Source organism: Streptomyces sp. NPDC060002 (assembly GCF_042737245.1).
Classification (GTDB): domain Bacteria; phylum Actinomycetota; class Actinomycetes; order Streptomycetales; family Streptomycetaceae; genus Streptomyces.
Genome location: NZ_JBHWUW010000001.1, coordinates 1 through 57430 on the forward strand (window position 1 = coordinate 1; position 57430 = coordinate 57430).

At 73.1% G+C, this 57430-nt stretch carries 48 protein-coding genes, 1 pseudogene and 1 riboswitch (1 of these 50 cut by a window edge); of the genes and pseudogenes, 24 read left to right on the forward strand and 25 right to left on the reverse strand.

What is annotated here, in order from left to right; all coding sequences use genetic code 11:
• The first annotated feature begins 223 nt into the window (after positions 1-223).
• The 6 genes from ACFWBD_RS00005 (at position 224) to ACFWBD_RS00030 (ending at position 11365) form a co-directional block, all read left to right on the forward strand.
• Positions 224-877 (forward strand): lipoprotein, encoded by a 654-nt coding sequence (locus ACFWBD_RS00005; RefSeq protein ID WP_385660319.1) that lies wholly within the window; start codon positions 224-226, stop codon positions 875-877.
• A 602-nt stretch (positions 878-1479) separates the two neighbouring features.
• Positions 1480-4086, forward strand: coding sequence for a SpoIIE family protein phosphatase (locus ACFWBD_RS00010; RefSeq protein ID WP_385660322.1), 2607 nt, complete (start codon positions 1480-1482; stop codon positions 4084-4086).
• A gap of 51 nt (positions 4087-4137) precedes the next feature.
• On the forward strand, positions 4138-6834 hold the full coding sequence (locus tag ACFWBD_RS00015) for a SpoIIE family protein phosphatase (RefSeq protein ID WP_385660325.1): 2697 nt from the start codon (positions 4138-4140) through the stop codon (positions 6832-6834).
• Between the two features lie 132 nt (positions 6835-6966).
• Positions 6967-8331 (forward strand): FAD-dependent oxidoreductase, encoded by a 1365-nt coding sequence (locus ACFWBD_RS00020; protein WP_385660327.1) that lies wholly within the window; start codon positions 6967-6969, stop codon positions 8329-8331.
• A gap of 139 nt (positions 8332-8470) precedes the next feature.
• Positions 8471-9436 carry a DUF1152 domain-containing protein gene (locus ACFWBD_RS00025; protein WP_385660330.1) on the forward strand — a complete coding sequence of 322 codons (966 nt, stop codon included), beginning with the start codon at positions 8471-8473 and terminating at the stop codon, positions 9434-9436.
• Positions 9437-9697: 261 nt separating this feature from the next.
• Positions 9698-11365: a serine hydrolase gene (locus ACFWBD_RS00030; protein ID WP_385660333.1), complete on the forward strand. Its 1668-nt coding sequence runs from the start codon at positions 9698-9700 to the stop codon at positions 11363-11365.
• Here ACFWBD_RS00030 and ACFWBD_RS00035 read toward each other — a convergent pair.
• Positions 11305-12936, reverse strand: coding sequence for a serine/threonine-protein kinase (locus ACFWBD_RS00035; protein WP_385660336.1), 1632 nt, complete (start codon positions 12934-12936; stop codon positions 11305-11307). The genes ACFWBD_RS00030 and ACFWBD_RS00035 overlap by 61 nt on opposite strands.
• Positions 12937-13125: 189 nt before the next feature.
• Here ACFWBD_RS00035 and ACFWBD_RS00040 point away from each other — a divergent pair, with 189 nt between their 5' ends.
• Positions 13126-13770 carry a hypothetical protein gene (locus tag ACFWBD_RS00040; protein ID WP_385660339.1) on the forward strand — a complete coding sequence of 215 codons (645 nt, stop codon included), beginning with the start codon at positions 13126-13128 and terminating at the stop codon, positions 13768-13770.
• A 40-nt stretch (positions 13771-13810) separates the two neighbouring features.
• Here ACFWBD_RS00040 and ACFWBD_RS00045 read toward each other — a convergent pair whose 3' ends face one another.
• The gene (locus ACFWBD_RS00045; protein WP_385660341.1) at positions 13811-14296 is read right to left on the reverse strand and encodes a roadblock/LC7 domain-containing protein; all 486 of its coding nucleotides are present in this window, start codon (positions 14294-14296) and stop codon (positions 13811-13813) included.
• 400 nt (positions 14297-14696) lie between these two features.
• On the opposite strand from ACFWBD_RS00045, the gene ACFWBD_RS00050 reads away from it, so the two are divergent.
• Complete coding sequence (locus tag ACFWBD_RS00050; RefSeq protein WP_385660344.1) at positions 14697-15281, forward strand: chloramphenicol phosphotransferase CPT family protein; 585 nt, start codon at positions 14697-14699, stop codon at positions 15279-15281.
• Positions 15282-15296: 15 nt separating this feature from the next.
• On the opposite strand, the gene ACFWBD_RS00055 is transcribed toward ACFWBD_RS00050, so the two are convergent.
• Complete coding sequence (locus ACFWBD_RS00055) at positions 15297-16058, reverse strand: alpha/beta fold hydrolase (protein ID WP_385660347.1); 762 nt, start codon at positions 16056-16058, stop codon at positions 15297-15299.
• A 64-nt stretch (positions 16059-16122) separates the two neighbouring features.
• Here ACFWBD_RS00055 and ACFWBD_RS00060 point away from each other — a divergent pair, with 64 nt between their 5' ends.
• The gene (locus ACFWBD_RS00060) at positions 16123-16554 is read left to right on the forward strand and encodes a MarR family winged helix-turn-helix transcriptional regulator (protein ID WP_385660350.1); all 432 of its coding nucleotides are present in this window, start codon (positions 16123-16125) and stop codon (positions 16552-16554) included.
• Positions 16555-16562: 8 nt separating this feature from the next.
• Here the strand turns inward: ACFWBD_RS00060 and ACFWBD_RS00065 are convergent, their stop codons facing one another.
• The 6 genes from ACFWBD_RS00065 to ACFWBD_RS00090 form a co-directional block, all read right to left on the reverse strand.
• Complete coding sequence (locus ACFWBD_RS00065; protein WP_385660352.1) at positions 16563-16874, reverse strand: hypothetical protein; 312 nt, start codon at positions 16872-16874, stop codon at positions 16563-16565.
• Positions 16875-17106: 232 nt separating this feature from the next.
• Positions 17107-17619 (reverse strand): peptide-methionine (S)-S-oxide reductase MsrA, encoded by a 513-nt coding sequence (msrA, locus tag ACFWBD_RS00070; protein WP_385660355.1) that lies wholly within the window; start codon positions 17617-17619, stop codon positions 17107-17109.
• Between the two features lie 356 nt (positions 17620-17975).
• Entirely contained in the window at positions 17976-19064 is a 1089-nt protein-coding gene (locus tag ACFWBD_RS00075) for an FAD-dependent oxidoreductase (protein WP_385660357.1), read from the reverse strand.
• 191 nt (positions 19065-19255) lie between these two features.
• On the reverse strand, positions 19256-20017 hold the full coding sequence (locus ACFWBD_RS00080; RefSeq protein WP_385660360.1) for a CbtA family protein: 762 nt from the start codon (positions 20015-20017) through the stop codon (positions 19256-19258).
• A 24-nt stretch (positions 20018-20041) separates the two neighbouring features.
• A complete protein-coding gene (locus ACFWBD_RS00085; protein WP_307166805.1) occupies positions 20042-20263 on the reverse strand; it encodes a CbtB-domain containing protein in 222 nt (73 codons plus the stop codon).
• Positions 20264-20299: 36 nt separating this feature from the next.
• Positions 20300-20446, reverse strand: a riboswitch (cobalamin riboswitch).
• Positions 20447-20504: 58 nt separating this feature from the next.
• On the reverse strand, positions 20505-21599 hold the full coding sequence (locus ACFWBD_RS00090; protein ID WP_385660362.1) for an enoyl-CoA hydratase/isomerase family protein: 1095 nt from the start codon (positions 21597-21599) through the stop codon (positions 20505-20507).
• Between the two features lie 430 nt (positions 21600-22029).
• Between ACFWBD_RS00090 and ACFWBD_RS00095 the strand changes: the two genes are divergently transcribed.
• The 7 genes from ACFWBD_RS00095 to tgmB all read left to right on the forward strand — a co-directional run bounded on the left by ACFWBD_RS00095 (position 22030) and on the right by tgmB (position 29002).
• Positions 22030-23259: a hypothetical protein gene (locus ACFWBD_RS00095; RefSeq protein WP_385660365.1), complete on the forward strand. Its 1230-nt coding sequence runs from the start codon at positions 22030-22032 to the stop codon at positions 23257-23259.
• Positions 23260-23392: 133 nt separating this feature from the next.
• Positions 23393-23953: a (2Fe-2S)-binding protein gene (locus tag ACFWBD_RS00100; RefSeq protein WP_385660367.1), complete on the forward strand. Its 561-nt coding sequence runs from the start codon at positions 23393-23395 to the stop codon at positions 23951-23953.
• A 51-nt stretch (positions 23954-24004) separates the two neighbouring features.
• Entirely contained in the window at positions 24005-25000 is a 996-nt protein-coding gene (locus tag ACFWBD_RS00105) for an FAD binding domain-containing protein (RefSeq protein ID WP_385661460.1), read from the forward strand.
• On the forward strand, positions 24997-27120 hold the full coding sequence (locus ACFWBD_RS00110; RefSeq protein ID WP_385660370.1) for a xanthine dehydrogenase family protein molybdopterin-binding subunit: 2124 nt from the start codon (positions 24997-24999) through the stop codon (positions 27118-27120). The genes ACFWBD_RS00105 and ACFWBD_RS00110 overlap by 4 nt, the downstream gene beginning before the upstream one ends.
• A gap of 177 nt (positions 27121-27297) precedes the next feature.
• Positions 27298-27585 carry a DUF1232 domain-containing protein gene (locus ACFWBD_RS00115; RefSeq protein WP_385660373.1) on the forward strand — a complete coding sequence of 96 codons (288 nt, stop codon included), beginning with the start codon at positions 27298-27300 and terminating at the stop codon, positions 27583-27585.
• Between the two features lie 222 nt (positions 27586-27807).
• On the forward strand, positions 27808-27999 hold the full coding sequence (gene tgmA, locus ACFWBD_RS00120; RefSeq protein WP_020129087.1) for a putative ATP-grasp-modified RiPP: 192 nt from the start codon (positions 27808-27810) through the stop codon (positions 27997-27999).
• Between the two features lie 16 nt (positions 28000-28015).
• Complete coding sequence (tgmB, locus tag ACFWBD_RS00125; protein ID WP_385660375.1) at positions 28016-29002, forward strand: ATP-grasp ribosomal peptide maturase; 987 nt, start codon at positions 28016-28018, stop codon at positions 29000-29002.
• 67 nt (positions 29003-29069) lie between these two features.
• Here tgmB and ACFWBD_RS00130 read toward each other — a convergent pair whose 3' ends face one another.
• The 13 genes and pseudogenes from ACFWBD_RS00130 to ACFWBD_RS00190 all read right to left on the reverse strand — a co-directional run bounded on the left by ACFWBD_RS00130 (position 29070) and on the right by ACFWBD_RS00190 (position 45358).
• Complete coding sequence (locus ACFWBD_RS00130) at positions 29070-29315, reverse strand: DUF5133 domain-containing protein (protein WP_385660377.1); 246 nt, start codon at positions 29313-29315, stop codon at positions 29070-29072.
• Positions 29316-29425: 110 nt separating this feature from the next.
• Positions 29426-29632, reverse strand: a pseudogene (locus ACFWBD_RS00135) (ABC transporter ATP-binding protein); the annotation flags it as partial.
• 9 nt (positions 29633-29641) lie between these two features.
• Entirely contained in the window at positions 29642-30919 is a 1278-nt protein-coding gene (locus ACFWBD_RS00140) for an ABC transporter substrate-binding protein (protein WP_385660379.1), read from the reverse strand.
• A complete protein-coding gene (locus tag ACFWBD_RS00145; RefSeq protein WP_385660382.1) occupies positions 30916-32028 on the reverse strand; it encodes a branched-chain amino acid ABC transporter permease in 1113 nt (370 codons plus the stop codon). Before ACFWBD_RS00145 ends, ACFWBD_RS00140 begins: the two co-directional genes overlap by 4 nt.
• Complete coding sequence (locus tag ACFWBD_RS00150; RefSeq protein ID WP_385660385.1) at positions 32021-32917, reverse strand: branched-chain amino acid ABC transporter permease; 897 nt, start codon at positions 32915-32917, stop codon at positions 32021-32023. Before ACFWBD_RS00150 ends, ACFWBD_RS00145 begins: the two co-directional genes overlap by 8 nt.
• A complete protein-coding gene (locus ACFWBD_RS00155; protein WP_385660388.1) occupies positions 32914-33828 on the reverse strand; it encodes an ABC transporter ATP-binding protein in 915 nt (304 codons plus the stop codon). Before ACFWBD_RS00155 ends, ACFWBD_RS00150 begins: the two co-directional genes overlap by 4 nt.
• A complete protein-coding gene (locus ACFWBD_RS00160; RefSeq protein WP_351756333.1) occupies positions 33825-34607 on the reverse strand; it encodes an ABC transporter ATP-binding protein in 783 nt (260 codons plus the stop codon). Before ACFWBD_RS00160 ends, ACFWBD_RS00155 begins: the two co-directional genes overlap by 4 nt.
• 306 nt (positions 34608-34913) lie before the next feature.
• A complete protein-coding gene (locus ACFWBD_RS00165) occupies positions 34914-36170 on the reverse strand; it encodes an acyltransferase (RefSeq protein ID WP_385660390.1) in 1257 nt (418 codons plus the stop codon).
• Positions 36167-38368 (reverse strand): glycosyltransferase, encoded by a 2202-nt coding sequence (locus tag ACFWBD_RS00170; protein ID WP_385660393.1) that lies wholly within the window; start codon positions 38366-38368, stop codon positions 36167-36169. The genes ACFWBD_RS00165 and ACFWBD_RS00170 overlap by 4 nt, the downstream gene beginning before the upstream one ends.
• Positions 38369-38439: 71 nt before the next feature.
• Positions 38440-39330, reverse strand: coding sequence for a hypothetical protein (locus ACFWBD_RS00175; protein ID WP_385660395.1), 891 nt, complete (start codon positions 39328-39330; stop codon positions 38440-38442).
• 396 nt (positions 39331-39726) lie between these two features.
• Positions 39727-41073: a PucR family transcriptional regulator gene (locus ACFWBD_RS00180; protein ID WP_385660397.1), complete on the reverse strand. Its 1347-nt coding sequence runs from the start codon at positions 41071-41073 to the stop codon at positions 39727-39729.
• Between the two features lie 108 nt (positions 41074-41181).
• A complete protein-coding gene (locus ACFWBD_RS00185) occupies positions 41182-44223 on the reverse strand; it encodes a LuxR C-terminal-related transcriptional regulator (RefSeq protein ID WP_385660400.1) in 3042 nt (1013 codons plus the stop codon).
• A 214-nt stretch (positions 44224-44437) separates the two neighbouring features.
• Positions 44438-45358: a dienelactone hydrolase family protein gene (locus ACFWBD_RS00190; protein ID WP_385661463.1), complete on the reverse strand. Its 921-nt coding sequence runs from the start codon at positions 45356-45358 to the stop codon at positions 44438-44440.
• 418 nt (positions 45359-45776) lie between these two features.
• On the opposite strand from ACFWBD_RS00190, the gene ACFWBD_RS00195 reads away from it, so the two are divergent.
• From ACFWBD_RS00195 to ACFWBD_RS00210, 4 genes are all read left to right on the forward strand, one after another.
• Positions 45777-45962, forward strand: a complete 186-nt coding sequence (locus ACFWBD_RS00195; protein ID WP_385661465.1) for a helix-turn-helix domain-containing protein — start codon at positions 45777-45779, stop codon at positions 45960-45962.
• Between the two features lie 187 nt (positions 45963-46149).
• Positions 46150-47553, forward strand: a complete 1404-nt coding sequence (locus ACFWBD_RS00200) for a diaminopimelate decarboxylase (RefSeq protein ID WP_385660403.1) — start codon at positions 46150-46152, stop codon at positions 47551-47553.
• A 71-nt stretch (positions 47554-47624) separates the two neighbouring features.
• Positions 47625-47828 carry a hypothetical protein gene (locus ACFWBD_RS00205; protein WP_385660407.1) on the forward strand — a complete coding sequence of 68 codons (204 nt, stop codon included), beginning with the start codon at positions 47625-47627 and terminating at the stop codon, positions 47826-47828.
• 123 nt (positions 47829-47951) lie between these two features.
• A complete protein-coding gene (locus tag ACFWBD_RS00210) occupies positions 47952-48842 on the forward strand; it encodes a Gfo/Idh/MocA family protein (protein ID WP_385660410.1) in 891 nt (296 codons plus the stop codon).
• 112 nt (positions 48843-48954) lie between these two features.
• Here the strand turns inward: ACFWBD_RS00210 and ACFWBD_RS00215 are convergent, their stop codons facing one another.
• Entirely contained in the window at positions 48955-49842 is an 888-nt protein-coding gene (locus ACFWBD_RS00215) for a GNAT family N-acetyltransferase (protein ID WP_385660413.1), read from the reverse strand.
• Between the two features lie 231 nt (positions 49843-50073).
• Here ACFWBD_RS00215 and ACFWBD_RS00220 point away from each other — a divergent pair, with 231 nt between their 5' ends.
• Positions 50074-51165 carry a PP2C family protein-serine/threonine phosphatase gene (locus ACFWBD_RS00220; protein ID WP_384124665.1) on the forward strand — a complete coding sequence of 364 codons (1092 nt, stop codon included), beginning with the start codon at positions 50074-50076 and terminating at the stop codon, positions 51163-51165.
• Here ACFWBD_RS00220 and ACFWBD_RS00225 read toward each other — a convergent pair.
• Positions 51122-53365: an MMPL family transporter gene (locus ACFWBD_RS00225; RefSeq protein WP_385660416.1), complete on the reverse strand. Its 2244-nt coding sequence runs from the start codon at positions 53363-53365 to the stop codon at positions 51122-51124. The genes ACFWBD_RS00220 and ACFWBD_RS00225 overlap by 44 nt on opposite strands.
• A 146-nt stretch (positions 53366-53511) precedes the next feature.
• Between ACFWBD_RS00225 and ACFWBD_RS00230 the strand changes: the two genes are divergently transcribed.
• Positions 53512-53718 (forward strand): hypothetical protein, encoded by a 207-nt coding sequence (locus ACFWBD_RS00230; protein ID WP_355702865.1) that lies wholly within the window; start codon positions 53512-53514, stop codon positions 53716-53718.
• A gap of 62 nt (positions 53719-53780) precedes the next feature.
• Positions 53781-55184, forward strand: coding sequence for a Si-specific NAD(P)(+) transhydrogenase (gene sthA / locus ACFWBD_RS00235; protein ID WP_385660419.1), 1404 nt, complete (start codon positions 53781-53783; stop codon positions 55182-55184).
• 30 nt (positions 55185-55214) lie between these two features.
• On the opposite strand, the gene ACFWBD_RS00240 is transcribed toward sthA, so the two are convergent.
• Positions 55215-55676, reverse strand: coding sequence for a DUF5709 domain-containing protein (locus ACFWBD_RS00240; protein ID WP_385660421.1), 462 nt, complete (start codon positions 55674-55676; stop codon positions 55215-55217).
• A gap of 331 nt (positions 55677-56007) precedes the next feature.
• On the opposite strand from ACFWBD_RS00240, the gene ACFWBD_RS00245 reads away from it, so the two are divergent.
• Positions 56008-57430: the 5' portion of an APC family permease gene (locus tag ACFWBD_RS00245; RefSeq protein WP_385660424.1), read on the forward strand. The gene runs 50 nt beyond the window's last position; only the first 1423 of its 1473 coding nucleotides appear in the window; its start codon is at positions 56008-56010; its stop codon lies beyond the right edge, outside the window.

Sequence of the window (57430 nt, forward strand, 5' to 3'; positions counted from 1 at the left end):
CCGCGCCCCCCGCCCCCCGGGGGCCCCTTTCCGGGCCCCGGCCGCTCTGCCGTCTCAGGGGCTGCAACAGGGGGCGGGGGCGGGACCTTCCCTCGCCCCGGCCGCCTGGTCGGAATCTCGGTGGCGGGGGCCATGACCCTCTCGGTTACAGTGCTCCGCCGGTATCGCGCCGGCGTCGAGAGGGGACACAGCAGTGCGCTTTGGGGCGGGGACCGTGGGGAACATGGGGCAGGGGCTGACGCTGGCGGCCCTTATGACGGGGCTCATGACGGGATGCGCGGCCGGAGAAGCCGACTCGGACGGCGCGTCCGGGGCGTCCGGGGCGTCGGCGACGACGGGCGCGAAGGTCGCGCAGCGCGGAGGGTCCATCGGGGCCTCCGGGTCCGCCTGCGAACTTCCCGTCACCTTCGACATCGCCGAGTTCTGGAAGGCCAAGGCCGTCGACGCCGAGGAGGCGTCCGCCGCCACCGGCGACCTCGCCGACCTCGCCGACGCCTTCCTGCGCCAGGGCCCGGTCACCATGGCCTGCGAGGTCGACGCCAAGCCCGCGGGGAAGATCGGGTTCCTGCGGGTGTGGACCGGTGAGCCGGGCGACACCGACGCGCGTGCCGTGCTCGAGGATTTCGTGGCCGCCGAGCAGGGGGCGAGCGGGGCGCGGTACAGCACCGTGAAGGCGGGCGACATCACCGGCACCGAGGTCGAGTACGTGACCACGAGCGAGCTCCTCGAGGAGACGAAGCAGGAGCACGCCCTCGCCGTCACCACGTCCGCGGGGCCCGTCGTCCTGCATCTGGGCGGCATGGACACCGCGGAGCACGAGGCGATGCTCCCGGCCTACGAGCTGGCCAAGAGCACGTTGCACACCACCACCGGCTGACAGGGCCGGCCCCGGCCGGGCCGCCCCCGAGGCGGGCCTGCCCCGAGACGGGCGCGACGGGGCGCGGCCACCGTGCGGCCCGCGCCGCGGTGACCTGCCCGTCGGCCGAGAGCCCGGCGGGGCCGGCCACCGGCTCGCGTCCGGCCGGGCCGTACTCCGCAGCGGGGCTACCCCGAGACGGGCTCGGCGGGGCGCGGCCACCGTGCGGCCCGCGCCGCGGTGACCTGCCCGTCGGCCGAGAGCCCGGCGGGGCCGGCCACCGGCTCTCGTCCGGCCGGGCCGTACTCCGCAGCGGGGCTACCCCGAGACGGGCGCGACGGGGCGCGGCCACCGTCCGGCCCGCGCCGCGGTGACCTGCCCGTCGGCCGAGAGCCCGGCGGGGCCGGCCGGGGCCGGGCAGTGGCTGAGCTGGGTGTCATTCGTTCGGCGGCGTGTACGGCTGAGTCGTGAGGAGCCGGCGACCGCCAGGATCTCGCTCCGGGCGGGCCGGTCACCCCGCCCGGACCCGTTCTCGCCGAGGTCGCGCGGATGCACATCCGGCCAGGTGTGGCGCATTCTTGCTGTGTCACCCAAGCGGCGGCGCACGGACGAGGTAGGGCCGAATGACTGGGAGCGCCGGAAACGAGCGGAAGACGTCCGGGCCACCGCCCGCGCTGCTGACCGGGGCCCTGGCGGACGCACTGCGGGCGACGGGCGGCCACACCGGTGGCGTCTACCTGTGCTCGGCCACGTCCCGGCAACTGCGTCTCGCGGTCCTCGCGGGGCTGCCCGGTCCGCTGTTCCGCCCCTGGTGGCGGGTGCACATGGACCGGCCGTTCCCGGTGGCCGACGTGTACCGCACGGGTGTGCCGGTGGTGCTGGCGAACGCCACCGAGATGATGCGCCACTACGCGCAGCTCGCGGCGGGACTGCCGTTCCAGTTCGGTTCGCTCTACGTGCCCGTCGTGGCGGACGGGCGGTCCTTCGGGGTGCTGGCCGTCCTGCGCCCGGCGGCGGCCGACGCGGCGGAGGTGCAGGCGGAGCGTGAGCGGCTGACGGCGGTGGCGGACGACCTCGGAGCGGCCCTGCTGCGGCTCGGGGCGGACGGCGAGGACGTCACCTGGGACGAGGGGCCGCTGTGCGTACGGCCGCCCGCCGCCGGACCGGCCCCGGGACGGGTCGGGCGGTTCTCCTGGGACCCGGCGACCGACGTCGTCACGCTCGACGAGCAGGCACGTGCCCTGCTCGGTCTGCCGCCGGGCGAGTTCCCGGGCACGCTGGACGCCCTGGCCCGGGCCGTCGACCCGACGGACGCCCACCGGCTGCCGGGCCTGCTGCACCGGACGGCCCGGGGGCGGCCGCCGCCGCTGCCGCTCCAGGTGCGCACCACCGAAGGCGGGCTGCGGCTCCTCGAGCTGTGGGACGCGACGGTCGTGGCGACCGGGCCGGTCGACGCCCCCGGCGCGTCTTCGACCATGCTCCGCCCCATCGCCGGCGTCCTCCTCGATCCGGGCCCGGGCGCCCTCGCCGACGGGGCCGCCGACCTCCTCCCCGAGGGGGTGTTCTGTCTCGACCGGCTGGGGCTGGTCGTCTACGCCAACGCGCGGGCCGGGCACCTCCTTGGCGTGCCGCGGGACCGGCTGGTCGGCCGGTCGCTGTGGGAGGCCGTGCCGTGGCTGAACCAGCCCACGGTCGAGGAGCATCTGCGCGGCGCCCTGCTGTCGCCGGAGCCCGCGCACTTCCATGTGCGGCTTCCGGTCACCACCGACCCCTCCTCCGTCCCCCGGCCGTACGAGGGCGACTGGCTGCGCGTGTCCCTGTACCCGGGCGCGGACCTCGTCACCTGCAAGGCGGTCCCGGCGCACCGCCTGCCGAACGACACGGGCCGCGGTCCCTCGGAGACCGACACCACCGCCCCCGACACCACCACCGCGACCACCCCGCTCTACCGGCCCATCGCCCTGGCCATAGCGCTGACGGAGGCGGTGACCGCCCGCCAGGTGTCGGCGGTGGTGATGCAGGAGCTGCTGCCCGCGTTCGGCGGCCGTCGGCTCGCCATCTACCTGCTCCAGGAGCGGCACCTGTACCTGGCGTGGGAGTCCGGTTTCCCCGAAGGCTTCCTCGCCCCCTTCGAAGGGGTGGGACTGGACACCCGGCTGCCCGGCGTGGAGACCCTCACCACGGGCCGGCCGCTCTTCTTCGACTCGATGCAGCAGCTGGCGGCCGCCTATCCGGGCATCGACCTCGACGCGTCGGAGGGAGCCCGCGCCTTCCTCCCGCTGATCGCCTCGGGCCGTCCGGTCGGCTCGTGCATCCTCGGCTTCGACCGTCCACGCAGTTTCGGCTCCGAGGAGCGCACGGTGCTGACCGCGCTCGCCGGGCTGATCGCCCACGCGATGGAGAAGGCCCAGCGCTACGACACCGAGGCCGCCCTCGCCCGAGGGCTCCAGCAGGCCCTCCTCCCCCGCCGGTTGTCGCAGCACGCGCGCGTGGAGACCGCGGGGCGCTATCTGCCGGGCACCGAGGGCATGGACGTGGGCGGCGACTGGTACGACGTCGTGGAGGCCGGGGACGGACTGGCCCTGGTCATCGGGGACGTGCAGGGGCACGGTGTGCAGGCGGCGGCCACCATGGGTCAGCTGCGCAGCGCGGTGCGGGCGTTCGCGCTGGGCGACCGGCCGCCCGAGGAGGTCATGGGCGGCACGAACCACCTCCTCATCGACCTGGACCCCGGCCAGTTCGCCAGCTGCTGCTACGTCCGGCTCGACCCTGCCACCGGTCTGGCCCGGGCGGTCCGCGCCGGGCACCTGCCGCCGCTGCTGCGCCACCCCGACGGCCGAACCGAGGTCGTGGAACTGGCCGGCGGTGTGGTGCTCGGGGTGGACCCGCGCGCCCACTACCCGGTGACGGAGCTGCGCCTGGAGCCGGGCGCGATCCTCGCCCTCTACACGGACGGACTGGTCGAGCGGCCCGGTCACGACATCGACGACGGCATCACGACGCTGCGCCTGGCCCTGGCGGGGGCCGGCGACGGGCGGCCGGCGGCCGAGACCGACGCCGGCGGGCCCGCGGCCGACCATCATCGCGGCCGTACCCTCGCGGACGTCGCCGACCGGCTCACCGCGACGGCCCGGCAGGCCGCGGACCGGGCGGACGACATCGCGCTGCTGCTGGCCACCCGGCGGGCGGCGGAAGTCACCCACGGCAAGCGTGCGGGACACGCCCCGTGACCGTGCGTGACGCCTCTCGCCTCGCGCGGCCCGGCAGTGTAGACATGGCACATGGTCCGACTCCTGGGGCGCTCGGATGCCCGGCCGGCCCGTCGTCCCCGGGGCCCACTGGTCCGGCGCACGCCTGAGTCCGCACTGGGCGGGCGCAGTCTCGCCGCGCAGGTGTTCGTCCTCCAAGTGGTCATCGTGCTGCTGCTGGTCGTGGCCGCCGTGGTGGCGCTGCTGCTCCAGGTGCGTCACGACACCACCCAGGAGGCCCGTAACCGCTCCGTCGCGGTCGCGCAGACCTTCGCCAACTCGCCCGGCATCGTCGAGGCGCTGAACGCCCCCGATCCGACGGCCGTGCTCCAGCCCAAGGCCGAGGCGGCCCGCAAGGCGTCCGACATGGACTTCCTCGTCGTCATGAACACCGAGGGCATCCGCTACACGCATCCCAAGCCGGACCGCATCGGCAAGAAGTTCGTCGGGAACATCCAGCCGGCGCTGGACGGCGGAATCGTGGTCGAGGAGGTCGACGGGACCATCGGCCGACTGGTCCAGGCGGTGGTGCCGGTGAAGACGGCCGACGGGACCGTGGTCGGGCTCGTGTCGTCCGGGATCACCACCGCGCACGTCGGCGGCAACGCCGACCGGCAGCTGCCGCTCGTCCTCGGCAGCGCCGCGGTCGCCCTCGCCCTGGCCACGGCGAGCACGGCGCTGGTCAGCCGCCGTCTGCTGCGCCAGACCCACGGCCTGGGCCCGCGCGAGATGACCCGGATGTACGAGCACCACGACGCCGTCCTGCACTCCGTACGGGAAGGGGTGATCATCGTCGGCGGCGAGGGCGACCTGCTGCTCGCCAACGACGAGGCACAACGCCTGCTCGACCTGCCCCCGGACGCCGAACGGCGTCAGGTCCTCGATCTGGGACTCGACCGGGACACCGCCGAACTGCTGGCCTCGGGGCGGATGGTCACCGACGAGGTGCACCTGGTCGGAGAGCGGCTGCTGGCGATCAACCAGCGGCCCACCGACCTGGCGGGCGGACCGGCGGGCAGCGTCGCCACCCTGCGCGACTCCACGGAGCTGCGCGCCCTGTCGGGCCGGGCGGAGGCGACCCGCGAGCGCCTCGACATGCTGTACGCGGCCGGAGTGGCCATCGGGACCAGCCTGGACGTCACCCGGACCGCCGAGGAGCTGACGGAACTGGCCGTGCCGAGGTTCGCGGACTTCGCGACCGTGGATCTGTTCGACGCCGTCCTGGAGGGCGAGGAGCCGGGGGCCCGGGGCACGCTGCGGCGTACGGCGGTGAGCGCGGTCCGCAAGGGCGCGCCGCTGTACGCGGTGGGCGAGCGGATCCGGTTCGTGGACTCCGCCCCGCAGGCCCACAGTCTCGGCGAGGCGCGGGCGGTCTTGGAGGCGCATCTCGCCCAGGCGCCGGGCTGGCGTGCCCAGGACCTCGAACGCACCGAACAGGTCGTGGAGTTCGGCATCCACTCGCTGATCACCGTGCCCGTGCGGGCAGGGTCCCTGATTCTGGGCGTGGTCAGTTTCTGGCGGTCGGAACGACCCGATCCGTTCGACCCGGACGAGGTGGTGCTGGCGGAGGAACTGGTGGCGCGGGCCGCGATCTCCATCGACAACGCACGCCGGTTCACCCGCGAGCACGGCATGGCGGTCACCCTCCAGCGCAGCCTGCTGCCGCGGACCCTGCCCGAGCAGAACGCCCTGGACATCGCCTACCGCTATCTGCCGGCTCAGGCGGGCGTGGGCGGCGACTGGTTCGACGTGCTGCCCCTGTCCGGGGCCCGGGTCGCCCTCGTCGTCGGCGACGTGGTCGGCCACGGCCTGCACGCGGCCGCCACCATGGGGCGGCTGCGCACCGCGGTGCACAACTTCTCCGCCCTGGACCTGGCCCCGGAGGAACTCCTCGGTCTGCTGGACGAGCTGGTGGCCCGCATCGACCAGGACGAGGCGGACGACAGCACCGACGCGCCCGTCTCCGGGGCGACCTGTCTGTACGCGATCTACGACCCGGTCTCCCGGCGCTGCACGATCGCCCGGGCCGGGCATCCGCCGCCGGCGCTGGTGCACCCCGACGGCCGGGTCGAGTACCTCGAGGTACCCGCCGGACTCCCGCTCGGACTGGGCGGGCTGCCCTTCGAGACGGTCGAGCTGGAGCTGGCCGAGGGCAGCTCGCTGGTGCTGTACACCGACGGGCTGGTGGAGGACCGGGAACGGGACATCGACACCGGTCTGGAGCTGCTGCGCACCGCCCTGGCGCGGGCCTCCGACGGCCCGCCGGAGGGGACCTGCCAGGCCGTCCTGGACGCCCTTCTGCCGCCCCGCCCGGGCGACGACATCGCGCTGATCGTCGCGCGCACCCGGGCGCTGGGCGCCGACCGGGTCGCCGAGTGGGAGGTGCCGGTGGACCCGGCGGCGGTCGGCGAGGTGCGGGCGGCAGTGGCACGTCAGCTGGCGCGCTGGGACCTGGAGGAGCTGTCCTTCACGACGGAACTGATCCTGAGCGAACTGGTCACCAACGCGATCCGCTACGGCAACGGCCCCGTGGGCGTCCGTCTGCTGCGTGACCGCACCCTGATCTGCGAGGTCGCCGACGGCAGCAGTACCTCACCGCACCTGCGGTACGCGGCCATGACCGACGAGGGCGGCCGCGGCCTGTTCCTCGTGGCGCAGCTGACCGAACGCTGGGGCACCCGCTACACCGCCAAGGGCAAGGTCATCTGGGCCGAACAGCCGCTGCCGTGAGGTGAGTCGGCCGCCGCTCCACTCATAAATGATGTTTATGAGTCCATAGACCGGACCCGCGTACCGGGTAAGGTTTGCCTTAGTTTAGGCTTCCCCCGAGTCGATCTGTCGCCACTCGAAGGGAACCTGATCATGCCCCGCCCCCTGCGGGTAGCCATTGTCGGAGCCGGCCCCGCCGGGATCTACGCCGCCGACGCGCTGCTCAAGTCCGATGTGGCCGCCGACCCGGGTGTCTCCATCGACCTCTTCGAGCGCATGCCGGCCCCGTTCGGCCTGATCCGCTACGGCGTCGCTCCGGACCACCCCCGCATCAAGGGCATCGTCAACGCCCTGCACCAGGTCCTCGACAAGCCGCAGATCCGCCTCTTCGGCAACGTCGACTACCCCACCGACATCAGCCTGGACGACCTGCGCGCCTTCTACGACGCGGTGATCTTCTCGACCGGCGCGACGGCCGACCGCGAGATGTCGATCCCCGGCATCGAGCTCGACGGCTCCTACGGCGCCGCGGACTTCGTCTCCTGGTACGACGGCCACCCGGACGTGCCGCGCACCTGGCCGCTCGAGGCCGAGAAGGTCGCGGTCCTCGGCGTCGGCAACGTCGCCCTCGACGTGGCCCGCGTCCTGGCCAAGACGGCCGACGAGCTGCTGTCCACGGAGATCCCGGCCAATGTCTACGAGGGTCTGAAGGCCAACAAGGCGCTGGAGATCCACGTCTTCGGCCGCCGTGGCCCGGCGCAGGCGAAGTTCTCCCCGATGGAGCTGCGGGAGCTCGACCACTCCCCCACGATCGAGGTCATCGTCGACCCCGAGGACATCGACTACGACGACGGCTCGATCGCCACGCGGCGCGGCAACAAGCAGGCCGACATGGTCGCCAAGACGCTGGAGAACTGGGCGATCCGCGACGTCGGCGACCGCCCGCACAAGCTGTTCCTGCACTTCTTCGAGTCGCCGGCCGAGATCCTCGGCGAGGACGGCAAGGTCGTCGGTCTGCGTACCGAGCGCACCGCCCTCGACGGCACCGGCAACGTCAAGGGCACCGGCGAGTTCAAGGACTGGGACGTCACGGCGATCTACCGCGCCGTCGGCTACCTCTCCGACAAGCTCCCGAAGCTGCCCTGGGACCTCGACTCGGGCACGGTCCCGGACGAGGGCGGCCGCGTCATACAGGAGTCCGGCGAGCACCTGCAGTCGACGTACGTCACCGGCTGGATCCGCCGCGGTCCGGTCGGCCTCATCGGCCACACCAAGGGCGACGCCAACGAGACGGTGTCGAACCTGCTGGCCGACCACGCAGGCGGCCGTCTGCACACGCCCGCCTCGCCCGAACCGGCGGCAGTGGAGGCGTTCCTCACCGAGCGCGACGTCCGCTTCACCACCTGGGAGGGCTGGTACAAGCTGGACGCCGCCGAGAAGGCGCTGGGCGAGCCGCAGGGCCGCGAGCGCGTGAAGATCGTCGAGCGTGAGGACATGCTGCGGGAGAGCGGCGCGTAGTCCTGGGCGCGGGGTTCGGTCGCCACCGTCGGGCCACTCCGGCCACGGTCGGCCGACCGGACCCCAACTCGCGCACGGCTCAGCTCCGTTGGCGTTATTTCTGTTGGGCCGCATGATCGACGCCTGTTAGCGTCCCGGGGTGTTCTCCCTCCACGAGCCTCCCCTCTTCACCCGGCTGCGCGACGCGCGCCGGGTGCTCGTCGCCGGTGCGGGCGGCGGTTTCGACGTGTACGCGGGCCTGCCGCTGGCGCTCGCCCTGCGCTCGGCGGGCAAGGAGGTCCACCTGGCCAACCTCTCCTTCGCCGACCTGTACGGGCTGCCCTCCGAGGTCTGGCTCCAGCCGGACGTCGCCGCCATCCGCCCCGACATAGCCATCCGCGGCGACTACTTCCCCGAGCGCACCCTGGCCCGCTGGCTCGACCGGCACGACCTCCCCTCGACGGTGTACGCCTTCCCGCGCACCGGCGTGGAACCCCTGCGGGCCGCCTACCGGGCGCTCCTCGACCACCTGGGCGGGGTGGACGCCGTCGTCCTGGTGGACGGCGGGACGGACATCCTGATGCGCGGCGACGAGCACGGGCTGGGCACGCCCGAGGAGGACATGGCCAGCCTGGCCGCCGTGCGCGACCTCGACGACGTCCCCCAGAGGCTGGTGGCCTGTCTCGGCTTCGGCGTGGACGCCCACCACGGGGTGAACCACTCCCTGGTCCTGGAGAACCTGGCCGCGCTGGACCGCGAGAACGCCTACCTCGGCGCGTTCTCCCTGTCGCACCACAGCACCGAGGGGGCCCTCTACCTGGACGCCGTGGCCGACGCCCAGGCCTGTACCCCGGGCCACCCGAGCATCGTCAACGGCTCCGTCGCCGCCGCCGTACGCGGCGCCTTCGGCGACGTCCGGTTCACCGAGCGGACCAAGGACAGCGAACTGTTCGTCAATCCGCTCATGGCGCTCTACTTCTGCGTCGACGCGCCCGGTCTGGCCCGCCGCAACCTCTACCTCGACCGCCTCGACGGCACGGTCCTGATGCGCCAGATCAGCTCCCGCATCGAGGAGTTCCGCGACGGACTCCCCCGGCTGCGACAGCCGCGCGCCTTCCCGCACTGAGGCGCGGACCGCGATGCGGTGCGGACGGCGGTGCGGTGCGGACGGCGATGCGGTGCGGACGGCGATGCGGTGCGGACGGCGATGCGGTGCGGACGGCGATGCGGTGCGGACCGCGATGCGGTGCGGACCGCGGGCGGCGAGGTCCCGGCCGTCGACGAGCGCCGGGATCGCGGTCGGCGACAGCGGGGCCGAACCCTGGACCGCGAAACCACCGAGCCGCGCGCACGACTCGGCAGGACACCGTCCCTGGCGAGGCGTTCAATGGTCTGCATGGGTGTTCGGCAGACCACGACACGCCACCGAGGGAAGGCCCGGGCGGCCCTGGCAGCGGCCGCGCTCCTGGTCGTCCCCGGTGTCCTCGCCGCCGCTCCCCCGCCCCAGCCGCCCGCGCAGCTGACGGCGGCGGAGGTGGACGCGGCCGTGGGGAAGCTCGACGGGATCGTGCGGGACGGGATGGAGCGGACGGGCGTGCCCGGGGTCGCGGTCGCCGTCGTGTACAAGGACCGGGTCGTCTATCTGAAGGGCTTCGGCGTCCGCCATGAGGGTCGGTCCGCCCGGATCGACCCCGACACGGTGTTCGAGCTGGCGTCGCTGTCCAAGCCACTGGCGTCGACCGTCGTCGCCGGAGCGGTGGGCGAGGGCGACGAGAAGATCGGCTGGGACGATCCCGTGGCCGCCCACCTGCCCGGCTTCGCCCTCAAGGACCCGTGGGTGACGCGGAACGTCACGGTGGCCGATCTGTTCGCGCACCGCAGCGGCCTGCCCGACCACTCGGGCGACCTGCTGGAGGACCTCGGCTACGGCCGCACGTACATCCTCGACCACCTCCGGCACGAGCCACTGGCCCCGTTCCGCGCCTCCTACGCCTACACCAACTACGGCCCGACGGCGGCCGGTCAGGCGGTCGCGGACGCCGAGGGCACCACCTGGGAGAAGCTCTCCGAGGACACCCTCTACAAGCCCGCGGGCATGGACTCCACCAGCTCCCTCTTCGCCGACTACGAGGCCGCGAAGAACCGGGCGGACCTGCATGTGAAGGCCCCCGACGGCACCTGGCGGGCCCAGTACGTGCGCGACGCCGACGCCCAGGCCCCGGCGGGCGGCGCCAGTTCCTCCGCCCGCGACATGTCCCGCTGGCTGCGCCTCCAGCTGGCGAACGGCAAGCTCGACGGCGAGCAGATCATCCCGGCCGAGCCGCTCGAGCGCACCCACCTCCCGGCGATCGTCTCCAATCCCCCGCAGGCGCCGGCCGGCCGCACGGGCTTCTACGGCCTCGGCTGGAACGTGGGTTACGACGACCTGGGCCGCCTGCGCCTGAGCCACTCGGGCGCCTTCGCCCTCGGCGCGAACACCAACGTCACCATGCTTCCCGCGGAACAACTGGGCATCGTGGTCCTCACCAACGGCAAGCCGCTCGGGCTCCCCGACGCCATCGCGGAGAGCTTCTTCGACACCGCCGAGCACGGGAAGGCCACGGCCGACTGGCTCGACCTGATCGGGAAGGTCTACGCGCAGCAGGAACAGGCGGAGATCTCGCCCACCGACTACTCCGAGCCGCCCGCGGACGCGGCCGCCGCCCGCCCCGACGCCGCGTACACCGGGACGTACGCCAACAGCTTCTACGGTCCGCTGACCGTCTCCGCGTCCGGCGGCGAACTCTCCATGCGGCTGGGCCCGAAGCCGACGACGTTCCGGCTGACCCACTACGACGGGGACACGTTCAGCTTCCGGACCGTCGGTGAGAACGCCGTCGGCCTGTCCGGCGTCACCTTCCACGGCGACCGGGACGGCAAGGCGACCCGGGTCACCGTGGAGGCGTTCGACGAGACCGGCCTCGGCACCTTCACCCGCGAACAGGCGGCCGGGAGTCAGCCGTCGTCGCGCGGATGGGTCTCGATCACCCTGCCCTGCGTATCGGCCCGGAGGTAGGCGCTGCCGTAGTCGTCGGACAGATAGACGCTCATCGTCGGCTCGCTGTCGAAGACGGTGGAGCCCGGGTTGATCACCAGGTAGCGGCTCGTCGGCTCGTCGACGCCCAGCAGCTTCGTGGCCCTGGCCAGCAGCGCGGGCACGGCGTCCCAGTCGTAGACGTCCAGGTCGACGGGGATCGCACCGGTCATGACGGTGCCGCCCGGCCCGTCCTTCACCGCCACGTCGCCGCCCCGGTACATGTACCGGTCGTAGAGCTTCGGGTGGCCGGCGACGGAGGCGTCGGCGATGGCGTACTCCCCGTACACCACGAGGCTGGTGACCTTCGCCCCGCCCATGGCGGCGGTCAGCTTCGCCACGGCCGTCCTGAGGCCCTTCTCGCTGAGCAGGTCGGCCTTCTCCGCGGCCGCGACCCCGCCGGACGAGCCGCCGGACGAGCCGCCGGAGGATGTCTGCCGGGCGCTCTGCGACACGGACGGCGTCGGTGTGGCCGCGCCTTTGGTGCCGCCGTCGTCCGTGTTCGGGAGCAGCGTCCACACCAGAACACCCGTCAGGGCCGTGCCGAGGACGGCTCCGGAGACGGCCCCGCCCCGGGTGCGGCGCCCTCGGGTCGGGGCGGTGGTGTGCGGCGGGGCGGGGGTGACGTCGGCGGCCGCGGGCGGGGCGAGGGGGTAGGAGGTCTGCGGGGCGTGCAGGACCGGCGCCGGCGCCGGCCGCGGCGGACCGGGTGCGTCCCCGGTCACGGCCGTGAGCATCCGGTCGACCTCCGCCGCGTCGGGGCGGGCCTGCGGGTCCCGGACGAGCAGCCCCTTGAGGACACCCGTCAGCGGTCCGGCCCGGCGCGGCTCGGGCACGTCCTCGCCGAGCACGGCGGCCAGTGTGGCGAGCGTGCTCGCCCTGCGCAGCGGATGGTGGCCCTCCACGGCGACGTACAGCAGCATCCCCAGCGACCAGAGGTCGGCGGCGGGGCCGCCCTCCTTGCCGCTGACCCGTTCCGGCGCCATGAAGTCGGGCGAGCCGATGACGGCGCCGGTGGCGGTGAGACTGGCGGACTCCCGGACGGCGGCGATACCGAAGTCGGTGAGCACGGGCCGCCCGTCGGGTCGGAGCAGGACGTTGGCGGGTTTCACGTCGCGGTGCTCGATGCCGACGGCGTGCGCGGCGCGCAGCGCGGACAGCACCTCGCGGCCCAGGCCGGCGGCCTCGGCCGGTGTCATCACGCCCCGGTCGAGCCGGTCCTGGAGGGAGCCGCCCTCGACCAGCTCCATCACGATCCACGGATACGTGTTCTCGCCGCCGTCGACGATGTGGTGGATCGTGACGACGTTGGGGTGGTGCACGCGGGCCAGCGCGCGGGCCTCCCGCAGGACGCGCTCGCGCAGCGTCCGGGCGCCCTCGGGGTCGTACTCGGCGAGGTCCGGGTCCGGGGGCCGCACCTCCTTCACGGCCACGTCCCGGCGCAGCGCCAGGTCGTGGGCCCGCCACACCAGGCCCATGCCTCCGCCGCCGAGTCGCCCGACCAGCTCGAAACGACCGTCGACGACGCGTCTGTGGGGTTCCGCTGTGCTCATGGAGGGAGCTTAGAGGTACGGACCGACAGGCGGTGTGTCGGCCGGAGGGGCACAGCGCGAATGGTCCGCGGGGGCCACGGGCATGCTGTGAGCGAGGTCACTTTTCGCCGGGCCGTGCGGGACCCTTCCCGGACCGCTCCCCCATTCGCCCATCGCCCTCCCCCACTAAGGACATGTGCTTTGGCTCTCATGCACCCTGACGCCCCCTCGGCCCGCCGTCCGGGCCGCTGCTGGACGATCCGTGTGGTCGGGCACCGGGACCGCACCGCGTCGGTCACCTGCTCCTCGCCGTGCGTGATGCCGCCGCGCTCCCGGGACCTCTCGGCCCTGCGCCGCTTCGCGGTGGCCCACGCGGCCGCGCACGCCAGAGCGGCGGCGGTGCACCACGACGCCGCCTGCTGGTGCCGTCGCCAGGGGTGCGCGCCGCACGAGGGCACCCGGGTCGCCTGCGCGGGTTCGGTCGTCCTCGTCCTGCGGCACGACCCGGTGGTCGGTCAGGTGTGGATGCTCAGCGAAGTCTGCGCCGCCTGCGCCCCGTTGCTGCCCCACGCACGCGTGCTGAACCGCGCGGCGCCGCCACCGCCCCGCGTTTTGGACCCGGCGCCGGACGCGGGTCTCGAGCCGGGCCGTGCCGCGGGTCCCGGTGCGGGTGGAGGGCGGGAGGCCCAGGACCGTCCGGCTCCCTCCGGGCCGGCGACGCCGACCGTGGGGCCACCGCGTCTCGTCCCCGGCGGGTTCAGCACCCCCTCGTCGGGCACCGGTGCGGGCCCGGAAAGGGGCGGCGGCCGACGGCGCGGGGTCGGCGGACGACGCGGACGGACCACCGGGTCGTAGCCGCTCCCGTTCGGAGTCGGCCGGAATCCGCCGGAATCCGTCAGGGCTCGTATCGGGACTGCGGCGGGATGCGGATGGGCAGAGCGCCGAGGATCCGCCCGCGGAACAGCGGAGCCGGTGGCTCACCGCCATGGACGACGGGCCCGTCGTCCATGGACCGCGCCGCCAGCAGCTCGGCGATGCGCGCCCCGCTGCGCCGCCCCTCCAGGTGCAGCCGGCCGACGTTGGTCCGCTCGCCGGCGAGCAACGTCAGGACGGCGGACGGGCCGGCCGCGTACGTCGCGAGGTAGCCCCCGGCCCCGCGCACCAGCAGCTCGCGGAACTCGCCGCGGGCCGCGAGATCGACCATCCGGAGCCCGACCCCGAGCGCCGCCGCGGTGAGCGCGGCCAGCCCCTCCGGTTGCACGTCCGGCGTGTCCTCGGCGAGGACGAGGCCGTCGGCGCCGGCCGCCAACGCTCCCGTCAGCTCCGGCACACGGTTACGCAACCGGCGCAGTTCGTTCAGAACCTCGGTCTCGACGGCCATGACCGTTGTCCCTTCGGCACGTTGTCGACTGACGCGCATCAAATGCGGTGCGGCGCACGGTGGTTCAGGTACTCCTGAGGCTACGGAAAGCAGCGTCCGGAAGCCATGGCTCCGGCATTTTCCTTTGGAACATGCGGCGCGGCGGAAGGCCATCGCCGAACCCGGGCTCCCCATCGGCGTTTTCGCCGGTCAGGCAGGAATCGCGCGGTCTTCCAGGACTCACGTCGACCACGTGCCGACTTCCCTGACGCTCCATCAGGCCAGGCGACCCGACCTTTCCGGGGGCGCCCGTACGGGTCGACGACGAGCATCCGTCATGATCGGATACAGGCAGCGCACGAAGCGGAGGAGGACGATGACAGCTCGGCCAGAGACTCGACAGCACCAGGCCGCGAACCCCGTGAGAACTCCGCGGACACCCGGCGGAAGGATCATCTTCCTGAACGGTACGTCGAGTTCCGGGAAGTCGAGCATCGCCAAGGCTCTGCTCACCGTCCTCGACGACACGTACTTCCACATGCCGGTGGACGCCTTCCACGCCATGCGGTCGCGGCGGGACATCGCACCGGACGAACTGCCCGCGGTGCTCAGGCGCACCTGGATGGGCTTCCACCGTGCGGTCGCCGGCATGGCCGCGGGCGGCAACAACATCGTGGTGGATCACGTCCTGAGCGAACCGTGGCGCCTGCTCGACTGCATCGCCCTGTTCGCCCCCGAAGACGTGGTCCTGGTCGGGGTGCACTGCCCCCTGCCGGAACTGGAGCGGCGCGAGCGGGAGCGCGGGGACCGCCCACCGGGGCTGGCCGCACGCCAGATCACCCAGGTCCACGCCCATGGCCTCTACGACATCGAGTGCGACACGAACACCGGCAGTCCGGCCGACTGCGCTCTGCAGATCAAGGACTTCATACCGCACCGTCCGGCCCCCACCGCGTTCGAAAGGCTGAAGTCGAACCCCCCGGCCGGTCGACCGCTTCGCTCGTGACCCGCCGGCCACCCCTCAGCGGCGCCCGGTCTCCGCGGCGAAGCCATCGAGCAGGGCGAAGGTACGCGCGGGCTGTTCGAGATGGGGCAAGTGGCCCGCTTCCGCCACGACTTCGAAGCGGGCGTTCGCGAACGAGGCGGCGTACTCCTTGCCGTATGCCGGGGTCGCGATGCGGTCGCTCTCGCCCCACAGGACGAGGGTGGGGGCGGTGACGGCCGCGAGGCGGGGGCGGAGGGTGGGGTCGCTCATGGCGGGGCCGCCGGAGAAGACGCGCAGGGCCGCCATGTTGCCCCGGAGGACGGCGAGTCGCTCGGCCGGGACGGTCGCCGGGTCGACGTAGAAGCGATCGGAGTCGTGGTACGCGTACTCGGCGACGCCTCGCGGGTCGAGGCTGAAGAAGTCCCGGATCGGTTCTCCGTCGACCTCGATGCCGACCGAGTCCATCAGCACGATGCCGCTGATCAGGCCCTGCGTGTCGGCAGTGGCCAGCTCGGCGGCGATCCAGCCGCCGAGCGAGGAGCCGACGACCAGGACGTCGGACAGGTCGCGGTCGCGCAGGAGGCGGAGATAGGCGGCGGCGAGGTCGGCCACGACGGTGAGGCCGTCGGGCCGGGGGGTGCCGTTCCAGCCCGGGTGGGTGGGCAGCAGGGTAGGGGAGGTCGCGGCGAAGTGCTCGGCGATCGGGGCGACCGTGGCGGGACCACCACCGCCGTGCAGGACGAGGACGGGGCGGCCGGCGGCGGGACCGGATTCAGTGAGCGTCAGTTCCGAAGTCATGACCGGAACACTAACTAAAGATGTTTATATAAGCAAGCTTAGTCAGGATGCTAGCCTGATGGGCATGCCCGTTGAACCGCAGATTCTCGGAAGGGCCGTGAAGGCCGTCCAGTACCGCCAGCACCGAGCGCTCGACAGCCGGCTCGCGTCCGTCGGCAGCACGCTCGCGCAGTGGGACGCGCTACGGGCCATCGGCCGCACGCCGGGCGTCAGCGCACGGGAGCTGGCGGCGGCCACGTTCCAGAGCGAGCAGGCGTTCGGCACGCTCGCCGGACGGCTGGTGGCGCAGGGGCTGGTGGACCGGCGCCCCGGGCACGGCCGACGTCTCGAGCATCACCTCACCCCCGAGGGGGAGCGGGTGCTCAAGGCGGGCCATGAGGTGGCGAACTCGGTGCTCTCGGAGTGCTTCGAGGGCCTGGCGGAGACGGAGCGAGAGGCGCTGCTGGAACTGCTGCGGAAGATCGAGGCGCGACCCGAAGGCGAGAGCGGCCCTTGAGGACCCGGTCAGCCCTCCGTGCCCGCGGCCCACAGCACGGCGTCCCCGGACTTGATCAGAACATTTCCGTCGGCCTGGAACACGAGGACCGCTCCTTGGTTGCCGCTGGTCTGCGAGGACCACAGGGGCTGCCCGCCGCTCTTGTGGACGACCAGGTTGCCGTCCGCCTGGAAGCGTGCGGAGTTGCCCGCACCGCTGGTCACCGCGGCCCAGCGCGCCTTGCCGTCCTGGTCGTAGATCACGAGGTTGCCGTCCTGCTGCATGACCAGAGTCCTGGCCCCGGCCACCACGGACTCCGGTCGGGCCGCCGTCGGACGCACGGCCGGGTCCTTCGCCAGGCACGCGGTGAGCAGCGGCACCAGTTCCGGGGGACGCCGGCGAGGTCGGGTTCCTCGTGGACCACTCGGCACATCAGGCCGGCCGCGGGGATCCGGCCACCGCCGTGGGACGTCCCTGACGCCGAACGGCAGGCCCTGGAGTGGTGTCCGGGGCCTGCCGGGGTGCCGCGCGGGCACGGGACGACGTCTCTGCCGGTGCCGACGACGGGGTGGTTCAGCCCTGTGTGCGGGCCGGAAGTCGCCATCCGGGGCGGGGGAAGTGGCAGGTGTAGCCCTCGGGGTAGCGCTCCAGGTAGTCCTGGTGCTCGGGCTCGGCCTCCCAGAAGGGGCCCACCGGCTCGACCTCGGTGACGGCCTTGCCCGGCCACAGTCCGGAGGCGTCCACGTCCGCGATGGTGTCCTCGGCGATCCGCTTCTGCTCGTCGTCCACGTAGTAGATCGCCGAGCGGTAACTGAGGCCGATGTCGTTGCCCTGGCGGTTCCTGGTGCTCGGGTCGTGGATCTGGAAGAAGAACTCCAGGAGCGTGCGGAAGTCGGTCTTCTCGGGGTCGAAGAGGATCTCGATGGCCTCCGCGTGAGTGCCGTGGTCGCGGTACGTGGCGTTCGGTACGTCACCCCCGGTGTACCCGACCCGGGTCGCCGTCACGCCCGGGAGCCTGCGGATCAAGTCCTGCATCCCCCAAAAACATCCGCCCGCAAGTACGGCCCTCTGTGTCTGCGCTGCCATCTCAGCACCTTCCGTCTCTCTCGCCTCGGCCCCGTGCGCCGCTCACTCGCACACCGTCGCCGTCCCAGCCTCTGTGGATACAACAGCACGTGGGAGGCCTGAACAATTCCATGCTGCGCCGGGCGTGCTCCGCGCGATCACGAGCACCGGTCCCGCGGCCGGACCCTGCTCCTCGCGCTCTCCCCTGGAAGCTGAACACCGATTTCGATGCACATACCGATTCGATGTGAGCCAGGAGACGATGGCCCCATGCCGGAACTCGCGGTACCGGGGTTCCTCGCCGAAGGCCCTCCGCCGGTTTCACGAGCCGCGCCGTCCGGACCACGGTGTCCGGCGGGCCCGCTCACCGGCGCATCCTATGCCGTGCGTCCCAGGCGGAAGCGGGGATGCGGCTCGGCGCGGCCGGTGGCGAGGTCGGCCGCCATCGCGCCGATGAGCGGCGCGAACTTCGCGCCGTGTCCGGAGCACGGGGAGACGACGACGAGCGGACCGTGGCGGTCCAGTACGAAGTCCTCGTCCGGGGTGGTGGTGTAGAGGCAGGTCGCCTCGGCGACCGGGTCGGGCTCGAGACCCGGGAGGCGGTCGCGTACGAACCCGCTCACCCGGGCCCGCGACGAGGGATCCACGACCCCGCTGCGGGTGCGGGCGGTGGCCGGGGTGCCGCGGTCGTGCTCGGCGACCTTGACCGCGGGGAGCGGACCCCCGTCGCTCCCGGACGGCAGGCCGTAGAGGTGCAGCTCTCCGTCCCAGATCAGGGTCGGCCACTGGACGGACGGGTCCCGCTGCCGGAAGTGGAAGACCTGCTGCTGGGTCACCCGCAGCGGTGGCAGGGCGACGGGCAGTCCCAGCTCGGGCAGCCACGCGCCGGCCGCGACCACCACCGTGTCGGCGACGATCTCGCGGCCGTCGTCGGTGTGCAGCCGCGCCTTTCCGCTCCCCCGGACGTCGATGCCGGTGACGCGGGCGCCGATGACCGCCTGCGCCCCGTGGTCGATCGCCCGCCGTACGCAGGCCCCGACGGTCTCGTCGGCGTGGACCACGCCCGCGTCCGGGTGGTGGAGCACGGGACCGGTGATGCGGATGTACGGCCAGCGCTCCGCGGCGGCTTCCGCGCCGAGGAGTTCGTGGGGCACTCCGGCCGCACCGAGGAGATCGGCGATCGCCTTCGGGTCGTGGTCCTCGCCCATGTCGAGCCCACCGGTCGTGCGCAGCAAGGGGGTCGAGCTGTCGTCCTCCAGCTCCCGCCACTGCTCGTACGCCTGCCCGGTCAGTCGTACGTAGAAGGGGTCGGCGTACGCCCGCCGGAAGATCCGTGAGCTCCCGTGCGAGCTGCCGTGCCGGTGGCCGACGTCGTACGCCTCGACGAGCGTGACCTCGTGGCCCCTGCGGGCCAGTTGCCAGGCGGTGGCCGCGCCCATGAGTCCGGCGCCGACTACGGCGATCACAGTCCCTCCCCGGGGATCCGGCCGGTGCCCGCGAGCGGAACGCGGGCCATGCCGGCGGACTCGATCGTAAGGGCGACCAGGTCCTCGGTTGTCGGGAGGACCAGGACCACCGACGGGACGGGCCCGCGGACGCGGGAGGGCCCCCGGAATGGTTCCGTGGGCCCTCTCGCCGGGTCGTGATGCCGGTCAGGTCACTGGGGGGCGACCACCGGCGTGCCCGCGGTCACCGTGGCGGGCTTGGGGTGCAGCAGCCGTTCGGCCAGTTCGCCGAAGACGAGGCCGAAGCCTGCCCAGAGCGTGATCTGCATGGCGAGGGCGGACAGGCGGAACCGCCACAGCAGGGCCGCCGGGAAGTCGCTCGGCACCTCGTTGACGGTCGGCAGGAACTCGTAGGCCAGCCCGATGACGAGCACGAAGCCGAGGACGGCGACGACGGTGGCGTTCCAGGTGCCCAGCCTCGGTGCGAGCCGCTTGCCCAGGATCACCGCGGCGACCGCGAGCAGCACGCCGAGCACCATCATCAGGAAGTACAGGGTGGTCCGCTTGCCGATGGTGTCGGCGTCGCCGACCGCGGGCGGATTGGCCGGGTACTTCAGGAACGGCACGACGTACACGGCGAGCAGGGCGGTCCCCGACAGCAGAAGGGCCGTGGCCCGCGGGGTGAACCGGCCGACGCGACCGAGGGCGAAGCAGAAGGCGAGGGCGGCGATGCCGCCGAAGGCCACCCCGTAGATCAGCACGCCGGTGGCGAGGCCGGCGGTGGACTGGAGGCTGCGGGAGACGAGTTCCACCTCGTGGTGCTCGTGGCCTGCGGCATGGGACTCCTCGAAGCCGATCGCGCTGTCGACGTTCGGCTCACCGAGGAAGTAGGCGACGATCAGGGCGAGCACGCCGGCACCGAGGCCGGCGAGCATGCCCCGCACGAGCAGATTTCTTACCGTTGCGGAGTTCATGGGTGTGCTGGGGTTCCCCTCGGGTCAGTGGCAGGGGAAGCCGAGCAGGTGGCGGGCGTCGTGCACCCACTCGTGAACGTCCTCGCCGGAGACGACGGCGGTCGCGCCTTGCTCCGCGCCGACGAAGTACAGCAGGACCAGCATCAGGACGCCGAAGAAGACAGCCCAGGGGGCGATGTCCTTCAGCGGCAACTTGGCGGGTACGACGGGCGTGCTGGTAGTCGGCTGGGCGACATGCTGCGCCATGGCAAGACCTCCTCTGGGAGTTCGCGTCCCATCTCGGTGGTGCACATGACGACGGCCACGGGTCTGACTCGCGGTGCGCCCCTTCGGGGTACACCGTCCACAGTGGCGCGACCGTGCCGGATTCTCACCGGCTTCCGTCTCGCCGTCGTCAAATATCAGAGCGACGGTACCGCGTGTCGGGCCGCGGGCCAATACCGCCCCACCTGGCGTGATGGCGCTCTCCACGGCCAAGTGGCCCGAATCACCGCGTCGGTTCCGGTCCGCACGCCGCCTCCGTGGCCGTTCTGGGCCCGGGAAGCCCGAGTTCACGCTCGCCGAGCGGGGCGAAGAAGCGCTCCACGTCGGCCGCCGTGACCTCGGCGAGAGTGGCCGGCGACCAACGCGGGTTGCGGTCCTTGTCGATGACCTGGGCGCGGATGCCCTCGACCAGGTCGGGTGTGGTCAGGGCCTCGCAGGAGACGCGGTACTCCTGTTCCAGCACCCGCTCCAGCGTGCCGAGCCGCCGGGCGCGGCGCAGGGCGGCCAGGGTGACCTTGAGCGCGGTGGGCGACTTGGCCAGCAGGGTCTCCGCGGTCTCCTTCGCCGCCGGGTCGCCGTGGGCGAACAGCCGTCGGACGATCTCCTCGACGGTGTCGGCCGCGCAGCAGCTGTCGATCCACGCCCGGTGGCCCGCCAACTCCCCCGCCGGCAAGGGCTGTACATGACGGTCCAGGGCTGCCCGGACGGGCAGGTCCGCGAGGTCGTCGATGAACTGACGGAGCGACACGGACGGTACGTAGTGGTCGGCGAGCCCGCACAGCACCGCGTCCCCGGCGCCGATCTGCGCGCCCGTCAGGGCGAGATGGGTGCCCAGTCCGCCCGGGGCGCGGGCGAGCAGGTGGGTGCCGCCGACGTCCGGCACGAAGCCGATGCCGGTCTCGGGCATCGCGATCCTCGACCGCTCGGTGACCACCCGGACACTGCCGTGCGCGGAGACGCCGACCCCGCCGCCCATCACGATGCCGTCCATCACGGCGACGTAGGGCTTGGGATAGCGGGCTATGCGTGCGTTGAGGTGGTACTCGTCGCGCCAGAAGGCGGCCGAGGCGGTGCCGTCGTCGTCGCGGGCGTCGTCGTGGACGGCGCGGATGTCGCCGCCCGCGCACAGTCCGCGCTCCCCCGCCCCGGAGACGACGACGGTCTCGACGGCCGGGTCGCGCTCCCATGCGCTCAGCGCGTCGTCGATCCGGCGCACCATCGCGTGGTTCAGGGCGTTGATCGCCCTCGGCCGGTTGAGCGTGATGTGGGCGGCTCGGCCGGCGGTGTGCAGCAGGACGGGGTCCTCGATGTCGCTCATACGACGATCTTCTCCATGCCGTGCTCCCTGAGGAAGCCCCGGCCCCCCTGGAGGGAACATGCCCGGTGGGTCGCCGGACATCCGGCGTCGGGGGCGCGCCGGACACGCGGACCGGGCTCGCCCCGACGCGGATGGTGGGCGAGCCCTGTCCACCGGCTCCGGTTCTCGGTCCCCGGAGGTCGGCGGGCCCACGGGTGCGGCGTCACCCGCCGTGGTGAACTGCGCACACCCCGTACGAGTGGCGCACACCCCCGCACGGGCCGCCGGCGGACGGAACGGATCCGGACGCGTGACGTGTGCCGTGCCGGGGAAGGTGCCTCCCGGCGGGGCGCCTCCGGGCGTCCGCGCCACCGACCCGCTTGACCGCGCACCGCCCCTGGCGAGTGATACTGGCCTTCGCACGTCGTCACCCGCCCTCACGAATGGACTCATGCTCATCGCCGCGACCGTTCCGCCCACGACGCCCTCCACGGTGTGGCAGACCCGTGGCCGTCACACCGGCCCCGCCGCTCCGGACGTCCTGCGCAAGCACCTTCAGGCGCTCAAGGACGCCGGGACCGTCCAGGACTTCATGGAGCTGCCCGACGCCGACACCCCCGAGGGGGAGACGGCCTTCGAGGCCCGGTGGCCGGTCGCGGAGGAGGTGACCGTCCGTGCCCGGCTGAGGCTCGCCGAGTGGGCGGGCCCGGGCCAGGAGTGGACGCTGACGGCGGAGGCGGAGCGGCCGTGGGACCAGCGGTGGCCGTCGCCCGCCGGCATGTTCTGGTCCTGGGAGGCGGACGCCCCGTGGGGCAACGAGACCGTCGCAGGTGAGCGGTTCCTCGCCACCAACCCGCTTCCGGCGGACGAGAAGGAGCTGCGGCGCGCGCTCCGGGGCGCCCTGCGGGACACCTGGAACGTCCACCTCGTCGTGCACGAGGCCATGACGCCCGACGAGCACGGCCGGCGGTCGCTGATCCCGCTGCTGCCGCCCGGCCTGCACCACCGGGTCATCGAGCACCGCGCGGCCCCGCACCAGCTGCGCACCGTGAACTGGGCTCTCAAGGAGTCCGGGGTGGAGGTGCCGCGCGGCGGGGCGCTGGTACTGCCCGGCGTGCCCGCGCCGGCCGACTACGACGCCGTCGACTACTCGGTGCGCAGCGTGTTCCTGGACGGCACGCATCCCACCGAGCTGCTGGACGCGGTACGGCGCTTCGCGGCGCTGCCCAGGCCGCTGCCGGAGGACGCCGACGCCGCGCTCACCGCGCTGCGGGAGGAGTGGCAGCTGCTGACCCTGGAGGAGGAGCTCGCGCGAGAGCGCAAGCTCGTGGTGATGTACAAGGAGGCCCTGGAGGCGATGACGGAGTCCAGGGACCTGTACCGGGAGGCCGCCGAGCACGCCCACGAGGCGCTGGCCGCGTACCGCGAGGCGGCCGCCGAGGCCGGGGAGCCGCGGCCGGCGCCGGCCAGGAAGAGCGGCTCGCCGTTCCAGCAGCTGGGCCGGACCCTGGAGCGGTTCAAGGAGACGACCAAGGGCCTGCGCCCGGTGGCGTCGGCCGCTCCCGCGGGTCGGGTCGAGTCGCCGGAACAGGCCCGCACCACCGGCGCCACGGGTGCCACAGGCGCCACAGGCGCCACAGGCGCCACAGGCGGCGACGAGCCCGAGGCGGCCGACCGGTAGGCGGCAGGCAGGCGGCAGGCGGCAGGCGGCAGGCGGCAGCGCCCGAATTGCCTCGTTCCGGGACGTGTCACACGCCCCACTCTGGATACGCGGTCCCCACGGCACCACGGACCGCCCCGGAAGGGACCAGGACATGGGCAGCGAGCACGGCCCCCGGTCATCGCCCCACCGATCCGACACGACGCTGCGCGTCAACGGCAAGCCGCACACCCTCACCGTCGACCACCGGCGCGTGCTGCTGGACGTGCTGCGGGAGGATCTGGACCTCACCGGAGCGAAGAAGGGCTGCGACCACGGTCAGTGCGGCGCGTGCACGGTCCTCGTCGACGGGCGGCGCGTCAACAGCTGCCTGCTGCTCGCCGTCGCCCTGGACGGCAGCGACATCACGACCGTCGAGGGCCTGTCCGGCGACGGCGATGATCCGCATCCGCTCCAGCAGGCCTTCCTGGAGCGCGACGCCTTCCAGTGCGGGTACTGCACGCCCGGACAGATCTGCTCGGCGGTGGGCGCGCTCGCCGAGGCGGAGTCGGGCCATCCCTCGCACGTCACGGATCCGGCGACGCCCTCCGGACGGCCGGTCGCGCTGGACCGGGACGAGATCCGCGAGCGGCTCAGCGGCAATCTCTGCCGCTGCGGCGCGTACCCGCGCATCGTCGACGCCGTCGAGGACGTGACCGGGGCGGGCAGCCCATGACCGGGCCGGCGGCCCAAGGGCACGACCGTGGCAACCAGAGGACGTGATCCGGTGGACACCTTCGCCTACGTACGGGCCGGCAGTCTCGCGGAGGCCGCCGAGGCCTTCGCCGCGCACCCCGGCGCGCGCTATCTGGGCGGCGGGACCAACCTCGTCGACCTGATGAAACTCGGCGTGGAACGGCCGACCGCCCTCGTCGACGTCACCCGACTTCCGCTGAACGAGGTGACGGAGCAGCCGGACGGGTCGCTGCGGATCGGCGCCCTGGTGCGCAACAGCGACCTCGCGGCGCATCCACGCGTGCGTGACCGCTACCCCGTGCTCTCCCAGGCGGTGCTCGCGGGCGCCTCGGGCCAGCTGCGCAACGCGGCCACGACCGGCGGGAACCTGCTCCAGCGCACCCGTTGCCCCTACTTCCAGGACGTCTCCAAGCCGTGCAACAAGCGGCAGCCGGGCAGCGGGTGCGCCGCCCAGGACGGCGCGCACCGCGACCACGCGGTGCTGGGGGCCTCCGAGCACTGCATCGCCACCCACCCGTCGGACATGGCCGTGGCCCTGGCCGCGCTGGACGCCGAGGTCGAGCTGTACGGCACGGCCGGCGTGCGCCGGGTGGCGGCGGCCGAGTTCCACCGGCTGCCCGGGGAGGCACCGCAGCGGGACACCGTGATCGAACCCGGTGAGATCGTCACCGCCGTCCTGCTGCCGGCCGCCACGGCCGGGCTGCCGTCCGCGTACCGCAAGGCGCGCGACCGGGCCTCGTACGCCTTCGCGCTCGCCTCCGTCGCCGTGGTCCTGGAGGTCACCGACGGTGTCGTCGCGCAGGTGGGGATCGCCTTCGGCGCGCTGGCCCACCGCCCGTGGCGGGCCCGGCGCGCCGAGGAGGCGCTGCTGGGCGCGGCTCCCACCCGGGCGGCCTTCGAACACGCGGCCGAGCTGGAGCTGTCCGAAGCCCGGCCGTTGCGTGACAACGCGTACAAGGTGCCGCTGGCCCGCAACCTCGCCGTGGACGTCCTGACGCGGCTCGTACCGCACGAGGAGGACTCATGACCGCCGTGGGCGCGCCCGCCGAGCGCAGGGAGGGCCGGGAGAAGGTCACCGGAACCGCCCGGTACGCCGCCGAACAGCCCGTTCCCGGGCGGCTGTTCGCCCGCCCCGTCCCCGCGACGATCGTGCGCGGCCGGGTGACCGACGTCGACGACAGCGCGGCGCTGGCGCTGCCCGGTGTCGTCACCGTGCTCACCCATCGCAACGCGCCCCGCCTCGCAGCGCCGGACGACGCCACCCTCGCCGTGCTCCAGGGCCCCGAGGTGCCGAACCGGGGCTGGTTCGTCGCCCTGGTGGTGGCCGACAGCCCGGAGGCGGCCCGGGCCGGTGCCGCCGCCGTACGGGTCACCTGCGCCGAGGAGACGTACGACGTCACGCTCACCGCCACGCACCCGCGGGCGTACGTCCCCGAGGAGATCAACGGCGCCTTCCCCGGTGTGCGGGAACTGGGGGACCCCGACGGCGCGTTCGCCGACGCGGACGTGCGGGTCGACGTCGGCTACCGGGTGCCGCCCCTGCACAACCACCCCATGGAGCCGCACGCCAGCACCGCGCACTGGGACGGTGAACGGCTCACGGTGTACACCTCCAGCCAGGGCACCACGGCCGTGCGCGCCGTGCTCGGCAAGTTGTTCGGGCTGGCCGACGAGCGGATCACGGTCCTCGCCGAGCATGTCGGCGGTGGCTTCGGGTCCAAGGGCACGCCCCGGCCGGACGTGGTCCTCGCCGCGATGGCCGCATGGCACACCGGGCGCCCGGTCACCGTGGTCCTCCCCCGCCGCGTGCTGCCCGCCTCCGTCGGCCACCGGGCGTCCACCCTGCACCGGCTGCGCCTGGGCGCGGACTTCGAGGGCCGGCTGACGTCGCTCGTGCACGAGGTGACCACGTACACGTCCCGCATCAAGGAGTTCGTCGAGTACGCGGGCATCCCGGCGCGCGTCATGTACGCCGCGCCGCACCTGCGCAGCCTGCATCGCGTGGTCCGGCTCGACGTGCCGACGCCGTCCTGGATGCGGGCGCCCGGTGAGGCGCCCGGCATGTACGCCCTGGAGTCGGCGATGGACGAGCTGGCCGAGGCGCTCGGGATGGACCCGGTCGAGGTGCGGATCCGCAACGAGCCGGACACCGAGCCGGACAGCGGCAAGCCGTTCAGCAGCCGGCACCTCGTCGAGTGCCTGCGGGAGGGCGCCCGCCGCTTCGGGTGGTCCGACCGGGATCCCCGCCCCCGGACGCGCTCCACCGGGCCGCTGCTGCTCGGGACGGGCGTGGCCGCCGCCACGTACCCGGTGCAGGTGTATCCGTCGAGGGCGGCGGTACGTGCCCTGCCCGACGGGTCCTTCCTCGTCGAGGTGAACGCCGCGGACATCGGCACGGGCGCCCGTACGGTCCTCGCGCAGGTCGCGGCGGACGCCCTGGATGTGCCTCTGGAGCGGGTGCGGATCCGGGTGGGCAGCAGTGACCTGCCGGCGGCCCCGCTGGCGGGCGGTTCCTCGGGTACCGCCTCCTGGGGCTGGGCGGTGCACGAGGCCTGTGTACGGCTCGCCGCGCAGCTGACCGGACGTCAGGGTCCGTTGCCCGAGCAGGGGTTGGCGGTGGGCGCCGACACCAAGGGGGCCGCCGACGCCGGAAGTCCCTTCGCGCGGCACGCGTTCGGGGCGCACTTCGCGGAGGTCTCCGTGGACACGGTGACCGGAGAGGTGCGGGTGCGCCGGCTGCTCGGGGTGTACGCGGCGGGACGCATCCTCAACCCCCGTACCGCGCGCTCCCAGTTCGTCGGCGGGATGACCATGGGCCTGGGCATGGCGCTGACCGAGGGCAGCACCCTGGACACCGCCTTCGGCGACTTCACCGAGTCGGATCTCGCGGCCTACCACGTGCCCGCGCACGCCGACGTGCCGGACATCGAGGCGCACTGGATCGACGAGGACGATCCGCATCTCAACCCCCTGGGCGGAAAGGGGATCGGCGAGATCGGCATCGTGGGCACGGCGGCCGCCATCGGCAACGCCGTGCACCACGCCACGGGCGTCCGCTTCCGCGAACCGCCGCTCACCCCCGACCGGGTGCTGACGGGCCTGCTGGAGAACCCCGGCACCCGGCTCCGACCGGCTAGCCGCCGCTGAGCGGACGTCCGTCCCGGGTGCTCGGCACCACGCGTCCGGCGTGCTGCGCCACTCGGACGCGGTCACCGTGCGAGTTGCGTCCGATGCGGTAATCCCGCCGGAAAGGGGAATCCGGAAACCGTCAGCGGGGAATCGAGTAGGGACAGACGCCGCGCGACGGACCATATGGGAGGGCCCGTGGATGCGCCAACCACGCTCGTCGTCGTCGCGGTGCTGGCGGCCGTGGCCGTGTTCGCCGTGGCCGCGACCGTGCTCGTGCGTCTGGTCCGGGCCCGCCGGGGCCTGAGGCGAGCAGGGCTTCCCACCGGGCCGCGCTGGGTGTTCTGGGGGGCGGTCCTCTACTTCGTGCTCCCCACCGACGTACTGCCGGACCCCGTCTATCTCGACGACATCGGTGTCCTCCTGCTGGCCCTGCGTTCCCTGCGCCGCACCCCCGACGACGCTCCCGAGCGCCTCCCCGACTGACCGTCCGGGAAGAGGTTTTCACCCCCGCTCGACCCGATCTCCCCTGCTCCGCGCCCTGTTCGGGGCCCGACCGCGCGATGATCACGGAGAGTAAGGAAACCAACCACCCGTTCGATTCGTATAAGTGACTGAAGGACGCACCTACCCAGCACCAGCAGCGGGCCCGAGTGACGTCGCACAGCGGCACCGCTTGATCGAAGCAGTACCGACGAGGGAGAGACGATGCAACCGTTCACGCTCAACTACGCACGCCCAGCGGCCGAGTTGGAGTTCAGCACTCCGTACGCCTATGACCCCGGAATGCAGTTGAACGTAACTCTCGACGGCCGGATCGCCGCTCGTGATCACGCCCTCCTGAGAGAACTCGGGACGACGACCTCGACGGCGGGCTCCAAGACCCACTTCGACGACTGAACACGGACCGACGAAAATGACCGTGCTCATCCTTACCTGTGAAGAGGACGTCACGGCGGACATGGTGGTCGTGCACCTGAACGCCGCGGGCGTCCCCGTCGTCCGGCTTGACCCGGCCGACCTCACCCACTCCGTCGCGCTCTCCGGCGAGTACGTGCACGGTGCCTTCCGGGGCCACCTGTCGTCCGCCGGACGGCTGGTGAGCCTCGAGGGGCTGCGGTCCGTTTGGGTCCGGCGGCCCGGCACGGCCGCGGCCCGAGCGGCGCAGCCGTCCGCGTGGCTCACGGAGGAGGCCTCGCAGGCGCTGTACGGCATGCTCCGCGGTACCGGGGCGCGCTGGATGAACCACCCGGACGCGTCCCGGCGCGCCCGGCACAAGCCCTGGCAGCTGCGGCTCGCGCAGCTCAGCGGGCTGCCCGTACCGGCCACGATCGTCACGACGTTCCCGCAGGCGGCCCGCGAGTTCGCGGACCGCTATCCGGACCTGGTGGTCAAGCCGGTGTCCGGGGCGCATCCGCAGGATCCGCCCCGGGCGGTGCCCACCACCCGGGTCCCGCCGGGCGCGGACTTCGCCGCCGTCGCCTACGGGCCGACGCTGCTCCAGCGCCGGGTGGCCAAGCGGGCCGACATACGGCTGACCGCGGTCGGCGACCGCGTCCTGGCCGCCCGCAAGGAGACGGCCCCCGGCGGCGATCCGGACGTGGTGGACGTGCGCTACTCGCTTTCCACCACACCGTGGCGTCCCTGCGACGTCCCCCCGCGCCTCGCCGAGGCCGTGCGGAGGTATCTGCGGGAGGCGGAACTGGCCTACGGCGCCTTCGACTTCGCCGAGGACGCCGACGGGACGTGGTGGTTCCTGGAGTGCAACCAGTCGGGCCAGTTCGGCTTCGTGGAGGTGGACACCGGGCAGCCGATCGCCCGCACCATCGCGCAGTGGCTGGCCGGGGAACCCCCGGAGCACGATGCCCGGCAGGCCGACCGGTGCGGCTCCACCGCCTCGTGAGACGTCCGGGGCGCGGCGGGCGCCGCTGGGGGCGCACCGCCGCGCCGGGTCCGGCTCGGGGCCGCCCTCAGACGGCCAGGGACAGTCCGCTTTCCGGGTGCTGCGCGGGCACGACCGCCGCGGACTCGAGCAGGGCGTCCGCCGCGGCGACCGCCTCCCGCACGTCGGGCGTGTCCATCAGCACGCACAGGGTGTACGTCACGTCCTGTAGTTCACGAGCCGTCTGCGGCCTGTCCCACTCCGCCTGAGCGATCCTCAGCGTCGCGTACCTGGTCAGCAACGTCCTGGCGATCTTCGGGTCCGGAACGATCACGAGCGCCTCTCTCTCCTGCCTGTTTGCGCTGCGTGTGCCCGGACCTGGGCGAATCATGCACGGCAGGCAAAAACGTCACCCCGCCGGGGTCATGATCCGGCCACCTGCGCTCAGGCGACCTGCCCGCTGTGCAGCTCCGTGTACGCCCCGCCCCGGTGCACGAGTTCGTCGTGCGTGCCGGTCTCCAGGATCCGTCCCTCCCCCATCACCACGATCCGGTCCGCGCCGCGCACGGTGGACAGCCGGTGTGCCACCACGAAGGCGGTGCGGCCGCGCAGCAGCCGGGCGAGGGCCTGCTGGACGAGCGCCTCGGAGCGGAGTGCGGGTCAGGAGCGGCTCGCCAGGTACTCGGTCACGCCCGGCGCCTGGTGCGCGTCCTCCACGCCCACCAGGCCGCCGACCGCCTTCGCGTCCGGCTTGAGCACATAGGTCGACAGGGCGGCGGGCCGGGACACGTCGGAGAAGTCCTGCGGGGAGCCGAGTCCGGTGTCGACGTTCTTCTGCGCACGGTGCGCCTTCACCACGTCCTCCCGGGCGAGGCTGCCGGCCGCGCAGGCCTTCTTGAGGTCGGCGCCCAGCAGTTGGGCGGCGTTGTATCCGGAGAGCACCCCGGAGTCCACCGGGGAGGCCGGGTACTTCTTCCCGTACGCGGTCACCATCTTCTGGACACCGGGCAGGTCCGAGCTGACGGCGGGCGCCGCGCTGACCACGTTCAGCAGGCCCAGCAGGGCCGGCGCCGCGGGCGTCTTCAACAGCTGTGGCGCGAAGCCGGGCGCGCTGCTGACGACGGGCACCTTCAGTCCGCGGGAGGCGGCGACACCGACCAGGGAGGCCGTCTGGGCCGGACCGGCGCTGATCAGGACGGCCTTCACGCCCGCCTTGCTCAGCGCCGACACCTGAGCGGTCAGATCCGTGTCCGTCGCCTTGATCTTCTGGGGGACGATCTTCAGCCCGGCCTGCTCGGCCGCCCACTTCGAGCCCTCCAGGGCGTTGGCGCCGTAGTCGCCCTCGAAGTACACATGGCCGATGGTGTCACCCTTGGCGAGTCCCTTGGTGCGGGTGAGGAAGTCGACGGCCGCGAGCATGTCGACGTCGTAGGTGGTGCCCATGACCTGGACGGAGTCCTTGCCCAGCAGGGAGGCCGCCCAGGCCTGCGGGAAGGTGAGCAGGTGGTCGCTCTCGATGTCGTCGAGGAGGGCGGCGACGACCGGGGATCCGATGACCTGCGGCAGCGCGACCACGTCCGGGGCGAGGTCGGCGTAGGCGGTGACCGCCTTCTGGACGTCGTAGCCGTGGTCCTTGACGACGATCTCGACCTTGCGGTCGCAGATGCCGCCGCCCGCGTTGGTCTCGTCGGCCCACATCTGCTGGGCCTGCACGATGCTCTTGCCGAGGGTGGCGTAGGGGCCGGTCAGGTCGGTGAGCGCGCCGAGCCTGATGGTCTTCGCGGTCACCCCCGGGCCGGACTTGACGCCGTCGGCGCTCTCGGAGCCGCTGTCGCCGTCCGCCTTGGAGCTGCAGCCGGTGGCCGCGACGAGCAGGGCCGCGAGCGCGGCGGCGAGGAGGGTTGCGGGGGCGCGGTGCCTGTGGTGCGTGCGGTTCACGGGGTGGGCTCCTTGGTTCGGACGGCCGAGGCGGATGGACGGGTGGCGGGCGCCGGAGCCGGGAAGGCGGGGCGCAGTCGGGTGCGGACGCGGCGGGTGAGGCCGCGCAGTCCGTCGGGGGCGTACAGCAGGACCAGGACGATCGCCGCGCCGTAGAGGTAGCGGGCCGCCTCGGTCGGGCCCACCCCGCCGTCGGTGGTGCCGGGGGCGGTCACCAGCGGCAGCTGGTCGGCGTAACGGGTCATCAGCAGGGGCAGGGCGGTGACGAAGACGGCGCCCGCGGCGGCCCCGGCCACCGAGCCGAGGCCGCCGATCACGATCATCGCCAGGTAGTCGACCGAGAGGGCCAGGCCGAAGTAGTCGGGGACGACCCGGCGGAAGGCCAGCGCGAGCAGCACCCCCGCCAGGCCCGCGTACATCGACGACACGACGAAGGCCGCCGAGCGGTGGCGGGCGACGTCGACGCCCATCACCGCGGCCGCCGTCTCGCTGTCGCGCAGGGCCGCGAGGGCGCGCCCCGGGCGTCCGCGCAGCAGACCGCGCGCGGTCCACCAGGTGCCGGCCAGCAGGGCGAGGCCGAGGAACCACAGGCGTTCCTCGGCGCCGAACGGCACGCCGAGGAGGACGAGTCCCGGGTCGTCGTCGGTGAAGGAGAACCCGCCGATGCTCAGCGGGGGCACGGAGCGGCCGTTGAACCCGCCGGTGACGGAGTCGGCGGTGAGCAGCACGTGGTGGCCCAGGAAGACCAGGGCGAGCGTGGCGACGCCCAGGTAGATGCCGCGCACGCGCCCGGCGACGGGACTGAACAGTCCGCCCGCCGCCCCGGCGAGCAGCACGGCGAGGAGGGCGGCGAGCGCGGTCGGCAGTCCGGGGCCGGGTTCGCCGGCCAGCCAGGTGTAGCCGTAGGCGCCCACGGCGAGGAAGAAGGCGTGACCCAGGGAGAGCTGGCCGGCGGTGCCGGTGAGCAGGCCGAGACCGACGGCGCCGATGGCGGCGGCCATCGAGAACAGGCCGATGCGCAGCCAGAAGGCGTCCAGGTAGAAGGGCGGCGCGCACAGCAGGAGGGCGGCCAGGAGCACGACGGCGCCCTTGGGGATGCGTTCAGACACGAGCCGCTCCCTTCGCGCCGAACAGTCCGGTGGGCCGCACCAGCAGGACGGCCACCATGACGGCGTACGGGGCGACGTCGCCGAACCCCTCGCCCAGCACGTGCAGTTCGGTCTGGTAGCCGGCGGCCAGGGCCTCGGTCAGGCCGATCAGCAGGCTGCCGGCCAGGGCGCCGGGCGGGGAGGTCAGGCCGCCGAGGATCGCCGCCGGGAAGGCCTTGAGGGCGATCTGGCCGGTGGTCCGTTCCAGCCCGGGGGCGGGGAACGCGGCGAGGAACACGGCGGCCAGGGCGGCCAGGGCACCGGCCAGGCACCAGGCGAGCATGCGCACCCGGCTCAGCCGTACGCCCATCAGCGCGGCGGCCTCCGTGTCCTGCGCGGCGGCCCGCAGGGCGAGGCCCCAGGACGTGAAGCGGAACAGGGCGAAGACGGCGCCGATGGCGAGCGCGGAGACGGCGATCGCGGCAAGGCGGCTGTCGGCGACGGTCACCGAGCCCAGGCGGGTCACCGAATCGCCCCACGGGTCGCCGAGGGTCAGCAGGTCGCCGCCGATGCGCCGGGAGAGGTCGGTGAGCAGCACGATGTCCACGCCGATGGTGACGATGGTCTGCACATGGGCGGCCTGCGGGTCGGGGTCACCGCGTTGCAGCAGCAGCCGGTCGAGGGCTCCGGCGAGGGCCGCGGTCGCGAGCACGGACACCGCGAGGGCGCCGGCGAAACCGAGGTCGTCGTGGAGGACGGCGACGAGGTAGCCGCCGAGCAGCAGCAGCGATCCGTGGGCGAAGTTGAGCACCCCCGACGCCTTGAAGATCACGACGAAGCCGAGCGCGACCAGGGCGTAGACCGAGCCGAGCGCGAGCCCGGTGAGGATGCTGTCGAGGAGGGCGGTCATACGGGGTCCCCTTCGGAGTGGGTTTCCTCTTCGAGGGCGGTGCCCTGTGCGGGGGTGGTGTCGGTGGTGTCGGTGGTGTCCTGTGCGGGAGCGGTGTCCTCGCCGGGGGTGCCGAGGTAGGCGCGCAGCACTTCGGGATGGCGGCGGACCTCGTCGGGGGTGCCGTGGGCGATGCACCGGCCGAAGTCGAGCACCGTGACCTCGTCGGCGAGGCGCATCACGAGGCCCATGTCGTGCTCCACCAGCAGGACGGACAGGCCGAGTTCGGCGCGGACGGTATCGATCACCTCGGCCGTCCGGGCGCGCTCGGCGCCGTTCATGCCGGCCACGGGCTCGTCGAGCAGCAGGACGCGCGGCTCGAGACAGAGGGCCCGGGCGAGCTCCACGCGTTTGCGGTCGCCGTAAGACAGCAGGGCGACGGGCGTCTCGAAGCGGGCGGCCAGTCCGGTGAGTTCGGCGATCTCCCGGGCCCGCGCGAGGTGGGCGCGCTGTTCGCGCACCGCTCGGGGCAGGCGCAGGGCGGTCGCGGCGAAGCCCGCGTGGGAGAGGACGTGCCGGCCGAGCATGAGGTTGTCGGCGACGGTGCCCTCGGTGGTGACGATGTTCTGGAAGGTGCGGGCCACCCCGAGGGCGGCGATCCGGTGGGGCGCGAGTCCGGTGAGTGACGCGTCGCCGAGCCGGACCTGCCCGGACGACGGGCGGTACAGGCCCGACAGGACGTTGAAGCAGGTCGACTTCCCGGCGCCGTTGGGGCCGATCAGGGCGTGCACGGACCCCGGGGATACGGTGAAGGACACCGTGTCCAGGGCGGTCAGGCCGGCGAAGCGCACGGTCACGTCCCGGACCCGCAGTTCCGGGGGTGCCGCGGCGAGCCGGCCCGGGGCGGTACCGGTGGTGGGGCGCAGGCTCACGCGGCCCCCTGGTCGCCGGCGTCGTCACCGAGGTAGAGGCGCCGTACCGCGTCCGTGCGCGCGAGGTCGTCGGCCGGGCCGGACAGCCGGACCTCGCCCACTTCCAGGACGTACGCGTGGTCGGCGAGGGACAGCGCCATGCCCGCGTTCTGTTCGACCAGGAGGACGGCCGTGCCCTGGGCGTTGATCTCGCGGATCACCTCGGCGATCCGGAACACCATGCGCGGGGCCAGGCCGAGGGAGGGCTCGTCGAGCAGGAGCAGCCGTGGTGCGGCCATCAGCGCCCGGCCGATGGCGAGCATCTGCTGCTCTCCCCCGGACAGCAGACCGGCCGCCTGCCGGCCGCGTTCGGCGAGCACGGGGAACAGCGTGTACACGCGGTCGCGGGCCTCCCGGACCTGTTCGGGTGCCCGTCGGCCGAGGCCGAGGCCACCGGTGCGCAGGTTCTCCTCCACGGTCAGGCCCGCGAAGACCCGGCGGCCCTCCGGGACCTGGACGACGCCGGCCCGCACCGCGGCCACCGGGTCACGGCCGTCCAGGACCGTGTCCGCGTAGCGGATGAGGCCGGCCGTGACGGTGCCGCGGTGCAGGCGCAGGGTGCCCGACACCGCCCGCAGCAGCGTGGACTTGCCGGCGCCGTTGGCGCCCAGCAACGCCACGACCGCGCCGTGCGGGACGGTCAGGGACACGGAGCGCAGGGCTGACAAGGCCCGCCCGTACGTCACGTCGAGACCCTCGACGTGCAGCGCGGGCCGCTCCTGCGGGGGTACTGCGGGCATCGCGGCTCCTCGGATCCGTGCCGGCGGGCACGGGGTTTCGGGGGAAGGGGAGCTCACGACAGCACGACGGAGGAGGGGCGGTACAGGCGCGGACGCGGGGTCGCTGCGCCACCCCAACGGGAGGTCGGCGGGGTTGTGCGGGTGCCCAGGGGGACGGGCCGCGGGTGCCCGTGCGAGGTGGGACGGGAGTGCCCCGGGGGCGGACAGTGACACAGGAGGGCCGAGGTACCGCCGGCGCGGACGCCGGAAGCGAGACGGGTGCCGCCGCGTTCTGCGGCGGCACCCGTGATCATCGGTGCGTGGTTCCTACTTGGCGCGTCGCGCCTTGCTCCTGCGGCCGTCGGGCCACAGGCGTGGCTTCCTCTTCGCCGCGATGTCCTCGATCCAGCCGGTCGCGAGGATCATCACTGCGATGAGGGGCCAGACCAGCACGAACATCCAGAACATGTACGTGGAGTCGAGGAAGCTTGTGGCGCCGCCGGTCTCCATGAAGGGGAGTCCGTACGCCAGGTCGATGATCGGGACGGTGGCCATGATCAGCAGGTTGTGCCACAGGTAGATGGTGACGGCTCGGTTGTTGGAGAGCGTGATCAGCCTGTCCCAACGGGCCAGCCCGCGCGGGAGTTCCTGCCACGAGGGCGAGTACTGGAGCAGGATCACCACGAACCCGAAGGACCAGGACGCCTGGGCCAGCGGGATGTCGTTGAGGTCCCAGCCGTCCGGCCCCAGGTGCCCCGAGGCCCACCACAGGCCGAAGGCCATGACGAGTACGGAGCAGGAGACCGCCGCGTAGCGGGGTATGCGCGCGAGCACCCCCTCCTGGTGGGCGAAGCCCAGCACCCAGCAGCTGCCGTAGACGGCGAAGTCGCTGACCGCGTTGCCGGTCTCGCCGGGTATGGAGACCAGGCCGGTGCCCACCACCGCCGTCAGCGCCAGCGGCGCGAACAGCGTGGGCCAGGGCGCTCTGCGGAACGCCCACAGCAGCAGCGGTGAGGCGAGCACGAACCACAGGTAGGCCCGCAGGTACCAGAGCACACCCGCCGCCTGGACCGCCCAGGTGTTCTCCAGCAGGCCGGACTTGGAGCCGATGTCCCAGGGGAACGGAGGCGCGCCGAGCGGGACGATGTAGTTGAGCAGTTCGACGACGCCCAGGACGCCCCCGTGGTCGGGGTCGTCCAGCACATTCCAGCCGCCCGCGAACATCAGCGTCAGGACGACCGCGCCGAACAGCCACAGCGGCGGCAGCAGTCGCCGCACGCGGTCCCGGATCACGCCCAGGGGCGGACGCTTCAGGGAGCGCGCCATCAGCGAGCCGGCCAGGGCGAACATGACGCCCATGGACGGGAACAGCACGGTGAGCCAGGCCCAGCCGAACAGGTGGTAGACGACCACTCGGACCAGGGCGATCGTGCGCAGCAGGTCGAGGTAGCGGTCGCGTCCCGGCTTCTTCGGGGCCGCGGCGGACGGTTCCGGGACGGCCGGCTCGGTCGGCTGCCGGGGGACGCCGAACGCCGGCGTCCGCTCGGAACCCGCGTTCGTCCCGGTCGGGTAACCCTGGGTCATGCGACAGGCCTCCGGTCGTTGGTGCCGCCGGTGCGCTCGCGCGGCGCCGGGCCGCCCGGCGCCTCCACGGCGCCGGTGCGGCGCAGCTTCTGCCAGCGCAGCCGGCCGCCGGTGAGGGCGGTGATCCAGGACTGGAGCAGCACGACGTACATGAGCTGGCGGTAGAGGATCTGCTGGAGGGGCAGCGAGATCAGGTGGGTCATGCGTTCGCGGTCGAGCCGGAAGGCGTAGGCCGCGCAGACCGCCTGGACGGCGAGGACGCCCAGCCAGGCCACGACCGTCTTCTGGGTGGGGCCGAATACCACTCCGTAGAGGAGGAAGACGTCGATGAGCGGGGCCAGCAGCGGGGCCAGGACCATGAACAGCGAGACGAACGGCAGACCCACGCGGCCGAACCGGCCGGACGGGCCGCGCTCGAAGACCGCCCGGCGGTGCTTCCAGATCGCCTGCATGGTGCCGTACGACCAGCGGTAGCGCTGGGACCACAGCTGTTGCACGGTCTCCGGGGCCTCGGTCCAGGCACGGGCCTTCTCCGCGTACACCACCTTCCAGTTGTCGCGGTGCATGGCCATGGTGATGTCGGTGTCCTCGGCGAGCGTGTCGTCGCTCATGCCGCCGACCCGTTCCAGGGCCGAGCGGCGAAAGGCGCCGACCGCGCCGGGGATGGTGGGCATGCAGCCCAGGACGTCGTACATCCGGCGGTCGAGGTTGAAGCCCATCACGTACTCGATGTGCTGCCAGGCGCCGATCAGTGAGTCCCGGTTGCCGACCTTGGCGTTGCCGGCCACGGCGCCGACCTTCGGGTCGCCGAACGGCTGCACCAGTTCGCGGACGGTGGACGGTTCGAAGACGGTGTCGCCGTCCATCATCACGATGAGGTCGTAGCGGGCGTTGGCGATGCCCCGGTTGAGGGCCGCGGGCTTGCCGGCGTTGTGCTGGCGGACGACCCGGACGTTCGGCAGGCCCATGTCCTCCACGATCCGCGCGGTGCCGTCGGAGGAGCCGTCGTCGATGACGAGCACCTCGATGGGGTGCTCACTCGCCATCAGCGAGCGGACGGTGTTCTCGATGCACTTGGCCTCGTTGTACGCCGGAACCAGCACCGACACCGGTTCGGTGACCGGCGGGCCCCAGCCGAATCCGGGCCGGCGCACCCTGCGGGCGTGCAGGGCGGAGAGCAGCAGCATGAGCCCGAACCGGCTGATGACCAGGACGCCGATCACCGCGAGGCCGACCATCAGCACCCCGGTGACGTTCTCGGCCGCCCCGACGAGGAAGATCCACGCCTTGCCCTTCCACAGGTCGAGGCCGGTGACGGGAGTGTGCGCGCTGGGCGCGCCGAGGGCAGTGGTGAGGTTCTCGAACTCGTAGCCCCGGGACTGCAGCTCGGGCAGGAACCGGTCCAGCGCCTGGACCGTCTGGTGGCGGTCGCCGCCGGAGTCGTGCATCAGGACGATCGCGCCCTTGCCGCCCTTGGGCGTGGCGCGCCTGATGATCTCCTCGACGCCGGGCTTCTTCCAGTCCTCGCTGTCGGTGTTGTTGACGACGGTCAGGTAGCCGAGTGAGCCGATGTACTCGGTGACCGGCCAGGACTTGTCGTCCATCGCGTCGGCGAAGGACGAGTACGGCGGACGGAACAGCGAGGTGCGGATGCCCGCCGCGCCGGCCAGTGCGAGCTGGTTCTGGGACAACTCCCAGGAGATACGTTTCTTCGACTGGAAGGACAGGTCGGGGTGGTTGAAGGTGTGCAGGCCGACCTCGTGACCCTCGTCGACCATGCGCTGGACGAGGTCCGGATAGCGGGAGGCCATGGTGCCGGTGACGAAGAAGACGGCGTGCGCGTGGTGCTTCCTGAGGACGTCCAGGACCTTGGGGGTCCAGACCGGGTCGGGACCGTCGTCGAAGGTCAGGACCAGCCGGTGTTCGGGCACCTCACGGCTGGTGCTGCGGCCGGCGCGGCTGTCGATGACCGGGCCGCCGTCCAGGATCTCGTCGGGCACCTTGCCGACGGCCGCCTCGGGCTGGATGCGGTGGTCGGCGAGGATCTCGCTGTGGACGTAGCCGCGCACCATCAGCATCGCCATCATCGCGACCAGGACGAGGCTGGGCAGCATCAGGCGCATCGGTACGCGGCGGCGGCGGACGGCGCTGTCACGGGCCGCGACTGCGGCCCTGCGACGGCGGGCAGGGAATGCCATCGGAAAGTGTGCTCCAGAAAGGGACCGGCAGGGACCTGAAGGGCAGTGGGCGGGGCTACGGCGAAGAGGTGTCAGCCGGCGGACGCGGAGTTCGCCTCGCCGACGACCTCACCCGTTCCGCCGGTGTCGTCGACGGCGCTCGGCGAGGCACTCGCGGCGCTGTCGGGCTGGCTCGCCTCGGGCGAGGCGACGGCGGAGTCCGACGCGGCGGGACTGGACGCGGTCGCCGTGGCGGTGGGGTTCACGGGCGTCGTCCCGGTGGACGCCTCGGGCAGCGCGGACGCCGTCGGCCGACCGGGGCTCGCGGTGGCGCCGGGCGCGTCGGTGGCGCCGCCGCCCGTGGACGACACCGACGCCGTGGAATCAGGCGAGCCGGCGTTCGGCGCGGCGCTGTCCGAGCCCGAAGGGCTCGCCGAGGCCGAGGGCACGGACGAGGTCTCGACCTTCCCGGCGGGCGTGTCGCCACCCAGTCCCGGCAGGGGCAGCCAGGGTGCGCTGGAGTTGCCGGAGACGAGGGTGACGACGATGACGAGGGCGTACACGGCGCACGCGACGCCGACGGCCACGCCGAGCAGCCGCAACCGGCGGCTGCGACGGCCCGACTCGTCGACGAAGACGGGCGTGCCCGCGCCGTCCTGGGACTCGAGCCGGGTTCCGAAGGCCCCCGCCGCGGACCCCGGGTCTACGCCCGCGAGCTGCACGGTCAGTTCGTCCGCGTCGTGGAGGGGCTCGCGCCTGGTCAGTTCGTCCGCGTCGTGGAAGGGCTCGCGCACGGTCAGTTCGTCCGCGTCGTGGAGGGGCTCGGCCGCACCGGCGTCCGTGAAGGCCGGGTACACCGCGGTGCCGCCGGACAGGGGGGCCGACGCCTCGGTGCGCGCGGAACCGGGTTCCTTCGCGGCCTCCCAGAAGCTCCCGGCTCGTACCGCTCTCGCCTGAATGCCGCCTCGGCGCCCGCCGAACACGGTGCCGTCGGACCCGGATGTATCGTCCGACCCTTCAGGTTGGGCGTCATCCAGCCAATGTTCCACTTACCCATCCCCACGAGACTGCTGCGGGGGTGCGCAGACGATGCCAGGCACACGTCGACCGGACCAAGCCCCCACCTGGTCCGAGCGCCCCCCAAATAGTTGATGCTTGGACCGTGACTATAACTCACCTAGTTAAAGCGTGAAATTTGTGTCAGAAGCGTGAAGAAGCCGGTCCACTGACGGTGACTGAAAATGATCCTCGCACAATCGTGCGGCGTACATGTAGGTCCATCTCACAAGGCGGACGACATTCACAGGTGACGCATGAACGACCGATCGGTAATTCTGGTCATCGGGCGCATGCCGTGCCATAGCACCGGCGACAGGCACTCAGCGGGTGCGCAGACCCCGCGCCGTCAGGGCGAGGCTGATCTCCACCAGATCGGTCGGCCGCGACAGGGAACGGCCCGTCAGCTGCTCGTAGCGGCGCAGCCGGTTGAGGACCGTGTTGCGGTGGCAGTACAGCCGCTCCCCCGCCCGCTGGGCGGAGCCGTCGCAGGCGAGCCAGGTGGCCAGGGTGTCGAGCAGAACGGCCTCGTCGGCGGGTTCCAGACCGCTCAGCGGTCCGAGCACCCGCGCGACCAGCGCCGTACCCAGGTCTGGGGTGGAGACCACCAGTGCGGCCGGGAGATGCTCGGTCAGCCGGATCGTGCCGCCGGTCCGCGGGCACATGTCCAGCGCGATGTCCGCGAGGCGGCGGGCGTCCCCGACCGCGGCCAGTCCCGACACCGCCGTGCTGACCCCGGTCCGTGCGCTGCCGGAGGCCGCCGGGGCGACGGCCGACGGGCACTGCCGCAAGCCGGCGCCCTGACTCCCGGCCCCACCCGCGCCCGCGCCCACGGCCACGGCCTCACTCTCGCTCTCGCCTTCGCCCAGCAGGACGATGCCGTAGTCCACCTCCACCCCGGTGTGCCAGTACACACGCCTGCCCCGGTCGTGGGCGGCCCGCGCCCCGGCGCCGTCGGAAGGGCAGCCGGCCGTCACCGCCACGACGACGTACCGGCCCTCTTCGGGGAGGTCCAGCGCATGGGCGGTCTCGGGCAGGTCCGCGATCCGGCTGGCGCCGTCGAGCAGGGCGCCGGCCAGCACCCGCAGCCGGTTCTCGCGCCGCCAGGCGAGCTGCCGTTCGGCCTGCCGGTAGGCGTCCGCGACGAGGGTGCAGTGCTCGTCGACGAAGTTCCACACGTCGGCGGCGATGTGCACGAGCAGCCGCACATCCTCGGGCGCGGTGCGGCAGGTCTCCTCGATGAGGCCCTGCCACACCAGGGACCCGCCCAGCCGGAACGCGTGCAGCAGGGCGTCCAGCGGAAGGCCCTGCTCCGCGCGGGTCGCGCCGATCTTCCACGAGCACCGGCGGGCCGCGTCGCGGCTGCCGCGCGGGTCGATCAGCGAGGACACGCTGTGCCGCAGCGAGCGGTGCACCTCCTGCCAGGTGGCGGCGGGATCGCTCGTCACGGCCGCGCGGTAGGCGGGCTCCTGGTCCTGGAGCGCGGCCACCAGCCGGTCGGTGAGGTCGGGCAGGTCCGCCAGGAGCACCCGGGCGGCGCGGTGCAGGACCCGGAGGGCGTCTGCGTCGATCAGCGACGGGACGGGCCGCGGATGCGGCCGGGGTCCGGGCGCAGCCGGTGCGCCGGCCGCGGGACGGAACACGGTCCGTGACCTTAGGGCCTGATGCATCGCGGTCCTCCCCCGGGGCAGTGGTCGGCCGTCCGACTCGTCCTGCCACGAAGGATGGCATACCGTCCGGTCGGTCCCTAGGGGTGTGCACCATAGTTTTCGGTCCGGTCAACCCTCCTGTCCGGCCTTCTCGACCATGCGCACCAGTTCCACGCGGGAGCGCACCCCCAGCGTCGCGAAGACCTTCCGCAGGTGGTAGTCGACGGTTCGGGTGCTCACCGAGAGGGTCAGCGCCACCTCCCGGTTGGTGGCGCCCTCGGCCACGCACCTGGCGATCCGCAGCTGCTGCGGTGTCAGTCCACCCAGCCCCGCCGCCCGCACTCCGCCGCCCGGTGCCACGCCACCGGCCCGCAGTTCGGCGCGGGCCTGGTCCGCCCAGGCCCGCGCGCCGCAACGCTCGAACCCGACCAGGGCGGCCCCGAGGCGGTCACGGGCCTCGCTCAGCCGGCGGCGCCTGCGCAGCCACTTGCCGTGCAGCAGCTCGGTGCGGGCGCGTTCGAAGTCGCCGCCGCCGGCCGCGTCGTGCAGGTCGAGCGCGCGACGGTACAGGGCGTCGGGCCGGTCCGCCGGGGCCAGCAGCGCACGGCAGCGCGTCAGCTGGGCGGGAGCCTGGGGGTCGGCGCCGAATCCGGCCCACCGGGCGAACTCCTCGACCACCTCGGTGACACCGTCGTCGGCCCGTCCGGTCGAGGCGGCGGCCTCCACGAAGCAGGGCACGGCGAGCATCCACACCGCGAAGTGCCCCCTGCGTGGCCCCGGACGCACGAGTGGCCCGAGCCGGTCCGCGGCCTCCCGGGGGCGCCCGCGGGCGAGGTCGGCGCGGGCCGCCGCCCACTCGGCCAGCGTCGCGGCCTGGACGAGACCGTGCCGCAGGGCGGTGGCCAGCGCGGCATCCGCGTGCGCGGCGACCTCCTCCGGAGCGCCCTCGATCGACGCGGCGAGGGCGAGTACCGCGTGGTGGTGGGCGGCCGTGTTGCGCTGCCCGGTCCGGTGCGCGGCCCGCAGTCCCTCCTCCGCGTGGGTCCTGGCCAGCACGTGCCGTCCGGCACGCAGTTCGGCGTAGGCGAGGTACTCCAGGGCCCGCGCGAGGGCCGCGGCCGTACCGGGGGTACGGGCGGCGGCCAGAGCCCGCGCCCCGGCGCGGCGCGCGGCCGCCAGGTCGCCCAGCAGCAGGGCGGCGGCAGCCGCGCGCAGCGCCGTGTCCGGTTCGTCGGCGGCAGCCACGCCGCCCGCCGCCTCCGCGTCCGCCACCAGCCGCCGCAGCGGCCCCGCCGCCTGCGCGAACCGCCCTTCGAGCAGAGCCCGGAGGCCGGTGCGATAGCCACACGACACGGGGCTGTTGCCCGCCCTCACCTCCACACTCCTGAGCGCAGCCCCGTCCTGGCCCCCGGGCCGGATCGCCGGAAGGTCCCGGGGGAGCCGGGTGCCGGGCCACGCGTCGGCGTCCGGGGTACCGCCCTCGCCGCCCGGCAGGCGCCGGCTGCCCGGGGCGCCGCCCAGGCACGCGGCCGGGTCCGCCGCCTGGTCCCCGAGCGGCCCGGCGCCGGATCGCGCGTCCGGGTCCAGGTCCGGGGGGTCGTCCCCGCCGCCCGGCGAGGGCAGGCGACCCGGGGCGCCGCCCGGAAGCCCCGGCCGGTCCGCCGGCCGGTCGCCTCGCCGCCCGGTGCCGGGGGACGCGGCGGTGGGCGGGGGGTCGTCTCCGGTGGTCAGCAGGTGGAGGCATCCCTGGGCGTCGCCCGCCGCCCAGGCCGCGTCCACTGCGGACAGGAGGGCCGACTGTGCCTGTCGTGGGGACCACTCGGCCAGTAGGCGGGCTGCCAGAAGCAGGGACGCGCGGGCCTCGTCGACCGGGCCGTCGTACAGGACCGTGGTGCCGCGTACCAGCTCGACGCGGCCGCGCAACGCCGCAGGCACCGCACTGTCCCGGGCCCTGTCGAGCAGCCGCAGGGCCCGGTGCGTGCGTCCGTCGAGCAGGGCCTGCTCGGCCGCGGCCGTGTACCACCGCGCGCGCCGCGTGCCGTCCTCGGCCAGCCCCGCGGCGTGGGTGTACGCCGCGCACCGCAGGCTCCGCGGATGTTCCGGGTCGTCGGCAGCCGCGGCCAGTTCGGTCGCCGTCCCGCGCCGGGGCACGGCGGCGGACCGCGCCCGGTGCAGCAGGGCGTGCAGACCGGCGTCTCCCGCGTCCTCCAACGCCCGGGCCAGCGCACGGTGCGCGGCACGGCGCCGCTCGGGCCGCGCCCCCGCGTACGCCGCGCGGCGCAGCAGATCGCTGTGGAACCCGACCTCGCCGTCGACCGGAACGAGCACCTCGGGCAGCGGATCGCAGGGCGGTGCGGGCTCCACGTCGGCAGTCGTCCCCCGCAGGTACTCCGCTCCCCGCCGCGCGAGTGCCAGGCCGATCCGGGTGTCCTCCGTGTCGTCCGCGTCCCGTACGGCCGCCGCGACCGTCAGCAGCAGGTCCTCCTGCGCGGACGTGAACCCGGTCAGGAAGCCGCCGGCCAGGCCGGTCAGGAGCTCGGCGTCGGCCGGCGGACCGGGCAGCCTCCGATGACCGCGGATCTGGGCGGGCGAGAGCCGCCGGACCATGGCCAGCAGCAGGGCAGGGCTGCCCTCGGCCGCGTCCACCAGGTCGTCGCGCACGGCGCGGTCGAGGGCCCCGCCCGTCGCCTCGTCCAGGAGCGCGGCCGCTTCCGCCGGGGAGAGCGGGTCGACGCGGACCACCGGCAGCGCGGCGAACTCCCGGTCGACCGGGCGGTGTCCGGACACGCTCAGCAGCACGCTCACCCGGCCGTTCCCGCGCAGCTGCTCGGCTGCGCGGCCCACTGCGGCCCTGGTGGGGGCGTCCCACAGATGCGCGTCGTCGACGCACACCAGCAGCGGCGTACCGGTGGAGGCGGCCCGCAGGGCGTCGAGGAGTACCGCGCAGGGCGGGCCGCCGGCGGACCACGGGCCCACCGGTGCGCCGAGGGCGCCCAGCAGCGCGCGCAGACCCCCGAGGGGTGCGGCAGGCGCAGCCGGGTCGGCCCGAACACCGACCACGGACGCGCCCGGGCACGAGCGGGCGGCGCGGGCCAGGAACGCCGTGCGGCCGCAACCGGGTTCACCGGTCACCACCCGCACACCGCCGCCGACGGTCGTCTGTCCGGTCATTCCCGTGACGTTACGTACGGGTAACGGGCGGTGGAAGCCGTCCGACCGGGTCGGCGAGGAGGGCGGCGCGGGCCGTTCGGGGCCTGTCACCAGTGGGTTCGTGTGCGACGGGCGTGGCACACCTTGTGCCGGGTCCCAACGGCCGCCGCCGCGCCGCGTGCACGGGCACAGCGACGGCGACGGCGGCAGCGGCCCCCGTTCTCCTCACGGTGTCTCAGGAGGTGTGCGGGCAGTTGCCCCGGTACTCGTCGATCGTCGTGCTCGGCTGCGGCAGCGGGCACAGGAACTGCTCGTAGCGCGTGTCGTTGTCGATGAAGCGCTTCAGCCACGAGATGCCGTACTTCGCGATCGTCGTGTTCGACGAGTTCGGGGTGAAGTGAGTGGCGTTGTTCAGCTCCAGGTAGGCGCGGTCCAGGGAGGACGGCAGGCTGGAGTAGAACGGCTCCGCGTGGCTCGCGACGGGGGCGACCGTGTCGCCGTCGGCGCCGACGATCAGCGTGGGGGTGCCGACCTCGGGCCAGGACTTGTCGAGGTTCCACGGCGTGAGCGGGATCGCGGCCTGGAGGGAGGGCCGCGCCTTGGCGGCCTCCAGGCTGCCTCCGCCGCCCATCGAGTGGCCCATGACGCCGAGCCGGCCGCTGTCGACCCGGGTACGGACCGAGCTGACCTGCGTGAGGTGGTCCAGGGCCGCGAGCAGCTGACGGCCGCGGGAGTCGGGCTGGTCCAGCGTGGTGAGGGTGTCGATGGTGAAGACGACGAAGCCCTGGGACGCCAGCCGCGGGCCCAGCCAGGCGATGGAGGACTGGGTCCCGGTGTAGCCGGGTGCGACGGCGATCGCGCCGAAGGTGCCGTCGCCGGTGGTGGTCGGGTAGTAGATCGTGCCACCGCCGAAGCCCGTGACGGCGAGCGAGGAGACGGTGGTCTGGGAGACCGCGTACGGGCCGCGCACCGCCTCGATACCGGCGATGGTCGGCGCCGGGCCCCGCTCGTAGGGGTTGTCCGCCGCCTGCGCGCCGGGGCCGCTGAGCGTGGTGAGGCCGACGACGGCGGCGACCGCCGTGGCGAGCCTGGCGAGCTGTCCGGACCTGCGGTGGGGGGAGCCGGTGGAGGCGCGGTGGGCCGCACCGGTGCGCACGTGATGCTGCACGACGAGTCGTCCTCTCGGTCGGGCGGGCCGCGAGGGGCGCCGCCGCTGAGCTGGCGGTGCCACTGTCGGGGCGGGGCCGGTGCGCGGGGATCGGCGATGTCACCGGTCTTGTGCTCACCGGTCTTGCGGTCACCGGTCTCGCGGTCACCGGTCTCGTGATCATCGGCATCGCGGTCACCGGTCTCGCGGTCACCGGTCTCGTGATCACCGGTCTCGCGGTCGTCGGCATCGCGGTCGTCGGTCTCGTGGCTTTCCACCGGAGGAAACCGGGAGACGGGCCCGGTGCGGCCGGCGCCGCGGCCCATGACGCCTATCGTCGGCGGGGAGCACACGGGGTCCTGCGGCGGGCCGGTGCCACGACCTCATCCGCACGGACCTCGCCGCGGGCGGTGAGCTGGTACGGACCCTGGCCGCGTACTTCGACGCCGGGGGCGACGTCCCCGAGGCGGCCCGGCGCCTGGTCGTGCACGCCAACACGCTCCGTTACCGGCTGGGCCGGGTCCGGGAGCGGTACGGCGTGGACCTCGACGATCCCGACACCCGGCTGCTGCTGACCCTCGCGGTCCGGCTGGTCCCGCCCGAGGGGTCCTGAGCGCTCGGGTGCTCGGGTGCCCGCGCTCGGACGCTCCGACGCCCGAGGGGGCGTTGCGTTCGTCCGCGTGCACAAAGGTTCCGCTCGTCTTTGGCCCGGTCCCCGAAGACGCGCGCCCGGCGCGGGAGGAATCTGGAAGTGTCACCCGACCGCGTGACGGCCTTCCTCGCCCGAAGGAGACGAGCACGTGCTGCTCCCCACCGAGAACCAGCGCACCGACCAGCGCACCGACCAGGCGACAGGTCAACGGACCGACCAGCCGACCGACGACTCTCCCGTCGCCCTCGCCGTCCGGCAGGCCGTCACGGACGGGCTGCTCGGCGAGGACCGGCCGCTGGCCGGGTTCGTCGACGTGCGGGGCGTGCGCGACAGCGTCGCCGGCCTGCACGAGGCGTTCGCACAGGTGCCGGACGTCCTGCACACCTTCGCCGCCAAGGCCTGTTCCCTGGTGCCGGTGCTGCGGCTGCTCGCCGACGCGGGCATGGGCTGCGAGGTGGCGAGCCCCGGCGAGCTGCGCCTGGCGCTGGACGCGGGGTTCGCCCCGGCGCACATCGTGCTGGACTCGCCGGCGAAGACCCGCCGGGAGATCCGGGAGGCCCTCGCCCTGGGCGTCGCGCTCAACGCGGACAACCTCGACGAGCTGGACCGGATCGACGCCCTGCGCCCCGAGGACTGCGCGTCGGTGCTCGGGGTTCGGGTCAACCCGCAGGTCGGGGGCGGGTCGATCGGTGCGATGAGCACGGCGACCGCGCACTCCAAGTTCGGGGTGGCCCTGCGTGACCCGGGGGCCCGCACCCGCGTCGTCGAGGCCTTCGCGCGGCGGCCGTGGCTGACCCGGCTGCACGCGCACGTGGGCTCGCAGGGCTGCCCGCTGCCGCTGATCGCGCAGGGCCTCGCCCAGACGCACCGGCTCGCCGAGGAGATCAACGCGTACGTCGGCCGCCGCCAGGTGACCAGCCTCGACCTGGGCGGCGGGCTGCCGGTGAACTTCGCCGACGACACGGTCACCCCCACCTACGCGGAATACGTGGCCGCGCTGACCGCCGCCGAGCCGGCGCTGCTGGACGGCCGCTACCAGGTGGTCACCGAGTTCGGCCGCTCCCTGATCGCGAAGAACGGCTTCACGGCGGCCCTGGTCGAGTACGTCAAGGACGCCGGTGGACGCCGGGTCGCGCTCACCCATGCCGGCGGGCAGGTCGCCACCCGCACCGTCTTCATGCCGGAGGCCTGGCCACTGCGGGTGTCCGCGTACAGCCCGGACGGCACGCCCAAGCGGACGCCCCTCGTGCGGCAGGACGTCGCCGGACCACTCTGCTTCGCCGGGGACGTCGTGGCGCACGACCGGCCACTGCCCGCCCTCTCCGAGGGGGACCTGGTGGTGCTGCACGACACGGGCGGGTACTACTTCTCGGCGCACTGGTCGTACAACAGCCTGCCGAGGCCCGCCGTGTACGGCTACCGGCTCGAGGACGGTCGGGTCGCGTTCGCCACGATCCGGTCCGCGCAGACCGTGCGGGAGATCTCCGCGGAGAGCGGACTGGCCCAGGCGGACGCCCTGCTGACGGGTTTCGCCGCGCCGCCTGGGCCCTGACCCGCGCCCGGCAGGCATCAGCGGCCCGATTCGGAGCACCCGGCATCTCGTCGCCTGCCGAGGAGAGAACCGTGCTCTGGGTCGCCGTACTGCTGCTGCCGCTGCTGTCCGTGCTGTCGGCGGTCCTGGACCGGGTCGAGGAACGCCTGCTCGCGCCGGTCCGGGCCGAGCGGCGCCATGCCGGGCACCGGCGGCATCTCCGCCTGGTCCGGGGCGCCTCCGCCGCCGACGCGGTGGCGGACGACTCCCTGTCGACGCAGGCCCGGGCTGCCTGACGGCCCGGGGGTACCGCTCGGGGTGTCCCGGAGGGCGGCGGTGTGCGAGGCTCGCGGTCGGAACCGGCGTCCCGGCGAGGACGTCACCCGTCACGTCGGTCGGCACCAGGGAGAGTCAGCGGTATGCGCATCGGTCTGCTCGGCACCGGCCCGTGGGCGCAGATGGTCCACGCCCCCGTTCTGGAGGCGCACGACGCGCTCGACTTCGCCGGCGTCTGGGGCCGGCGCCCGGAGGCGGCGAAGGAACTCGCCGACCGGCACGGGACACGGGCCTACGACGACGTGGACGCCCTGCTCACGGATGTGGACGCGGTGGCCGTCGCCCTGCCGCCGGACGTCCAGGCACAGCTCGCGGTGCGGGCCGCCGGGGCCGGCTGTCATCTCCTGCTCGACAAGCCCGTCGCCGCGACGGTGGCGGGAGCGCGGGGCGTGGTCCGGGCCGCGCAGGAGGCCGGGGTCGCCTCGGTCGTCTTCTTCACCACCCGGTTCGTGCCCGAGGCCTGCGCCTGGATCGCCGAACAGGCGGAGAGCGGGGGGTGGTTCACCGGGCACGCCCAGTGGCTGGGCGACGTGTTCCACGGTACGGGCGACCACCCCTTCGCCACGCCCTGGCGGGGCGAGAAGGGCGCGCTGTGGGACGTGGGTCCGCACGCGCTGTCCGTGCTGCTGCCGGTCCTCGGCGACGTCCGCCGGGTGACGGCCGCGGCCCATGGTCCCCGCGACACCGTCCATGTGGTCATGGACCATGTGGACGGTGCCTCCAGCACGCTGACGCTCAGTCTGACGGCGCCGCCCGCGGCGACGGGCGCGGGCGTGGAACTGCGTGGCACGGCCGGGGTGACTCGGCTCCCCCAGGGTGGCGGCGACGCCGCCGACGCCCTCACCCGGGCCGCGGACGAACTGCTCGCGTCGGCCCGTGACGGCCGCCCCCACGCCTGCGACGCCGCGTTCGGCCTGCGCGTCACGGAGATCCTGACCGACGCCGAGGCCCTGCTGGCGGCCGCAGCGCGCTGACGCACCGCCACCTCAAAGCCCCTGGAACCTGCCAGGGCCCGCCAGTACCCAACCAGCACCGGCAGGGACTCGGCGGGACCTGGCGGGACCTGTCCCAGGGCTCGGTCGGCTGTCAGCCGAGCTCGAAGTTCACCCGCTCCCGCACGATCGGATAGCCGGCCTTCGCGAAGTGCGCCGCCATCGGGAAGTTCCCCTGGTCCGTGGCGGCCGCGACGAACTCGGCACCCCGCTCGACGAGATGGTGGGTGCACTCGGCGAGCAGGTCGTAGGCGTAGCCGTGACCCCGGTGGTCCGGCAGCACACCGATGAAGCCGACACAGGGTCCTGAGGGGTTGTGGGCCGGGATGTGGATGCCGGCCAGGTCGCCCTCAGGGGTGCGGGCGACCTGCCACCACTCGCGCGGTGACGGGCACCAGCGGAAGAAGTCGATCTCCTCCTGGGCGGCTTGGCCGAGGCCGCCTTCCTTGATGGCCTTGCGGGCGTGGACGTCGAGGGTGTCGGAGTGGATCCGGCGCAGGGCGTCGAAGAACACCGCGTCGTCCGGTTCGGGGGCGAAGCGCAGGCGGCCGGGACGGTCCGGCAGTCCGCACTCCGGGGTCCAGCGGTACACGAAGCGTTCCACCAGCGGGATGTGGCCGGCCGCGCGGGCGGCGGCGTGGCGGGCCTCGACGGCGGCCCGCATGGCGGGGTCGTCGCGCCAGCCGCCGGGCATGACCAGTTCCAGGCCGACCTGCCAGGGGGCGGTGCGCAGGAGTTCGGCCGCGGCCTCCTCCTCGCCGTCGGCGAAGTCGAACCAATGCACCACGAGCGGTTCGGTGTCCTCGGGCCCGCCCCACCAGACGGCGCGGGCGACGACCCGGCCGTCCCGCAGGGCGACGCGCTTCCAGTCGGGCCGGTAGGCGATCCTGCCGAAGGCGTCGGCGGCGCGCAGCGGGTCGGGCAGGGTGTCGAACAGATGGGCGTCGCTCTCGTCGAGAGCGCGGATGACCAGATCGGTCACGGATTCCTCCGGGTGGCGTACGGCGTGGTGCGCTCCCGGGGCGTCGGACGTGGGTCAGACGCGGCACGCCGGGGTCACGGAGTGGGAGCGCGGGACGAATGTGGATCGCATGGCGCTCGCCTCCTTCCGTGGGTGTCCGGGCGTGCGATCACACGGTAGGGGGGCCTCCTCGATCGCGTCCAGCGGTTTTTCGGCGTGCGCCCGCCGCGGCCACGGTGGAGCGTTGAGGATGTGGGACGACTGGACGGGGAGCGGCGGGGCTGGCTGCGGGGCGCGCCGCCGCCGCGCTGGGTGCGGGCGCTGCCGCTCGTGCTGGCCGCGGGCGTCTGCGTCGCCACCCTGGTCAGTCCCGAGCCGCTGGACATCGGGTTCATGCTGGGCGCGATCCCGCCGCTGGCGGTGCTGTCGTACGGTCCGGCGGCGACCGCGCTGCTCGGCGCGGCCGTGGTCGTGATGCTCAACCTGCCCGCGTTCCAGCTCGACCAGCCGGGCCAGACCGATGTGCTGACGGTGTCCTTCGTCGCGGTGCTGAGCGTGTTCGTGGCGTTCGTCCGCCGTCGCCGGGACGCCCAGCTGGACACCGAGCGCACGATCGCCGAGGCCGCGCAGAACGCCTTGGTGCCGCCGGTCCCCGAGCGGGTGGGTCCGGTGCGCTGCGCGGGTCTGTACCGGGCGGCGCAGCGCGGGACCCTGGTCGGCGGTGACTTCTTCGACGTCCGGACGAGCGAGCACGGGGTGCGGGCGGTGCTGGGCGACGTCCAGGGGCACGGGCTGGCGGCGGTGGCGACGGTGGCCTCGCTCCTGGGGGCGTTCCGGGAGGCGGTGCTCGACCAGCCGGACCTGGCGCGGGTCGCCGCCCGGCTGGACCGACGGCTGACGGTCGACTCGGCGCGGGTCCGGCACGCCGAGCTGTTCGCGACGGCGGTCCTGCTGGAGTTCACGCCGGACGCGGACGCCGTGAGCGTGGTCGTCTGCGGGCATCCGCCGCCGGTGCTGCTGCGCGGGGGCACGGCCACGGAGCTGGACGTCGTCCCGTGGACGCCCCTGGGGCTCGGTCTCCCGGAGGGCGCCCCGCTCACCGCGCACGTCCTGCCGCTGCGCCCCGGCGACCGCCTCTTCCTGGCCTCCGACGGCGTCTCGGAGGCCAGAGACGCCGACGGAGTCTTCTACCCCCTGCTCGACCGGCTGCCCGCCCTCGCCGCCGACGCCGACCCGGCGACGACGGCCGAACGGGTGTGGACGAACGTCCTGCGGCACTGCCCCGCCGTCCGCGACGACGTCACGATGCTCGTTCTCGAGCCGGTGGGTCGGGCGGACCGCTGAGGGTCTCCGCGTCGCCCTCGGCGTCGATGTGCGGCAGGATCCGGTCCAGCCAGTGCGGGGTCCACCAGGCGCGCGCCCCCAGCAGGGTCATGACGGCGGGCACCATGAGCAGCCGCACCACGGTGGCGTCGATCAGCACGCTGACGGCGAGGCCCAGGCCCAGCATCTTGACGACGATGTTGTCGCTGATGATGAACGCCGCGAACACGCTCACCATGATCAGGGCCGCGCAGGTGATGACCCGGGCGGTGATCTCCAGGGCGTGGGCGACCGAGTCCTTGGCGTCGCCGGTGCGCAGCCAGGCCTCGTGCACCCGGGACAGCAGGAAGATCTCGTAGTCCATGCTGAGGCCGAAGATGATCGCGAACATCATCATCGGCACATAGCTCTCGATGGGCACGTCACCGTGCACGCCCAGCGCGGGCCCGCCCCAGCCCCACTGGAAGACGGCGACGACCACGCCGTACGAGGCGGTGATCGACAGGACGTTGAGGACGGCGGCCTTGACCGCGACGAGGAGGCCGCGGAACACGGCGAGGATGATCAGGAAGGCGAGCAGGACGACCACGCCGATGATCAGGGGCAGCCGGCTGGCGACGATGTCGCGGAAGTCGACCTGGGCGGCCGTGGTGCCGGTGACATAGCCCTTGGCGTCGTAGCCGGAGACCGCGTCGGGGAGGGTGTCGTCGACGAGACGGTTCGTCAGGTCGGTGGTGCTCGCGTCCTGCGGGGACTGCTGGGAGTAGACGGTCGCGAGCAGCACGTCGCCGTCGCTGGTGGGGGTCAGCGGGGTGACCGTGGCCGCGCCGGGCACCGCGCTCAGCGTCTTCTGCGCCTGGGTGGAGAGGTCGGAGCGCTTGTCGGAGGGGACGGACGTCTGGTCGATGACGACGGTGAGGGGGCCGTTGGAGCCGGGCCCGAAGGCGTCGGTCATCAGGTCGTAGGCCCGCCGGTCGGTGAAGGAGGTCGGGTCGGCGCCGTCGCCGATGTGGCCGAGCTGGATGGAGAAGACCGGGATGGCGAGGATCGCGATGACGGCCACGCCGGCGCCGAGGTACTCCCAGGGCCTGCGCTCGACGCGCTTGGCGTAGCGGTGCCAGGTGCCGTGCGGGACGGCGCCCGGTTCGGCGTCGGTCTCGGCGACCGGTTTGCGGACGTGGTAGCGGTCGATGTGTCTGCCGATGAGCCCGAGCAGGGCCGGCACGAGGGTGAGGGCGCCGATGACGGCGGTGACGACGGTGACGGCGGCGGCGAGTCCGAGTTTGCCGATGAAGGACACCCCGGACGCGTACAGACCGAAGAGCGCGATGATCACGGTGGTGCCGGACACGAGCACGGCGCGGCCGCTGGTGGCGTTGGCGTGTCCGGCGGCCTCGGCGGGATCGGCGCCGTCCATCAGGTTCTGCCGGTGCCGGGTGGTCAGGAAGAGGGCGTAGTCGATGCCGACGCCCAGTCCGATCATGGTGGCGAGGGTCGGCGAGACGGTGGCGAAGGTGAAGGCGGCGGCCAGCAGCCCGAGGCAGGCGAGTCCGCCGACCACGCTGATCAGGGCGGTGACCAGGGGCAGTCCGGCCGCGATGACGCTGCCGAAGCCGACGAGCAGGACGACGATGGCGACCGCGAAGCCGATCAGCTCGCTGATCCGGTCGTTCGCGGCGGGCCGGGCGAGCTCACCGAGGGAACCGCCGTACTCGACGTCGGCGCCGGCCGCCCGCAGCGGCTGGACGGCTTCGTCGACGCCGGTCAGGTAGTCGTCGCCGAGGGTGGAGGGCTGTACGTCGAAGCGGACGGTGACATACGCGGTCCTGCCGTCGCTCGACACCGGGCCGACCTTCGACGACGTCACGGAGAGCGGGTCCACGGCCGTGAGCACGTGGGGGAGCTTCCGGAGGTCGCCGACGGCCGTGGACAGCTGGGAACTCAGCGTGCTCACGGACTGGTCGTCGTGCAGGACGATCTGGCTGCTGTAGCCGCCGGCCTGCGGGTCGTGCGCCTTGAGCACGTCCAGGCCCTCGGTGGACTGCACGCCCGGCAGCTGGAAGTCGTCCTCGTAGGTCCCGCCGACGGAGCGGTTGACCGCCTGGAGGGCCACGACGGCCACGATCCAGGCGACGATGACGATCACGAAGTGACGGGCGCACCAGGCGCCAAGCCTGCGCAGTCCCCCGCGGTGCGGGTTCCCGGCGGTGGTGGGTGCCATGGAGCCATTAGACGCCGGGCCGATCTTCCCGGCATCTCAGCCGCAGCTGATCGGATTGCAGGGTGCGGCTCCAGGATGAATGGTGTTAGTGGACCCGATGACCGCACCGGGCCGAAGCCTCCCTTCGGACGCGAGGAGCAGACATCATGCCGACGTCAGAGCCCGGCGCCGCCCAGCCCTCCCCGGACCGCGCCACCCCGGACAAGCTGCTCCACACCCGTACCGGCACCGAGGTGTCGCCGGAGGACATGGTCCTCGCCACCGGCCGGGACATCACCCCGCGCAATCTCGAGTGGGCGCGGCGCAAGCTCGCCGAGGAGGGACCCAGCGCGATCGAGAAGCTGCTGCCCTAGTAATCGGGGCAATCGGGGCTCACCCTTTCGCGGCGGGCCCCGCGGCTGCCAGACTCCCGAGGATGCCCGACTTCGACATGCTCGTCCTCGGATCAGGTCCCGGCGGCCAGAAGGCCGCCATCGCCGCGGCCAAACTGGGCCGCCGGGTCGCCGTCGTCGACCGCCCCGACATGGTCGGTGGGGTCTCCCTCCACACCGGCACCATTCCCTCCAAGACCCTGCGCGAGGCGGTGCTGTATCTCACCGGTCTCACCCAACGGGACCTGTACGGACAGAGTTACCGCCTCAAGGAGAACATCACCGTCGCCGATCTGACCGCCCGTACCGAGCACGTGGTCGGGCGGGAGATCGATGTCATCCGCAGTCAGCTGTCCCGCAACCATGTCGCCCTGTTCGCCGGCACCGGCCGGTTCGTCGACGCCCACACCGTCGCGCTGCGCGAGATCACCGGGCAGGAAAGGCTGATCAGCGCCGAGCACGTCGTGATCGCCACCGGGACGCGGCCGGCCCGGCCGGACAGCGTGGAGTTCGACGGGCGGACCATCCTCGACTCCGACAACGTCCTGACGATCGAGCGGGTTCCGCAGTCCATGGTGATCGTCGGGGCCGGGGTGATCGGCATGGAGTACGCGTCCATGTTCGCCGCGCTGGGCAGCCGGGTGACGGTGGTGGAGAAGCGGGCCGGGATGCTCGACATGTGCGACGTCGAGGTCATCGAGTCGCTCAAGTACCACCTGCGGGACCTGGCGGTGACCTTCCGTTTCGGGGAGACCGTCGCCGCCGTGGAACGGCATGCGCGGGGTGCGCTGACCGTGCTGGAGAGCGGCAAGAAGATCCCCGCCGACGCGGTGATGTACTCGGCGGGGCGGCAGGGCCTGACCGACGATCTGGGCCTGGACAAGGCCGGGTTGGCGGCGGACCGGCGCGGCCGGATCGAGGTCGACGAGCACTACCGCACGCCGGTTCCGCACATCTACGCCGTCGGCGACGTCATCGGTTTCCCGGCGCTCGCGGCGACGGCGATGGAGCAGGGCCGGGCGGCCGCGTACCACGCGTGCGGCGAGCCCGTCGGGCAGATGCACCACCTCCAGCCGATCGGCATCTACACGATCCCGGAGATCAGCTTCGTGGGGCGGACGGAGGACCAGCTCACCGAGGAGAGCGTGCCGTTCGAGGTGGGCATAGCCCGCTACCGCGAACTGGCCCGCGGGCAGATCATCGGCGACGCCCACGGCATGCTCAAACTGCTGGTCTCGCCCGGGGACCGGAAGCTGCTCGGGGTGCACTGCTTCGGCACCGGAGCGACCGAGCTGATCCATATCGGGCAGTCGGTGATGGGCTGTGGCGGGACCGTCGACTATCTGGTCGACGCGGTGTTCAACTACCCGACGCTGGCGGAGTCGTACAAGGTCGCCGCCCTCGACGCCACCAACCGGCTACGGCAGTTGGACCGCATCGGCGACTGAGGGCAGCGGGAAGCCAGGGACCGCAGGCGCTCACTCGTCGATGATGTGGACGGCGGCCTCCTCGGCGCCCGCGGCCCCGCCGTCGATGCCCACGTCCTGGGCGATCTCCTGTGGGGTGGCGTCGGGGTGGGCGCCCTCGTCGGGGGCGACGAGCCGTCCCGCGCGCCGGTCGCCGGCCTCGGGGTCGACGGGTTCGCCCTCGCCGCCCGGGAGGTCGCCGACGCCGTCGCCGACCGGTTCCGAGACGTCCGGGACCTCCTGGGCGAGGCGCTGGTCGAGGCTTTCGCCGTCGTGCTGTTCGGCCGCGGTGGTGCCGTACTTGGTCACGCCGAGCGGCTTCTCCGGCGGGGAGTAGCCCTCGTCGAGGGTGTCGTCGTAAGTGCGTTCCCCGACGGCGCCCTGGAGGTCGAGCGGAGCGGCGTCCTGCTGTTCCTCGTTCGTTCCGGTGGGCTGGTAGACGTCGTCGCCCATCGCCTCGGACTCCGTACCCATGGGTTGCTCCTTCGCCGTCGGGGGCTGCTGTCTCCCCGTCCGCGTTTCCCGTGCGGCCCACTCCAATCACGGCACATGCCAGCCGCACGGGCGGCCGTGGACATTACTTATCGGTCAATCTTGAAACCTCAATCGTTGGGGCTATAGTCACTCGCACACTCGGTGTGACCGTCCGCGAACACAGTGCTGAGACGGTCCCCTCCGCGTCCTTCCCCGCCGACGTCCCCCGAGGTCATCCCCTCGCGACGCACGGCGGCGCCTCACCCTCACCCCCCATAGCCGCCGGGTCCTCCCCGCCCGGGCGGCGTGCACGACGGAAAGCAGCGCAACCATGAGCAACAGCACCGGAAGAGGCCTCCAGGCGAACGTCCTGGGCACCTTCGACACGGTGGTGATGGCGGTCGCCGGCAGCGCGCCGGCCTATTCCATCGCCGCCACCACGGCGGTTCTGGCCGGCGCCGTGGGCCTGGCCGGACCGGCGGCGCTGCTGTACTGCGCGATACCGATGCTGGGCATCGCGCTGGCCTTCAGCCGACTCAGCCGGATCGACGTCAACGCGGGCGCCAGCTACTCCTGGGTGGGGCGTACGCTCCACCCCTTCCTGGGCTTCATCAGCGGCTGGGCGCTGGTGATCTCGGCGACCATCTTCATGGTGGCGGGCTCGCTGCCGGCCGGGTCGATGACGCTCGCCCTGTTCGACGAGGGCCTCGCCGACGACACGGCACTGTCGACCGTCGTCGGCGCCGCCTGGTTCGTGGTGATGCTGGCCGTGGTGCTGGGCGGGGCCCGGCTCACCGTGCGCGCGCAGTTGATCATGTCGGGTGTGGAGCTGGCCATCCTGGCGCTGTTCGCGGTGCTCGCCCTCCTCCACACGGACAACTCGCTGCCGTTCGACTGGTCCTGGCTCGGATTCGGCCATTTCGACGGGGTGTCCGGTTTCGCGTCGGGCGCGCTGGTCGCCGCCTTCTACTACTGGGGCTGGGACGTGACCAGCAACCTCAGCGAGGAAACCCGCGACAGCCGCCGTACGACGGGCCTGGCGGGGCTGATCGGGGTGGGCATCGTCTTTCTCCTCTTCGAGGTCTTCACCATCGCGGTGAACGTCATCCTCAGCTCGCAGCAGATCGAGGACAACGGCGCGAACGTGCTGGCGGCGCTGGGCGAGGAGGTGTGGCCGGGCTGGGGCGGCAAGGTGCTGATCGTGGCCGTGATGCTGTCCACCGTCGCCACCCTGGAGACGACCCTGATCCAGGTCACGCGCTCGCTGTTCGCTATGGGCCGGGACCGTACGATGCCGTCCGCGCTCGGCCGGGTGCACCGCACCTGGAACACGCCCTGGGTGGCGATCGCGGTGGTGGGCGGGGTGGCGCTGGTGCTGTTCGTCGCCTCCAACGCGCTGGGCTCGGTGGGCGACATCCTCGCCGACGCCATCGCGGCGATCGGCCTCCAGATCGCCGTCTACTACGGACTGGCGGGCCTCGCCGCGGTCGTCGCCTACCGCAAGACGCTGCTGAAGTCCCCCTCCGACTTCCTCCTCGGCGGGCTGTGGCCGCTGTTCGGCGCCGTGTTCATGTTCTGGATCTTCGTGGAGTCGCTCGGTGAGCTGAACCCCGCTGCGGTCGCCATCGGCATCGGCGGACTCGCCGTGGGGCTGGTGCCGATGCTCTGGTACTGGCGGCAGGGCAGCGACTACTACCGGCCCGCCCGGCTGGACGCCTCGCGCACCGTCGAGGCCGACTACGTGCCCGAGGGGC

Coding starts and splice junctions, on each gene's coding strand:
- ACFWBD_RS00005 (WP_385660319.1), top strand. CDS start 224: ATGGGGCAGGGGCTGACGCTGGCGGCCCTTATGACGGGGCTCATGACG.
- ACFWBD_RS00010 (WP_385660322.1), top strand. CDS start 1,480: ATGACTGGGAGCGCCGGAAACGAGCGGAAGACGTCCGGGCCACCGCCC.
- ACFWBD_RS00015 (WP_385660325.1), top strand. CDS start 4,138: ATGGTCCGACTCCTGGGGCGCTCGGATGCCCGGCCGGCCCGTCGTCCC.
- ACFWBD_RS00020 (WP_385660327.1), top strand. CDS start 6,967: ATGCCCCGCCCCCTGCGGGTAGCCATTGTCGGAGCCGGCCCCGCCGGG.
- ACFWBD_RS00030 (WP_385660333.1), top strand. CDS start 9,698: ATGGTCTGCATGGGTGTTCGGCAGACCACGACACGCCACCGAGGGAAG.
- ACFWBD_RS00035 (WP_385660336.1), bottom strand. CDS start 12,936: ATGAGCACAGCGGAACCCCACAGACGCGTCGTCGACGGTCGTTTCGAG.
- ACFWBD_RS00040 (WP_385660339.1), top strand. CDS start 13,126: ATGCACCCTGACGCCCCCTCGGCCCGCCGTCCGGGCCGCTGCTGGACG.
- ACFWBD_RS00045 (WP_385660341.1), bottom strand. CDS start 14,296: ATGGCCGTCGAGACCGAGGTTCTGAACGAACTGCGCCGGTTGCGTAAC.
- ACFWBD_RS00055 (WP_385660347.1), bottom strand. CDS start 16,058: ATGACTTCGGAACTGACGCTCACTGAATCCGGTCCCGCCGCCGGCCGC.
- ACFWBD_RS00060 (WP_385660350.1), top strand. CDS start 16,123: ATGCCCGTTGAACCGCAGATTCTCGGAAGGGCCGTGAAGGCCGTCCAG.
- msrA (WP_385660355.1), bottom strand. CDS start 17,619: ATGGCAGCGCAGACACAGAGGGCCGTACTTGCGGGCGGATGTTTTTGG.
- ACFWBD_RS00080 (WP_385660360.1), bottom strand. CDS start 20,017: ATGAACTCCGCAACGGTAAGAAATCTGCTCGTGCGGGGCATGCTCGCC.
- ACFWBD_RS00085 (WP_307166805.1), bottom strand. CDS start 20,263: ATGGCGCAGCATGTCGCCCAGCCGACTACCAGCACGCCCGTCGTACCC.
- ACFWBD_RS00090 (WP_385660362.1), bottom strand. CDS start 21,599: ATGAGCGACATCGAGGACCCCGTCCTGCTGCACACCGCCGGCCGAGCC.
- ACFWBD_RS00095 (WP_385660365.1), top strand. CDS start 22,030: ATGCTCATCGCCGCGACCGTTCCGCCCACGACGCCCTCCACGGTGTGG.
- ACFWBD_RS00100 (WP_385660367.1), top strand. CDS start 23,393: ATGGGCAGCGAGCACGGCCCCCGGTCATCGCCCCACCGATCCGACACG.
- ACFWBD_RS00110 (WP_385660370.1), top strand. CDS start 24,997: ATGACCGCCGTGGGCGCGCCCGCCGAGCGCAGGGAGGGCCGGGAGAAG.
- tgmA (WP_020129087.1), top strand. CDS start 27,808: ATGCAACCGTTCACGCTCAACTACGCACGCCCAGCGGCCGAGTTGGAG.
- tgmB (WP_385660375.1), top strand. CDS start 28,016: ATGACCGTGCTCATCCTTACCTGTGAAGAGGACGTCACGGCGGACATG.
- ACFWBD_RS00150 (WP_385660385.1), bottom strand. CDS start 32,917: ATGACCGCCCTCCTCGACAGCATCCTCACCGGGCTCGCGCTCGGCTCG.
- ACFWBD_RS00160 (WP_351756333.1), bottom strand. CDS start 34,607: ATGCCCGCAGTACCCCCGCAGGAGCGGCCCGCGCTGCACGTCGAGGGT.
- ACFWBD_RS00165 (WP_385660390.1), bottom strand. CDS start 36,170: ATGACCCAGGGTTACCCGACCGGGACGAACGCGGGTTCCGAGCGGACG.
- ACFWBD_RS00170 (WP_385660393.1), bottom strand. CDS start 38,368: ATGGCATTCCCTGCCCGCCGTCGCAGGGCCGCAGTCGCGGCCCGTGAC.
- ACFWBD_RS00180 (WP_385660397.1), bottom strand. CDS start 41,073: ATGCATCAGGCCCTAAGGTCACGGACCGTGTTCCGTCCCGCGGCCGGC.
- ACFWBD_RS00185 (WP_385660400.1), bottom strand. CDS start 44,223: ATGACCGGACAGACGACCGTCGGCGGCGGTGTGCGGGTGGTGACCGGT.
- ACFWBD_RS00210 (WP_385660410.1), top strand. CDS start 47,952: ATGCGCATCGGTCTGCTCGGCACCGGCCCGTGGGCGCAGATGGTCCAC.
- ACFWBD_RS00225 (WP_385660416.1), bottom strand. CDS start 53,365: ATGGCACCCACCACCGCCGGGAACCCGCACCGCGGGGGACTGCGCAGG.
- ACFWBD_RS00230 (WP_355702865.1), top strand. CDS start 53,512: ATGCCGACGTCAGAGCCCGGCGCCGCCCAGCCCTCCCCGGACCGCGCC.
- sthA (WP_385660419.1), top strand. CDS start 53,781: ATGCCCGACTTCGACATGCTCGTCCTCGGATCAGGTCCCGGCGGCCAG.
- ACFWBD_RS00240 (WP_385660421.1), bottom strand. CDS start 55,676: ATGGGTACGGAGTCCGAGGCGATGGGCGACGACGTCTACCAGCCCACC.